Genomic DNA, 52477 nt, shown 5'->3' on the forward strand with positions numbered 1-52477 from the left:
GCCCGTCCTCGCCGTACGCGACGGCTCCGGCTGGCACCTGGACCCCTACACCAACAACGGCGAGTCCTTCTACTCGCTGGCCGCCGACTTCAAGGTCACCCTCGACCACCCCAGCTCACTGCTGGTCCCCGCCACCGGCACCTCCACCGACACCGCCGGCGGCAGCGGCCGTACGGTCACCACCGCCACCGCCTCGAAGGTGCGTGACTTCGCGTGGGCGGCCGGGCCCTTCAGCAAGATCTCCGGCACCTCGCCCGGCGGCGTCCCGGTGAACGTCTACTCCGTCTCCGGGATCAGCTCCTCCAGCGCCCAGTCGATGCTCAGCACCGCCAAGAGCGCCGTCGACGCCCACGCGGGCCGCTTCGGCGCCTACCCCTACGGCGAGCTGGACGCGGTCATCGACAACAACTTCTGGTTCGGCGGCATGGAGTACCCCGGCTTCGTCCTCGACCTCGTCAGCACCAACGCGCTCACCCACGAGATCGGCCACCAGTGGTGGTACGGCATCGTCGGCGACGACGAGTACACCAGCCCCTGGCTGGACGAGGCGTTCACCGACTACGCCACCGACCTCGCCCAGGGCAAGACCGGCTCGGGCTGCTGGAGCAGCGTCTCCTGGGCCTCCGGCAGCGAGAAGATCACCAACTCGATGGCCTACTGGGACGCCCACTCCTCGCGCTACTCCACCGTCGTCTACGGCTACGGCAAGTGCGCCCTGCACGACCTGCGCCGCCTCATCGGCGACACCGCCATGACCAAGCTGCTCAAGGACTACGCCACCGCCCACTGGTACGGCGTCTCCACCACCGCCGAGTTCAAGGCGGCCGCCCAGGCCGCCACGAGCACCGACCTGACCTCCTTCTGGGCCCAGCACCGCATCGACGGCTGACCCGCCGCCGCCCGGCCGGACACCGCCCCCGGCCGGGCGCCCGCCGGCCCACCCACATGGCCCAACCCCGGCGCGTCCACGCCTTCGCCCGGCCCAACCCGGCGTGCGCCACGCCCCGATGCCGGGTCAGATGGACCTCGTGCGAAGCGACATACACCTCCTCCGCGGCCGCAGCTCACGCCTGTGCCTCACGGGCGTCCTCTCCGGCCTCCTCCTCTTCCTGTCGCCCCCCGCCGCCGTGTCCGACTCCGGGCGGGGCGTCCTTCCGCGGGGCAGCGCCTACATGGGCGTGGGCGTCCGCGCCCACGAACGGGGCGCCGCGTGGTCCGAGGACCGCTCCCTGGCGCCCCGGGGGACCCACACCGAGGGCGTGGACGTCTCCAGCCACCAGCGCAACGTCGCGTGGACCACCCTGTGGAACGCGGGCACCCGCTGGGCCTACACCAAGGCGACGGAGGGGACGTACTACCAGAACCCCTATTTCGCCCAGCAGTACAACGGTCCCTACAGCGCGGGCATGGTCCGCGGCTCGTACCACTTCGCGACCCCCGACACCACCAGCGGCAAGGCCCAGGCCGACTACTTCGTCGACCACGGCGGCGGCTGGTCGGCCGACGGCCGGACCCTGCCCGGGGTGCTCGACATCGAGTGGAACCCCTACGGCGCCTCCTGCTACGGCAAGTCCAAGAGCGGCATGGTGAGCTGGATCCGCGACTTCCTGAACCGCTACAAGGCCCGCACCGGCCGGCACGCCGTCCTCTACACCGCCACCGCCTGGTGGAACGAGTGCACCGGCAACTACTCCGGCTTCGGCGCCAGCCCCCTGTGGATCGCGCGCTACGCCTCCTCCGCGGGCACCCTCCCGGCCGGCTGGTCGTCGTACACCATGTGGCAGTACACCTCGACCGGCCGGACGGTCGGCGACCACGACAAGTTCAACGGCTCGACCACCAAGCTGCGGTCCTTCGCGGCGGGCTGACCGGGCCTCACCCCACGTCACCCGAGTCACCCGACCCACCTCGCCGACCGGCCGGGACGCGTCGCGTCCCGGCCGGTCAGGGCGTCCGGGGCGGCTTGGTCGCGGGCGGTCCGCGCAGGGTGCTCAGCACCGCCCAGACCACCGAGACGAACGGCACGGCCACGACCGCGCCGATCACCCCCGCCACGATGCTCCCCGCGATGACCGACACGGCCACGACCAGCGGATGCAGCCGCACCGCCCAGCTCATCACCAGCGGATGCAGCACATGGCCTTCCAGCTGGCCGATCACGACGATGAGCACCAGCACCGCGATCGCCGTGAGCGGACCCCGGGTGGCCAGGGCGACCACCGTGGCCACGCCGAGCGCCACCGGCGAGCCCACCAGCGGCACGAACGCGGCGAAGAACTCCAGGAGCGTCAGCGGCAGCGCGAGCGGCACCCGCAGCGCGAACAGCGCGATGCCGACCAGCACGGCGTTGGTGCCGGCCACGATGATGATGCCGCGCGTGTACCCGGCGAACGTCCCCCACGCCGCCCGGCCCGCGCGGTCCCACACCGTGCGCGCCCCGCGCGGCAGCAGCCGGTCGCGCACCCACTCCCACAGCCGGTCCCCGGAATGGATGAAGAAGGCGGAGGCGAACAGGGCGAGCGCCCCGCCCGTCACGACCTCCACGAACCGCCCGATACCGGCCACCGCACTGCTCAGCAGCGCGGCCCGGTGCGTCGACAGATACCGCGTCACCTCCCCCTGGAGCGCGTTCAGCCGGTCCTGGCCCAGCCGGAACGGCGGACGCCGCAGCCAGTCCTCGATGCGGTGCACGCCGCCCCGGAACTCGCTGCCCAACTGCGTGGACTCCCCGGCCACCGCGTTGCCCACCAGCGCCAGCAGCCCCAGCAGCAGACACAGGCTGCCCACCATGGCGAGCGCGACGGCCAGCGGGCGCGGCATCCACCGGTCCAGCAGATCCGCGACCGGGCGCAGCACCGAGGTGATGACCAGCGCGAGGAACAGCGCCACCGCGATGAGCTGGAAGCGCCCCAGGACGCCGAAGACGCCGTAGACCGCGATGCCGACCAGGATGAGGCGCCAGGCGTAGGCGGCGGCGATCCGCAGCCAGGGGACCGTCAGTTCGGCCGCCGAGACCTTCGGCGCGACCCGTGAGTGGGAGGGCAGTCGCACGGTGGGGGAGGCGGACCGGGCGCCGGGCGCCGGGTCGTGCGCCGGGTGACCGGACTTCCCGTGCCGTCGCCACCACCACCCCGCACCGCCCACCACGCGCCCGCCTCGCCTCCGTGCCCACCGAGCCCTCGGTCACATCTAGAGAAAGGTAAGGGCAAAGCAGGAGAAACCAGACCTGCAACGCGCCTGGGTGCGCCGAGGCGGTGCGCCGCCGCTCCCGCGCCGTCGGGTCGCCGCACCGGCCGCGCATCCAGGCCGCCGGAGAGCCGTCGGATTAGCGCAAAGACGCGAAAATCGAATGAGATTTCCCCATGTTTTCCGGTGAATTCGGACCCCGTTCTCCGGAGCCGGGAGAAACGCCGAACCGGTTCTTCACCGCATCGGGAAAATGGACGAACATATCGTCGCATGGACATTTTGCTGGTCGCCAGCGCGTTCAACAGCCTCTGTCAACGGGTCTACGCGGAACTGTCCGATCAGGGCCACACAGTGGACGTCGTCCTGGCCACCCACGGCCCCGAACCGGTCCGCGCCGCCGTCCGCGAGACGCGCCCCGAGCTGATCGTCGCACCCATGCTGAAGAGCGCCCTCCCCGAGGACCTGTGGCGGGAGCACACCTGTCTGATCGTGCACCCCGGACCCCCCGGCGACCGTGGCCCCTCCTCGCTCGACTGGGCGATCGCCGAGGACGCGACGCACTGGGGCGTGACCGTCCTCCAGGCCGAGGCCGCCATGGACGCGGGCGCCATCTGGGCCTCGGAGTCCTTCCCCGTGCCCCCCGTCGGCAAGAGCGACCTCTACCGCAACGAAGCCGCCGACGCCGCCGCGGCCGCCGTACGCCTCGCCGTCCGCCGCTACGCCGAGGGTTCCTACAAGCCCCGCCCGCAGACCGGCGACTGGCCCGCCGTGGTCTGGCGCGACTACTTCCGCCAGGACCGCCGCCGCATCGACTGGGAGCGCGACGACACCGCGACCGTGCTGCGCAAACTGCGCGGCGCCGACTCCCAGCCCGGCGTCCTCGACGAACTCCTCGGCCGCGAGGTCTTCCTGCACGGCGGCCACCCCGAGGACCAACTACGCGGCCGCCCCGGCGACTTGATCGCCACCCGTAACGGCGCCGTCTGCCGCGCCACCCGCGACGGCGCCGTGTGGATCCCCGAGCTGCGCCCGCGCAGGAGCAGCGGCGACCCGGCACCCTTCCGGCGCCCCGCCGCCACCGTCCTCGCCTCCTGGGACCCCGGGTACGCGGCCGCGCTCCCCGAGTCGACCGTCCCCCTCGAACTCCCCGGCGACCGGCGCACCTGGACCGACATCCGCTACCGGCAGCGCGGCGACACCGGCTTCCTGAGCTTCGCCTTCCCCGGCGGCGCCATGAGCACCGACCAGTGCCGCCGCCTGCTCGCCGCCTACGAGTACGCCCTCGCCCGGCCCACCCCGGTGCTGGTCCTCGGCGGCTCCCGCGACTTCTTCTCCAACGGCATCCACCTCAACGTCATCGAGGGCGCCGCCGACCCCGGCGCGGAGTCCCGGGACAACCTCGGTGCCATGGACGACCTGGTGGAGGCCGTCCTGCGCACCACCGACCGGCTGGTCGTCGCCGCGCTCGCCGGGAACGCCGCCGCCGGAGGCGCCATGCTCGCCCTCGCCGCCGACGAGGTGTGGTGCCGCACCGGCGCCGTCCTCAACCCGCACTACCGGCGGATGGGCCTCTACGGCTCCGAGTACTGGACCTACAGCCTCCCGCGCCGCGTCGGCGAAGCCACCGCGCACCGCCTGACCACCGAAGCCCTGCCGGTCGGCGCCGAACACGCCGCCCGGCTCGGCCTCGTGGACCGCCTCGTGCCCGTCGGAGCCGGTGAGTTCGCCCCCACCGTCGCGACGATGGCCGCCGACCTCGCCGCGAGCCCCGGCCTCGCCGCCCGCATCACCGCCAAGGCCGCAGCCCGCCGCGCCGACGAGGAGCGGCGCCCGCTCGCGGAGTACCGGCGCGACGAACTCGCCCGTATGCACGCCCTGTTCGACGACCCCACCGCGCCCTACCACGCGCTGCGCTCCGCTTTCGTCCGCAAGCAGCCCTCGGCCTCCGTGCGACCGCTCGCCACCGGCACCGGGGAGGCGCCGTGAGCGGCGGCACCGAGAGACTGCTCGTGGCCGGGGTCGGCAACATCTTCCTCGGCGACGACGCCTTCGGCCCCGAGGTGATCCGCGCCCTGGAACAGCGCCCGCTGCCCGCCGGGGTCACCGTGCGGGACTTCGGCATCCGGGGCATGGACCTCGCCTACACCCTGCTCGACGGCTGCGCGACCGCCGTCCTGGTCGACACCGCGCACCGCGACCAGCACCCCGGCACCCTGTCCCTGATCGAAGCCGAGCCCCCCGACGCCGCCACCGTGCCCGAGGCGCACGGCATGGACCCGCAGAAGGTGCTCGCCCTCGCCGCCCACCTCGGCGACGAACCCCTGCCCCGCGTCCTCGTCCTCGCCTGCGAGCCCGCCGTACTGCCGCGCGGCGACGAGGACATCGCCCCCGGCCTCAGCGAGCCCGTGCGCGAGGCCGTCGGCCGGGCCGTCGACGCCCTGCACGTCCTCGTGCCCGTCCTGCTGGCCGACCCCGCCGCACCCGCGCCCCCGTTGGGCCGCCCGATGGAATCCGGGCCCCCGCACGCGGCTGCGCTGCCCGCCCTCGCGGCCGACGGCGCCGAAGATCGGTGAGAGCCCGGGCCGTGCCCGACACGGCCCGGCGATTGTTCTTCCCGCCACCCGAGGAGCTGCGCAATGTGCGAGGCCGATCTCAGACAGGCCGTCCTGGCCAAGAACGACGACCTCGCCGCGCGTCTGCGCGACGACCTCGCCCGGCAGGGCGTCACCGTCGTCAACCTGCTCTCCAGCCCCGGCAGCGGCAAGACCGAACTCCTCGGCCGCGTCCTGGCCCGCGCCGTCGAACGGGGTGTCCCGGTCGCCGCCCTCACCGCCGACCTCGCCACCGAGAACGACGCCGTACGCCTCGCCCGCTCCGGTGCCCCCGTGCAGCAGCTCCTCACCGACGGGCTGTGCCACCTGGAGGCCGCCCAGGTCCGCGACCGGCTCACCGGCTGGCTGCCGCCGGACACCCGCGCGCTCTTCGTCGAGAACGTCGGCAACCTCGTCTGTCCCGCCTCCTACGACCTGGGCGAAACCCTGCGCATCGCCCTCATGGCCGTCACCGAGGGCGAGGACAAACCGCTGAAGTACCCCACCGCCTTCGGCTCCGCCCATCTCGTCGTCATCACCAAGACCGACCTCGCGGAACCGGCCGGCTTCGACGAGGACGCCTTCCGCGCGAACGTCCACCGGGTCAACCCGGGGGTGGAGATCGTCCCCTCGTGCGCCCGGAACGGGGACGGGGCGGACACGCTCCTCGAGTACGTGCTCTCGGCGCCCGACGCGGTGCTCCACCAGCCGCCCCTGGCACCCGGTCCGCACGGTCACAGCCATAGCCACGGCCCCGGCGCGGAGCGCAGCCACAGCCACGCACACGGCGCTGCACACGGCCACGGTCCCGCCACCGCCGCCGCGCCCCGTTCATGACCGCCCCGGCGACCGGTACGGTCCGCCGACGCCTCACCGTGCGCGGCACGGTCCAGGGCGTCGGCTTCCGGCCCCATGTGCACCGGCTCGCCGACGGCCTCGCGCTCGCCGGTCACGTGAGCAACACCGGCGACGGGGTCGTCATCGAGGTCGAGGGCCCCGAGGACGGCGTCGTCCGGTTCTGCGCCCTGCTGGCCGAACAGCCGCCCCCGCTCGCCCGGGTGACCGGCATCGGCCACGAGGACCTGCCCGTCACCGGGGTCCCCGGACCGTTCACCATCCGCGCCACCGGCTCCGCCGAGGGCCGCACCCAGCTGCCGCCCGACACCGCCACCTGCGCCGACTGCCTGCGCGAGATCGCCGACCCCGCCGACCGCCGCCACCGGCACCCCTTCGCCACCTGCACCCACTGCGGCCCCCGCTTCACCATCGCCACCGCGATGCCCTACGACCGCGCCACCACCACCATGGCCGGCTTCCCGATGTGCCCGGCCTGCGCCCGCGAGTACGGCGACCCCGCCGACCGGCGCTTCCACGCCCAGCCCGTCGCCTGCCCCGACTGCGGCCCAGGGCTGACCCTGCTTCCGGCTCCCGGCACCCCGGTCCGCCCCGCGCGCGGCGCCGACGCCCTCGCCGGGGCACGCGAACTGCTCGGCGCGGGCCGCACCGTCGCCGTCAAGGGCGCAGGCGGCTACCACCTCGCCTGCGACGCCACCGATGCCGAGGCGGTCGCCACCCTGCGCCGCCGCAAGGAGCGCGGCGGAAAGGCGTTCGCGGTCATGTGCGCCGACCTCGCCACCGCCGAACGCCTCGCGGTGCTCTCCGACGCCGAACGCGCCGCGCTCACCGACCCGGCGCGCCCCATCGTCCTGCTGCGCGCGCGGACCTCGGGCGACCGGCTCCGCCTCGCCGACGGGGTGTGCCCCGGCAGCCCGCACGTCGGCGTCCTGCTGCCCTACACCCCCGTGCACACCCTGCTGTTCGGGCTCCCCGGCGATCCGCCGGGACCGCGCGCCCTCGTCATGACCAGCGGCAACCGCTCCGGCGAGCCCATCGTCACCGACGACGCCGAGGCGCTGATCCGGCTCGCCGGACTGGCCGACGCCTGGCTCACCCACGACCGGCCCATCGCCTCGCCCTGCGACGACTCCCTGCTGCGGGTGCGCGCCGACGGCAGCACCCAGGTCCTGCGCCGCTCGCGCGGATACGTCCCGCGCCCGCTGACCCTCCCGGTGCCCGTGCGGCCCGCGCTCGCGGTCGGCGGCGACCTGAAGAACACCCTCTGCCTCGGCGAGAACGACCAGGCGTGGTTCGGCCCGCACATCGGGGACATGGGCGACCTGGCCACCCTGGAGGCCGCCCGCCGCGCCGAGACCCACCTCGCGACGCTGACCGGTGTCACCCCGACGCTCGTCGCCGCCGACCGGCACCCCGGCTACCACTCCACCGCGTGGGGCCGCCGCCGCGCCGCCGAAGCCGCCCTGCCCGAGCCGGTGTTGGTCCAGCACCACCACGCCCATGTCGCCTCCGCCATGGCCGAACACGGCCACGACGGCACCGCCCCCGTCATCGGCGTCGCCTTCGACGGCACCGGGTACGGCGAGGACGGCACCGTGTGGGGCGGTGAGATCCTGCTCGCCGACTACACCGGACACCGCCGCCTGGCCCACCTCGCCCCGGCCCCGCTGCCCGGCGGCGACGCGGGCGTGGCCAACCCCTGCCGCCTCGCGCTGGCCCGGCTGTGGGCGGCGGGCCTGGAGTGGACGCCCGACCTGCCGAGCGTCCTGGCCTGTACACCGGACGAACTCGCCGTGCTCAGACAGCAGTTGACCCGTCAGGTGAACTGCGTGCCCACCTCCAGCATGGGCCGCCTCTTCGACGCCGTCTCCTCGCTCGTCGGCGCCTGCCACCGCGCCGGACACGAGGCACAGGCCGCGCTGGAGCTGGAGGCGCTCGCGACCAGGGCCCGTGACGCGGATGCGGTGGCGTACCCCTTCGGCTTCACGGCGGGCCCGCCGGACGGCTGGCGGATGGACCCCGCGCCGCTGCTCGGCGCCCTGGTCGAGGACGTGCGCCGGGGTGTCCCCGCGCCGGTCATGGCGGCCCGCTTCCACCGGGGCGTGGCCCGCGCGGTCGCCGAGGTGTGCCGCCGCGTCCGTACCGCCACCGGGGTGACCACCACGGCCCTCACCGGGGGCGTCTTCGCCAACGCCCTGCTGGAGCAGGAGAGCGCCGCCCTGCTCGCGGCGGACGGCTTCACCGTCCTGCGCCACGGCGAGGTGCCGCCGGGTGACGGCGGACTGGCGCTCGGACAGCTCATGGTCGCCGCGCACACGGCACGGCCATGACGAGCCCGCTGACCCGCGGCTCGGCACACGACGACGAGACGGAGTGACCCATGTGTCTTGCAGTGCCCGGCAAGGTCGTGGCCATCGACGATGGCGCCGACCCGCGCACCGGGCTGATCGACTTCGGCGGGGTGCGCAAACAGGCGTGTCTGGAGTACCTGCCCGACGTCCAGGTGGGGGAGTACGTCATCGTCCACGTCGGCTTCGCCCTCCAGAAGCTCGACGAGGAGTCCGCGCGGGCCTCGCTCGAACTCTTCGAGCAACTCGGCCTGTTGGAGGAGGAGTTCGGCGATGCCTGGGAGCAGGCGGAGCGGCAGGGAAGCGGGAGCGAGAACCGGTGAAGTACATCGAGGAGTTCAACGACCCGGCGCTGGCCCGCCGCCTGCTGGACGAGATCCGCGCCACCGCCACCCGCCCCTGGGCCCTGATGGAGGTCTGCGGCGGCCAGACCCACTCCATCATCCGGCACGGCATCGACCAACTCCTCCCCGAAAAAGTCGAGTTGATCCACGGTCCGGGCTGTCCGGTGTGCGTCACCCCGCTCGACGTCATCGACAAGGCGCTCGCCATCGCCGCCCGCCCGGACGTCGTCTTCTGTTCCTTCGGCGACATGCTGCGCGTGCCCGGCACCGACCGCGACCTGTTCCGCGTCAAGGGCGAGGGCGGCGACGTGCGCGTGGTCTACTCCCCGCTCGACGCCCTCGACCTCGCGCGCCGCAATCCCGACCGCCAAGTGGTGTTCTTCGCCATCGGGTTCGAGACCACCGCGCCCGCCAACGCCATGGCCGTCCACCAGGCCCGCCGCCTCGGTCTGGACAACTTCAGCCTGCTGGTCTCCCATGTGCGCGTCCCCCCGGCCGTCGAGGCGATCATGACCGCACCCGAGTGCCGGGTGCAGGGCTTCCTCGCGGCCGGGCACGTGTGCAGCGTGATGGGCACCGAGGAGTATCCGGTACTGGCCGCGCGGCACAAGGTGCCGATGGTCGTCACGGGCTTCGAACCCCTCGACATCCTGGAGGGCATCCGGCGCGCCGTCCACCAACTGGAGCGCGGCGAGCACCGGGTGGAGAACGCCTACGCCCGCGCCGTGCGCGAGGAGGGCAACCCCGCCGCCCGGCGCATGATCGAGGAAGTTTTCGAGGTCACCGACCGCAACTGGCGTGGCATCGGCCGCATCCCGGCCAGCGGCTGGCGGCTGTCCGAGGCGTTTCGCGCGTACGACGCCGAGCACCGCTTCGACGTCACCGGCATCCGCACCGAGGAACCCGCCGTCTGCCGGGCCGGAGAGGTCCTCCAGGGACTCATCAAGCCCACCGAGTGCGAGGCCTTCGGCACCCTTTGCACCCCGCGCACGCCGCTGGGCGCCACCATGGTCTCCAGCGAGGGCGCCTGCGCCGCGTACTACCTGTACCGGCGGATGGCCGGCGCCCCGGTGCCGCCCGGCTCCCGCATCCCCCGAGAGGAGACGAACCCCGTTGGCTGACCTCGCCGCGGAAACACCCGTCGACCCCGCCAACTGGTCCTGCCCCGCCCCCCTGCGCGACCAGGGCGTCGTCGTCATGGGCCACGGCGGAGGCGGCGCCCTCTCCGCCGAACTGATGGAGCAGGTCTTCGCCCCGGCCTACGGCAACCCCGTCCTGGCCGCGCTCACCGACTCCGCCGTCCTCCAACTGGGCGGCGCGCGGCTCGCGTTCTCCACCGACTCCTATGTGGTGCGCCCGCTGTTCTTCCCCGGCGGCTGCCTCGGCGACCTCGCGGTCAACGGCACCGTCAACGACCTCGCGATGAGCGGGGCCCAACCGGCTTATCTGTCCACCGCGTTCGTCCTGGAGGAGGGCGTCGCGCTCGACGTCGTCGCACGCATCGCCCGCGCCGTCGGCAGCGCCGCCGAGGCGGCCGGGGTCACCGTCGCCACCGGCGACACCAAGGTGGTCGAGTCCGGACACGGTGACGGGGTCTACGTCACCACCGCCGGGGTCGGCCTCGTTCCCGACGGCGTCGACATCCGCCCCCAGCGCGCCCGCCCCGGCGACGCGGTGATCGTCAGTGGACCCGTCGGGCTCCACGGAGTGGCCGTGATGAGCGTGCGCGAGGGTCTGGAGTTCGGCGTCGAGATCGCCTCCGACACCGCGCCGCTCGCCGGACTCGTCGGCGCCATGCTCGACGTCACCCCGGACCTGCACGTCCTGCGCGACCCCACCCGGGGCGGACTCGGCGCCGCCCTCAACGAGATCGCCCGCGCCTCCGGCACCGGCGTACGGCTCACCGAGCGGGCCGTACCCGTGCCCGACGAGGTGGCCAACGCCTGCGGGTTCCTCGGCCTCGACCCGTTCTACGTCGCCAACGAGGGCAGGCTCGTCGCCTTCGTGCCCCGCGAGCACGCCGACGCCGTGCTCGCCGCGATGCGCGCCCACCCGCAGGGCGCCGGTGCCGCGCTGATCGGGGAGTGCGTGGCCGAACACCCCGGGATGGTCACCGTCGCCACGGGACTCGGCGGCACCCGGGTCCTGGACCTGCCGCTCGGGGAGCAGTTGCCGCGCATCTGCTGAGCGCGGCACACGAGCGGCCAAGCGGCACCCGGGCGCCCCGCGGAACGCGAAGAGGGGCCCGCCGGACAACGGCGGGCCCCTCTTCCGTGTACGGCGTCTCAGGGCACCGGCTCCACCGCCGTGATCTCCAACTCCCGTCCGCTGCGCAGATCCTGCGAGGGCCGGTCGCAGCGCGGGCACCAGAAGAACGGCGGCATACCCACCGTGAACTCCTCGACGCACGCCCCGCACCAGGCCACCGCGGTCACCTGCTCCACCACGAGCCGGGCCGAGGAGAGGGCGGTACCGTCGCGCGCCACCTCGAAGGCGAAGCGCAGCGCGTCCGGCACCACCCCGGCCAGCTCACCGACCCGGACCGTCACCGAGGAGACGTCCCCGCCGCCGTCGGCACGGGCGATCTCCCCGGCGCGCTCCACGATCGCGGTCGCGATCGACAGTTCGTGCACGGCGGACTCACGGGTACCGGTGACCGGCGCCCAGGCCCCCGGTCATCCGGTAGATCTTCAGCTCCCGCACCATGCCGGGGACCTCCTTGACGAGCAGGAGCAGCGTCAGCCCGGCCAGCAGGGCGGCCTGTGCGATCAGCACCTGCTTCCCCGAGATCAGGGGCTCCGCCGTGTCCTTCACTCCGACGTGCTTCATGGCACTCACTCGCCTCTCTCTCATCCCGGGGGAATGTTCGGCATGACGTCGAGGAGCGCGTCGTGCCGCTTCACTCGGACCCCCGTGGAGCGGCGCGCGTCGGCGGTGCCGTCCTCGTGGTGCCCGATCTGCTCCTGGTAGGGGCCCTCGTTGCCCTGGTGCAGGCCCGGCACATGCGTCGGCGTGTCCGGTTTGACCTGCGGGCGGCCCACTCTGATCCTGCCCATGACGGTCTCCTCTCTGGGCTTCACGAACGCTCGGTCAGCTCCGTGAAGAACCGTTCGACGGCCGGCCAGACCCGGCCGCCGCCGGACAGCCCCCGCCACTCCTCGCGGACCAGGGCGACCATCCGGAAGCAGTCGTCGATCGGTACGATCCAGTGTTCCTCGTGTCCGCGCACCGTGTTGATCAGCAGCGCCTCCACGTCGGGCGTCATACCGGCCAGCGGCGGAGCGGACTCGGCCAGTCTGTGCCAGGCGGCCGCGTCGATCTCCCAGCGCATCGCCCCGGCCGGACTCGGCCCCTCGGCGGTCACCGAGCCGTCGGAGCGGGGCACGAAGAACACCAGCCCCACCGGCACCCCGAGGACCGACGTGTCGACCGGGGCCAGCCGCACCCGGCGGCGGGGCACGAGCCGGTACCGGCCCCCGCCCGCGCCGTCGTCGGCGAACAGCACCGAACAGGGGCCGCACACACAGCGCAGCCCGTCGGCCTCCGCCTCGTACAGATGCGCGTGCTCCTCGGCCACGGGCGCCGCGCACAACTCGCACGCCTCGGCCGCCGCCGTACGCCCCGCGGCCGCGCCGGAGCGGACGACCCGGGCCAGCGCCCCGCTCACCGCGCTCCCTGGGCCGTGCCCCGGCGGGTGAGCGTGGCCAGCGGGACGAACGCGGGCGGGGTGGTCCGCTCGGGGGCGGTCGCCTCCACCCGCGTCAGCTCGGGCGCGGCGGCCAGCACCGCCGCGCGGACCACCTCGGCCACGTCGGGGGAGTGCGAACCGCACCCGGAGCCGCAGCCACCGCCGCCCGGGTCCACCCGCACCCGCGCCACACCGCCCTCGACGCCCTCCCACTCCAGGTCGCCGCCGCGCTTGCGCACGGCCGGCCGCAGCCGCTCGACCGCGCGGGCGGCCCGCCGCTCCGGCGGCTCGGGGTGGATGCCGTGCAGCACCAGCAGATGCGCCAGCAGTTCGTCCTCGGCCAGGCGGTCGCGCAGCGCGTCGTCCGCGCGGTCCAGGACGCGGGCCAGCGCCTCGCCGTAGACCTCGGTGAGCAGCCCCACCGCACCCAGTGCCTCGCGGGAGGTGGCGCCGGAGTCCGACTCCAGGGCGCCCAGCACGTCGTCGAGGTGGGCCAGGCGCGCCTCCACCGCCGGGTCGTCGAGGCGGGCACCCTCAGCCATGGTTCGCCCCGTAGGTGGGCGAGTGCACGACGTCCAGCGTCCTGCCCTTGCCCATGTACATGTGGACGCCGCACGGCAGACAGGGGTCGAAGCTGCGCACGGTGCGCATGATGTCGACGCCCTTGAAGTCGTCGGGTCCGTTCTCCTCGAAGATCGGCTGACCCTGCACCGCGTCCTCGTACGGGCCCGGCGTGCCGTAGATGTCGCGGGGGCTCGCGTTCCACGGGGTCGGCGGGTACGGGTGGTAGTTGGCGATCTTCTTGTCCTTGATCACCAGGTGGTGCGAGAGCACCCCGCGCACGGCCTCGTGGAAGCCGCAGCCGATCGCCTCGTCCGGGACCTCGAAGTCCTGGAACACCTTCGTCTCGCCCGCGCGCATCAGCTCCATGGACTCCTCCAGGAACTGCAGGGCCATCGCGGCGGCGTACGCGACGAAGTAGGGCCGCGCGCGGTCGCGTTCGATGGTGTTGCTCCACTTCGGGATGGACCACTCCAGCGTGGTCTCCGGGAGCGACTCGCCCTTGGGGAGCTGGATGCGCACCTTGCCGTTCGCCGCCTTGACGTACCGGGTGTCGACCAGGCCGCTCAGGGCGGTCGACCACAGCCGCGCGAGCGGGCCGCCGCCGGTGTCGAGCGCGAGGTGCTTGTCGGTCTCCTTGTGGTACCAGCGCGGGCTCATGACCCAGCTGTAGTTCCCCTCGAAATCCCGCTTCTGCGGCACCGGGACGGTCGTCTGGTTCCACGGGTGGCGCATGTCGACCGGGTTGCCCAGCGGGTCGTGGGTGACGAAGGGCTGCTCGTTGACCCAGTCGTCGTAGTACGAGCTGCCGAGCATGATGCGGATGCCCAGGTTGATGTCGATGAGGTTGTTGGTGACCAGCTCGCCGTCGACGATGACGCCCGGGGTGACGTACATCGCCTTGCCCCACTCGTTCATCGACGCGTAGCGGTAGTCGACGACCGCCGGGTCCTGCCAGGCGCCCCAGCAGCCGAGCAGGACGCGGCGCCGGCCGACCTCCTCGTAGCCCGGCAGCGCCTCGTAGAAGAAGTCGAAGACGTCGTCGTTCATCGCGACGGCCTTCTTGATGAAGTCGATGACGTGCATCAGCCGGCTGAGGTAGTCCGTGAAGACGCTCGGCTGCGGCATCGTGCCGACACCGCCCGGATAGAGCGTGGAGGGGTGGACGTGCCGTCCCTCCATGAGGCAGAACATCTCCCGGGTGACCCGGCTGACGCGCAGCGCCTCCTTGTAGACCTCGCCCTCGAAGGGGTTGAACGCCTTCATGATGTCGGCGATGGTCCTGAAGCCGTGGATCTCCCCGCGCGGGGCGTCGGTCCGCTCGGCGCGGGCCAGCAGACCGGGGTTGGTGGCCTTGACCATGGCCTCGCAGAAGTCCACGAACACCAGGTTGTCCTGGAAGATCGTGTGGTCGAACATGTACTCGGCCGCCTCGCCGAGGTTGGTGATGTGCTCCGCCATCGGCGGCGGCTTGATGCCGTACGCCATCTGCTGGGCGTAGTTGGAACACGTGGTGTGGTTGTCGCCGCAGATGCCGCAGATGCGCGAGGTGATGAACCCGGCGTCGCGCGGGTCCTTCCCCTTCATGAACACCGAGTAGCCGCGGAACAGCGACGAGGTGCTGTGGCACTCGGCGACTTCCCGGTTGGCGAAGTCGATCTTCGTGTAGATGCCCAGGTTGCCGATGATCCGGGTGATCGGATCCCACGACATGTCCACGAGCTGGGCCGGTTTGCGTCCCGTCGGCCGGGATTCGGTGGTCGTCATCTGCGGTGCTGCCCTCGCTGTCGGAGTTCGGCGGGTGGGGGTGGGGCTGGGGGCGGGAGGCGGATCACGGTGCCGGCGGTCTCAGGGACGCCAGTACGGGTCGTAACCGCTGGTCAGCTTGCGCTTCTTGCCGCGCCACTTGGGCTCGTGGTTGACCATCTCGTTGGTCAGGCCGCGCAGTCGGCGCACCACGGCGCCGTACGGCTTGATGACCAGGGAGGACAGGGTGCCGCCGGGCGGCTCGTCCATGAACGGCATGAACGCGTCCGGGAAGCCGGGCATCGTGCAGCCGATGCAGATGCCACCGACGTTGGGGCAGCCGCCGATGCCGGCCATCCAGCCCCGCTTGGGCACGTTGCAGTTGACCACGGGACCCCAGCAGCCGGTCTTCACCAGGCACTTGGGGGAGTTGTAGTCCAGGCCGAAGTCACCCTGCTCGTAGTACGAGCCCCGGTCGCAGCCCTCGTGCACGGTCTTGCCGAACAGCCACTGCGGCCGCAGCATGTGGTCCAGCGGGGGCGGCGGGGCCGTACCGGCCGCGGTCTGGAGCACCCAGACCAGGACCTCCATGAAGTTCTCCGGCTGGATCGGACACCCCGGCACGTTGACGATCGGCAGCCCCGCCTGGGACGTGTAGTCCCAGCCGAGGTAGTCGGCCAGACCCATCGAGCCGGTCGGGTTGCCCGCCATGCCGTGGATGCCGCCGTAGGTGGCGCACGTTCCCGCGGCGACCACGGCCCACGCCTTCGGCGCGAGCTGGTCGATCCACCAGTTGATGGTCTGCGGCTGCCCGGTCTTCGGGTCGTTGCCGAAGGACGTCCAGAAGCCGTCGCCCTCGATGATCTCCTGGTTGGGGATCGACCCCTCGATGACGAGGATGAACGGGGTGTCCAGCTCGCCGCGCGCCGCCGCCCGGTAGGGCGCGAGGAAGTCCTCGCCGCCCAGGCTCGGCGAGAGCACCTTGTTGACCAGGTTGACCTTGGGCAGACCGGGGATCACGCCGAGGACCACGTCCTCGATGGAGGGCTGCATGGCCGCCGTCAGCGAGACGGTGTCTCCGTCGCAGCTCATCCCCTCCGAGATCCACAGGATGGTGATCTCGTCTATGCCCTCGTGCGCCTCGGAGTGGGCGAGGCGTTCACGGGCTGCGGTGGTGTGGCTCTCGGTGGTCATGTCGCCTGCCTTCGCTTCGGTCGGTCGCCGAGGGGCTCGACCTCGTCGGGTCGGAAGTAGTGGAATCGGCCGTACCAGCCGTGCAGTTCGGCCGCCGGATCGTCGTCTACGGTCACCGCGAGATGCGTGCTGCCGTCCACGTCGTGGAAGACCGCGGACACCCGCGCCGTCCGCCCCTCCAGGAACATGTCCTGGGCGTCGGAGCCCCGCTTGCGCGGCCGCAGCCGCACCGGGCTGCCGCCGCCCAGCTCCACCCCGTCCACGACCACCGTGTCGGTCGTCGGTGACAGCCCGTCGTCGCCGCCCTCCTGCCACCAGGCGGGGCGTGCGCCCGCCGGGCCGGCGGTCCCGGCGGGCGGGGACGGCTCGGCCGGGGACACCGGGGACAGCGAGCGGATGGCGCCGTGCAGCCGGGAGAAGACCTCCCGGGGCATGGTGTCCACGCGGTCGAGGATGCGCGCGGCGCGCGGGTCGGTGGCCCGCGCCTCGGCCTTCTCCTCGTCGGTCAGCAGCATCGTGCGCAGCGTCAGGATCTCGTCGATCTCCGCCGCGTCGTGCAGATCGCCCGGGCTCTCGGGGGCCACCTGCGGATGGTCGGGAAGGATGATGGGGGAGGAGAGCAGCACCGGGCCCGTGCAGCCGTCGTCCGCTCCGTCCGTCTCGGGCGCGGGTCCGCCGAGCACCGGGAACGTGAAGGCGTTGCGGCAGCCGCGGGTCTGCGCGCGCAGCGCCTGCGGCGGGTCGATCAGCGAGACGAACTCCAGGCCCGTACCGCCGAGCAGGGTGTGCGCGGCGAGCAGCGCATGCCGCAGCACCTCGCCGCGTGCGCCCCCGGTCTTCGGGGACCGCCCAGTGTTCTCGGTGCGCACGCACACCCGGTAGAGCCCGTCCGCGAGCCGCTCGGCCCCGGCCGTGGTACGGGCGCGTACCGCCTCGCGGGTGCGGACGATCCGGCCGGCGCCCTTGGACAGTTCCTCCGTCTCGCGTGCGGCGGGCGCGCCCGTCGGCGCCGTGCACACGCCGCGCAGCAGGTCGGCCAGCGGCCAGACCAGATCCACCTCCTGCGGTACGGCCTCGTCGAAGCTCAACTGGACCCCGCCGTCGGCCGTCAGCAGCGACTCGACCGGGCGGTGACCGCTGTCGCCGTCGGCCGCCTCGACCTGCTTGCGCTGCATCTGGAGGTAGCGCACCCGCACCCGGAGCGCCGCGTCCGGTTTTTCGGCACGCACCAGGCACTCGGTGCGCTGGTACCAGGAGTCCGCCGAGCCGGAGATGCCCTCGGTGACCGGTCCGTCCGCCTCCACCCAGTCCCGGGGCGGGAGTACCCCGAACTGCCAGCGGACGCGGTTCTTGGCCGAGGAACGGCGGTAGGGGTAGAGCAGATAGCCCTCGTAGAGGACGGCGTCGGCGACCGCACCCACCCCGGCGAAGACGTCGGCCGCCCCGGCGTGCGGGGCGGGGCCGTCACCGGGCGCGAAGGCACATGCCGTGCCGCCCTCGCCGCCGCTCGTGTCCACCATGCCGCCTCCTCGCCGTGCCGGTGCAGTGGTCCATGCCTTCCACCCACCGTCACATCCGTCACACGACCTCGCCCCTTCAGGCCCACGCGGGTTGGGCCGGGCGGGTGAGCGGGCATATGCGGGCGGCGGTTTCCCGGCCCGGCCGCGCGCTACTCGCCCTCCGGGCCAGAGGTGTCGTCGGCGGTGTGCTCGCCGTGCGTCGCGCCCCCGCTCCCCGCGTCCCCGCTCGCCGCGGTCTCACGGGTCGCGTTCCCGTGCCGCGCGTGCCGTGAGCGCACCGCCTCCACCAGCAGCGGGATCAGGGAGAGGACGACGATGACGCCGACCAGCGGCAGCAGATAGTCGTCCACGTGGGACACCGAGGCGCCGAGCGCGTACCCCACGAGCACCAGGCTCTGCGACCAGAGCACCCCGCCGACGGTCTGCCACAGGGTGAAGGTGCCGATCGGTACGCCGAGGGCGCCCGCCGCCGGATGCAGCACCGAACGCAGCATGGGGATGAAGCGGCCGATCACCAGCGCCTTGCCGTAGCCGTAGCGGGCCAGCAGCCGTTCGGCGCGCTCCGCGCCCTCCTTGACCCGCCGGTTGGAGGTACGGGTCAGCAGCGGACGTCCGCCGTGCCGCCCGATGAGGTAGCCGACCTGGCCGCCCGCCACCGCCCCGGCCGCCGCGCACAGCATCACCTGCCAGAGCACCAGCCGGGGCGGCCGTCCGTCGGCTCCGGCGCACAGCACCCCGGCCGGGAACAGCAGCGTGTCACCGGGCAGGAAGAACCCGACGACCAGCAGACCCGACTCCGCGAACGTCACCACCAGGACGCCGAGCGCACCGAAGGCGGCCAGCAGCGAGGCGCTGTCCGTGGGGTTGACGGCTTCCACCCCATCGCCTCCCGGTCCGTCGCTCGGTAGCCTCCCGCCAAGTGTCGCCCGGACCCGGCGCCCCCGCCCGCAGACGGCACGTACCCGGTGCCCGCGACGCCGGTCCTACGCCCGCAGCGCCCTCCCGCGGCAGTCGGCGCGAAAACCCTCTGTCCGTGCCCCACCACTCCCCGTACACTGCCGATTCACAGGGGCGCGGGGGCAGTTGACGGGGGGAAGCCGCCATGTCGCACACACCGTACGGTCCTGCCGGGGCACCGGGATCTCCCATGCCGCCGGTGCCGCCGATGCCGGCGAGCCCGCCGCCCGCACCACCGGACCCGCTGCGCGCGGCCGCCGTCGGCCTGCTCAATCTGAGCGGACTCGGCCTCGGCTACGTCCTGCTGCGAAGATGGTTCCTCGCCGCCGCCTGCTGGGTGGCGACCGCCGTGCTCCTCCTGGTCGCCCTGCCCGCGGACCCCGACGGCGTCCCGGCCGGGGCACTCGCCGGATACGTCGTCGTCCTGCTCCTCGCCGCGGCGCACGGCGCGTTCACCGCCCTGCGCACTCGGCTCACCTGGCCGTCCAGGGCCCCCCTCGCGCTCGCCCTCGGCGTCCTGCTGCTCGCGGTGCCGACGGCCGGCACCCTCTGGTACCGCGACGCCCGCGAGGAGGCCGTCCAGCAGGCCCTGCTCGACCGGCTGCACCGCGCCGACGAGACGGTCACGGCGGCCGGCCGCCACTCGTTCACCACCTCGCGCTCCGGCTACCGCGACGCCCTGGACGTCTACCGGGACCTCGCCGTCCACCACGCGGGCTCCCGCGCCGCCGGCCAGGTACCCGACAGCCTGCGCACCTACTACCGCACGGTCGGCGCCCCCTACGCGAGCGGCGACTACTGCGGCGCCATCGAGCCGCTGAAGTATCTGCGCACCGTGCCGCAGTCCCTGCCCGACGACCGGCTGGGCTCGCTCGCCGGGTGGCCCGACGACCGGCTCGCCACCTCGCTGTACGCATGTGGTGCCACCGCCCTCTCCGGAGACGGCGAGGGATGGGTGGAGAACTTCGGCGACCTGCTCGGCACCTTTCCCGACTCCGGCCCGGCGGCCAAGGTCGCCCCGGCCGTCGAGTCGGCGGTGGCCGAGGCGCAGAAGGACGTCGGCGGGAAGTCGCCCTGCACCGCCGTGGAGCGGCTGCGCGAGCTGAACACCCGCGCCCTCACGCTCTCCCACTCCGCCGGCCGCTCCGCCGCCCAGCTCACCGCCTCCGCAGGCCGCGCGAAGCGGAGCGGGGACGCGGGGGCGTACGACTGCGGCATCGACCAGTACAAGGACGGCCAGTTCTCCGCCGCGCAGAAGACCATGGAGGACTACGCCGCCCGGGCGAAGGGCGCCAAGCGGGACCGGGCGCGGAAGATAGCCATCGGCGCCGAGGTCGCCCAGACCGTCCCCGCCGCCGGGAAGAAGCTGCCCACCACCGCCTCCGGCGGCGGCATCTCCGTCACGGTGAAGAACGACAGCCCGGACGACATCACCGTCCTCTACACCGGCCCGGTCACCGGCAGCTTCACTCTCAAGGGCTGCGGCAACTGCCGGGCGTACTCCTTCGCGGACACCATCAGGATCGGCTTCAAGCCGTGCAGCGACAGCGGCAAGAACTATCCGCGGCGCACCATCAGCCTGCCCGTCGGCACCACGTACTTCGTCCACAAGCCCAACGGCACGAGCACCGCCACCCCCGCCTCCGACACGGCGAAGATCCGCCCGGGCTACATCTACACCGAATGCGCCTACACCACGCGGACGTTCGGCAACTGACGTCCCCGAGCTCCGGCGCTCCTCACACCGGCGCCGGAGCGCGCTCCAGCCACGACCGGTAGAGCGGTGACTGCGCGGCCACCTCCCAGTAGGCGTCGGCCAGTTCGGGGTAGCCGTCCGCCAACTCCCCCTCGGTGCGCGCCGCGAGCAGCAGCCGTACGCCGATGGGGTCGCCGCACAGCGGCCGTATGGCGAGGTCGGAGCGGGGTCGCGCGGTCGGCTGGCTGACCGTGACCACCTCGCCGGTGGCGGCCAGCGTGTAGGCGGTCAGATAGTCGCCGTGCAGCAGGCGCGGCTCGATCCCCGCCTCGCGCAGCACCCGGCACAGCCCGTCCCACTCGCCGTCCACGGTAGAGTCCACCATCCAGCGCTCGCCCGCCAGGTCCGCGAGCCGCACCTCGTGCCGGGCGGCGGCCGGGTGGTCGGCGGCGAGCGAGACGAACTGCGGCTCCCGCTGCACCAGCACCCGCACACTGAGCCCGGCCGGGACGCGCAGCGGGCTGCCCTCCACCTCGTGCACGAAGGCCAGGTCGAGCCCGCCCTCGGCGACCATCCGCAGCAGCGCGTTCGCGGACGCGTCCACGTGCAGCGTGGGATCGGCCGGGGGCACCCGGGCGCGCAGCCGCCGCAGCCAGCCCGGCAGCGCCCGGCTGGCGGTCGCCCCGATCCGCAGCCGGGGCCCGCCCGGTGCGCGCGTCGCCGCTGCCCGTGCCTCGGCGACGAGCGCACCCAGCTCCCGCACGAGCGGCCGCGCCCGGCCCAGCACCAGCCGGCCCAGCGGGGTGGGACGGCAGCCGGTGCGGTCCCGGGTGAACAGCCGCCCGCCCAGGGCCTGTTCGATACGGCGCAACTGCGTGCTCAACGACGGTTGCGCCAAGCCCAGTTCGCGGGCCGCGCGATGCAGGCTGCCCGCGTCGGCGATGGCGCACAGCACCCGCAGATGTCTCACCTCAAGATCCATGCCGGGAGCCTAGGTGTGGGCTGTGAGGCGGCGCCAGAGGTTCAAATGGGTGCGCAGCGGGGCGAGTTGACGGCGATAGCTTCGCGCTATCCCTACTTGCCATCATCCGCCGGGAGTTGGGCTCCCCGAGACTCATGGGCAACCGATCGTTCACCCCACGGAACGAGTAGGAGCCCCCCACATGAAGCCCTTCCGTACCCCTGCCCTGTCCGCGAAGGCCGCCAGAGGTGTCCTCGCCCTCGGCCTGGGCCTGGCCTGCGCCGCCCTCGGCACCGCGGCCCCCGCCCACGCGGTCACCCCCGCCCCGCACGCCCACTTCACCGGCTCGGCGGGAGAGGCCGCGCAGAACAAGGCGTTCTTCGAAGCCGTCCTCACCTCGGTCGCCAAGAAGCAGGCCGCGCACCCGAGCCTGAAGGCCGTCACCGTCTACTACAACGCCTCCCAGGCCCCGAGCTTCAGCTCCCAGATAGCCAACGCCGCCTCCATCTGGAACGGCTCCGTCTCCAACGTCAAGCTCCAGGCCACCTCGGGCGGCGCCGACTTCTCGTACTACGAGGGCAGCGACCCGCAGGGCTCCTACGCCTCCACCGACGGCCACGGCGGCGGCTACATCTTCCTCGACTACGCGCAGAACCAGCAGTACGACTCCATCCGCGTCACCGCCCACGAGACCGGTCACGTCCTGGGCCTCCCCGACCACTACAGCGGCCCGTGCAGCGAGCTGATGTCGGGTGGCGGCCCCGGCCCGTCCTGCACCAACCGCTACCCGGACAGCAACGAGCGCGCCCGCGTCAACCAACTGTGGGCGGCGGGTCTGGCGAAGGCGCTGGAGAAGGTGAACGCGGCCCGCTGATCCCGGCGGGGCGTTGACCCCGGCGCGCGACGGCACACCGAGCGGCGGCGGTGCGGACATCCGCACCGCCGCCGTCCTCCGTCGCCGACTGCTACGACACCCGGGACCGGGGCGGCCGTTCGATGAGGTTCTGCACCGCGCGGCTCAGGACCAGGACGCCCGCGATGATCAGCAGCGCGCCGCACGCCTCGGGGACCAGCCACCAGCCGGTGCGGATGCGCTCGCCGAACAGGGTGATGCCGAGGGCGAGGCTCACCACCGCGTCGCCGATGGTCAGCGCGGGCTGGGCGGCGGCGAGCGGGCCCGCCTGGAGCGCGTTCTCCAGCAGGAGGACCGCAGCCGTGCCGGCCAGCGCGAAGCCGTAGGTCTGCCAGGACAGCAGGAACGCCTCGAAGCCCTCGTCCGCGAAGGTGCCCGTGGCCGACTTCAGCAGCGCGGCCGTGAGCGCGTTGGCGATGGCGGAGCCCGAGGCCAGCAGCGCAGCTCGCCCGGCCGGGGCACGCTGGCGCCGGGCCAGCAGCACGGCGACCACGATCGCCCCGACGCACAGGACCAGCGCGGGTACCCAGCGGGTCAGCGGCGCCTGGTCGCGCGCACCGTACGGCGCCGCCGAGGCGAGCATCACCGCCAGCCCCAGCACGACGGCGCCGACGCCCCACCAGCCGTACGCGGGCAGATGCCGGTGCAGCAGCGGGCCCACCACGAGGAGAGCGAAGGGCAGCTCCAGGATGAACAGCGGCTGCACCAGCGCCAGCGGGCCGTTGACGAGAGCCAGGCTCTGGAAGATCGCCGCGCCGATCACCCCGGCCATGCCGATCACCCAGGCGGGACGGCGCACCAGGTCCAGCAGCAGCCGCAGCCCGCTCTTGGAGCTGACCGAGGCCGCCTTGCGCTGGAAGGCGGTGCCCACGGCATTGCTCGCGGCACCGGCGACGGCGAACACCGCGGCAAGTTCGATCACTACCGTCTCCCGCCTGCGGGTCGTCCACGTACCGGAGTCCACGTCCCGGAGGAGCCCGGAGGCGCTCGGGCCTCCCCAGCCTACGAAAGCCCACGCCGTCGCGCCGCCGGGGCGCCCTGCGCGGCCGGGTCCGGAGTCCGATTCACTCGAACGGGTCATTATTTCCGTGATGTCCAGGCTTCACCGCATGACGGGGCGTATGGCGGAGAGACATCCGACATGCACGAATCGACACCCGACAGCCCCCTCCCGGCGCCGCGTGCCGCGCCCGGGTCCGACGTGGTGTTCAGAGCCGACTTCGCCTCGGAGCGACAGTGGGTCGCCGGCCACTCCTGGGCCTATCCCAACGGCGGCCCGGTCAACCCGGGCGACGACAAACTCGACTACCTCGTCACCGATCCCGCCTACAGCCGCTCGGGCGTCTTCCGGGCCACCCGGCGCCCCGACGGCAAGTGGAACACCGGGCTGCTCACCACCGAGGGCAGCCGCGACGGCTTCATGGTCCGTACCGGGGACGTCCTGGAGGCGCGGGTCCGGCTGCCCGTCGAGACCGGCGCCTGGCCCGCCATCTGGACCTGGCGGGACGGCGGCCAGGAGATCGACGTCTTCGAGTACCACCCGGACAACCCCGACCTGCTGGAACTCACCAATCACGTACGCGGCAGCAACAGCTACTTCCGCGACCGCGCGATCCGCCCCGGCGCCTGGGTGGATCTGCGCACCGAATTCGGCGCGGGCTCCGTCGTCTGGTCCGTGAACGGCACGGTGGCCTTCGCCGACCGCCGGGGCACCGGACGCGGCTGGCACGCCTACCTCATCGTCAACCTCTCGGTCTGCGGCGGCCGTTACCACCCGCCGCCCGCACGCGGGACCACCGGGATGTCGTACACCGTCAGCAGCCTCCTCGTACGCCGCCCGATGGGTTGGGGCGCGGCCGCAGAGCGGGACGAGTCGGGGGAGGGGGCGGCGACCCCGGAGGAGGAACAGCCGGTCTGATCCGGTGGTGCCAGGGGGTGGCTCCTGGCGGGGATCAGGGGCGGACGAGTGCCTTGAGGACCTGGCGGTCGGCCATGGCCCGGTAGGCGTCCGGGGTCCGGTCGAGCGGAAAGGTCCGGTCGAAGACACGGCCGGGGTGGATCGTGCCGTCGAGCACGTCGGGCAGAAGCCGCTCGATGTAGGCGCGGGCGGGACTGGCCCCGCCGGTCAGGGTGATGTTCCGCAGGAACCCGGACCGGCCGAGCGGTCCTTCCTCGTACTGCGGGGCGCCCAGGCGGCTGACGGTGCCGCCGTCCAGGACGGCGCCCAGGGCGGTGTCGAGTGCCTGGCGGGTGCCGACGGCCTCGATCACCCTGTCCACGCCGCCGGTCAGCTCGCGGATGCGGGCAACGCCCTCCTCACCGCGCTCCGCGACCACGTCGGTGGCACCGAACTCACGGCCCAGAGCGGTGCGTTCCTCATGAAGGCCCGCGAGCACGATCCGCTCGGCACCCAGCCGCCTCGCGGCGATCACCGCACACAGCCCGACCGCCCCGTCCCCGACGACCAGCACCGTGTCCCCACGCCGGACCCCTGCGGTCACCGCGCCGTGGTGACCGGTGGTCATCACGTCCGAAAGGGCCAGCAGCGACGGCACCAGCGCGGAGTCGGCGGTCACCGGGAGCTTCACCAGGGTGCCGTCCGCGCAGGGGACACGGACGGCTTCGCCCTGTCCGCCGTCGACGCCGTCGAAGCCGTACCGGCCGCCGCGGCGGCACGAGATCTGGAGGCCCTTGGCACAGTAGTCACAGGTGTTGTCGCTGTAGGTGAAGGGGGCGACGACCAGGTCCCCCGCCGTCAGCCCGGTCACCTCGGCGCCGGTCTCCTCCACGACGCCCAGGAACTCGTGGCCCATGGGGCGACCGGTGCCGGTGGCGGGCATCGACCGGTACGGCCACAGGTCGCTGCCGCACACGCACGCGGCCACCGTGCGCACCACGGCGTCGGTCGGCTCGACGATCTCCGGGTCGGGCCGGTCCTCGACGCGGACGTCTCCGGCTCCGTACATCACTGCTGCACGCATGAGAGGGGGTTGCTCCAAACAGGGGTGTCGTCACGGGGGAGGGACCAGCGCCCGAGCATCCGGGCCCGAGCCTCGCCGCGGGTGTCGCCGGCGACGGGCGCGGCAGGCTGCCGAGCTTGTCGAGCTGTGCGGCGGTCGGGGCGAACGGCGTCGGCGGCGGTGTCCTCCTCGACGCGGGCGACCCGGTGGTGCCCGGGGTGTCGGCGTCCTGTGTCCTCACCGTCCCCCGGACCGCGCCGATGTGGCAGGGCGGGTTCTTCGGGGGTAATGACAGGGCCCCCCTCGCCCCCGCCCGGCAGGTGCCCGGTGGGCCAGACTGGGGACCATGGCATCCGAGAGCGCGCACAGCGAGAGTGCCGAGCTGGGCCGCTTCCTGCGCGCCCGCCGGACCCAGACCAGCCCCCGGCACGTCGGCCTCACGGTGGGCGCGGGTATCCGCCGCACCCCCGGACTGCGCCGCGAGGAGCTGGCCACCCTCGCCGGAATCAGCATCGACTACTACGTGCGCCTGGAGCGCGGCAAGGAGACGCGCCCCAGCCCCGCCGTCCTCGACTCGCTCGCCCGCGCCCTGGTCATGGACGACCAGGAACACCGGCACCTGCGCCAACTCGCCGCCCACGCGGCCCGCTACGCCCCCGAACCGCCGCCCGCGCCCAGCCGCACCGTGCGCCCGCACCTGAAACTGATGCTGGAGTCACTGCGCCCGAACCCGGCGTACGTCATCAGCCGCAGCATGGACCTGCTCGCCTGGAACCCCGGCGGCCTCGCCCTGTACGCAGGGCTCGACGGCTGGCCCGTCGGACAGCGCAACATCGCCCGCTACCTCTTCCTCCACCCGGCGGCCCGCGACCTGTTCCCGCACTGGGAGCGACAGATCGCCGGCTGCGTCGCCCGGCTGCGCGCCATCGCCGGAACCGCCCCGGACGCCCCCGACCTCACCAGCCTCGTCGGCGAACTCCTTGTCAAGAGCCCCGACTTCGCGGGACTGTGGGAGCGCTACGAGGTGACCGGACGCAAGCCCCCGCACAAGACCTTCCGGCACCCCCGGGTCGGCACGCTCACCCTCACCACGCAGTCGCTCCACGTGGAAGGCACCCCGGGCCAGCGCATCGGCGTCTACACCGCCGAACCCGGCACCCCCGAGCACGACGCCCTGCTCCTGCTCGACATGAGCGCACCGCCGTCGGCGCCGGAACTGCCGACCGTCCCGAGGGCCCCCGGCCGGCAGGCGTAGAACCGGTGCGCGGGTGACCGTTGCCCGGGGGACTCGCGCTGACTAGCCTGTGTTCGCCCCGTCGATCACCGATCGGGGTGTCGAACAGGGGTGGCGGACCGTCACGCCCGGAAGCAGGCAAGGAGGCCGGACATGGGACGCCTCGTGCCCGCCGTGACGCGGGCCCTCGACATCCTGGAGCTGTTCCTCGACGGGGACGGCACGCTCTCCGCGCCCGACATCGTGCGCATTCTCCAGCTCCCGCGCACCACCGTGCACGAACTGGTCACCACCCTCGCCGCCCGCTCCTACCTGGTCCCGGTGCCGGGGCAGCCAGGGCGGTACCGGCTCGGGGTGCGCCCCTACCAGCTCGGCAGCCGGTACGCCGAGCAGCTCGACCTCGCCGCCGAGGGCCGGGAAGTGGCCCGCAGCGTCGCCGAGACCTGTGACGAGACGGTCCACGTGGCGCTCCTGGAGGACACCGACGTCATCTACATCGCCAAGGTCGACTCCACGCACGCGGTCCGCATGGTCTCGGCGGCCGGGCGAAGGCTGCCCGCACACTGCACGGCCGTCGGCAAGATGCTGCTGGCCTCGCTGCCCGAGCCGGAGCTGGCCGCCCGCGTCCCGGACGGCGCCGAGCTGGTCGCGATGACCCCGGACAGCCTCACCGACCCCGGTCGGCTGCGGGACGCCCTCGCGGAGATCCGGCGCCGGGGCGTCGCGGTGGAACGCCGGGAGTCCAACCCGGACGTGAGCTGTGTGGCCGCCCCGGTCCGCGACCGCAGCGGGCGGGTCGTCGCCGCGCTGTCCATCTCGGTGCCGACGGTCCGCTGGAGCGAGGAACGCCGTACCGAACTGGAGGCGCTGGCCGTCGAGGGCGCCGCCGAACTCTCCACGCGACTCGGCCACCGGGAGGCGGCGTGAACACCTACGAGGTCGCCGTCGAGGCGCGGGCGGAGCTGGGCGAGGGCCCGACCTGGGACCCGGCCGGCGCCCGCCTGCTGTGGGTCGACGTCCTGGCGAGCCGCGTGCACACCTACGACCCCGCCACCGGCCGCCGTACGGTCCACGACACCGGACAGCACGTCGGCGCCGCCAAGCCCCGCGCCCACGGCGGCCTGGTGCTCAACCTGCGCGACGGCGTCGCCCTGCTCGACCCAGACGGCGCCTTCCGCTGGCTGGACCACGACCCGGTACCGGGGCGCCGCGCCAACGACGCGGCCGTCGCCCCCGACGGCGCGCTCTGGGCCGGCACCATGCGCTACGACGAGGCTCCCGGCGGCGGCACCCTGACCCGTCTGACCGGCGACGGCACCGCCGAACCGATCCTCACCGACGTCGCCGTGAGCAACGGCATCGCCTGGAGCCCGGACGGCACGCTGATGTACTACATCGACAGCCCCACCCGGCGCGTCGACGTCTTCGACCACGACGGCGACGGCGTCCGGAACCGGCGCACCCTGGCCGTCATCGAGGACGGCGCGGGCTTCCCGGACGGGCTGACCGTCGACGCGGCGGGCTGCGTCTGGGTCGCGCTGTGGGACGGGGGCGCGGTCCGCCGCTACACCCCCTCCGGCGCACTGGACCGGGAGATCCGCCTCCCGGCCCCGCGCACCACCGCCTGCGCCTTCGGCGGCCCCGGCCTGACCGACCTGTACGTCACCACCGCCCGCGTAGGCCTCACCGGGCCCACGCCCCTGTCGGGGTCGGTGCTGGTGGTGCCGGGCGCGGGGGAGGGACTGCCCCAGCCGCCGTTCAAGGGGTGAAGTCGCTTCCCGCGTACCTCGGTTCACGCCCCCGACCGGCGCTTGTTCCACACGTCGAAGCCGACCGCCAGCAGCAGCGCCAGCCCCTTGATCACCTGCTGCCAGTCGGTGCCGACGCTCAGCAGGTTCATGCCGTTGTTCAGCACGCCGAGGACGAGCCCGCCGATGATCGCGCCGAGCACCGTGCCGACCCCGCCGCTCATGGACGCGCCGCCGATGAACGACGAGGCGATGGCCTCCAGTTCGAAGTTGACGCCCGCCTTCGGCGAGGCCGCGTTCAGCCGGGCGGCGACCACCAGTCCGGCCAGCGCCGCGAGGATGCCCATGTTCAGGAAGACCAGGAAGGTGACCTTCTTGTCCTTCACCCCGGACAGCTTCGCCGCGGGCAGATTGCCGCCGATCGCGTACACGTGGCGGCCGAAGACCGAGTTGCGCATGAGGTAGCCGTAGCCGACGACCAGGGCGCCGAGGGCGATCAGGATGATCGGGGCGCCCTTGTAGCTGGCGAGCAGCAGGGTCAGGGCGAGGATCGCGGCGACCAGCGCGGCCAGCTTCAGCGCGAACAGCCTGAGCGGGGGCACCTGGAGCGCGAACTCCCGCTGCCTGCGCCTGCCCTGGACCTCCTGCCAGACCACGGCCGCGATCAGCACGAGACCGAGCAGCAGCGTCGGATTGTGGTAGTCGGTGTCGGGGCCGAACGCGGGCAGGAAGCCGTTGCCGATCTTCTGCAGCCCGTCCGGGAACGGCCCCAGGGTCTGCCCCTTCAGCAGGATCTCCGTCAGCCCCCGGAACAGCAGCATCCCGGCGAGCGTCACGATGAACGACGGGATGCCCAGATAGGCGATCAGATATCCCTGTACCGCCCCCGCCGCCGCGCCCACCAGCAGACACAGCACCAGCGCGAGTGGCCAGGGCACGTCGTGCCGTACGTTCAGCACCGCCAGGAACGACCCGACGAATGCGGTCAGCGAACCCACCGACAGGTCGATGTGACCCGAGATGATCACCAGCATCATCCCGATCGCCAGGACCAGGATGTAGCTGTTCTGGAGCACCAGGTTGGAGACGTTGCGCGGCAGCAGCAGATCGCCGTCGGTCCACACCGCGAACAGGACCACGATCAGGCCGAGCGCGATCACCATCCCGTACTGGCGCATGTTGCGGCGCAGGCCGTCCAGCATCAGCCGGAGCACGCCCGGCCCGGCGGGCGGGCCCTCGCGCTCCGGCGGGGCCGGGGCCGTCACGTCCGCGCTCATGGCGTCACCTCTTCGTCTCTGGTCATCGCGCCTCTTCGTCTCTGGTCATCAGGCGCATCAGCGCTTCCTGCGTGGCTTCCGCCCTCGGCACCTCGCCGGTGAGCCGGCCGGCGGCCATGGTGTAGATCCGGTCGCACATGCCGAGCAGTTCGGGCAGTTCGGAGGAGATGAAGACGACCGCCCGGCCCTCGGCCGCGAGCCGTCCGATCACCGTGTAGATCTCGTACTTGGCGCCCACGTCGATGCCCCGCGTCGGCTCGTCCAGGATCAGCACGTCCGGGTCCGCGAAGATCCACTTGCTGAGGACGACCTTCTGCTGGTTGCCGCCCGACAGCCGCCCGACCGGCTCCAGCACGGTGGGCGCCTTGATGTTCATGGCGGTACGGAACCCCTCCGCCGCCCGCCGCTCCGCGTGCTCGTCCACGATCCCGCGCCGGGCCACCTTGCCCAGCGCGGTCAGCGAGACGTTGCGGTGCACGGTGTCGAGGAGATTGAGCCCGTAGTGCTTGCGGTCCTCGGTGACGTACGCGATCCCCTGCCCCACCGCCTCCGCGACGGTCCGGGTACGGATCTCCCTGCCGTCCTTCAGCACCGTGCCGCCCGCGTACCGTCCGTAGGAGCGGCCGAACACGCTCATCGCCAGCTCGGTGCGACCCGCGCCCATCAGCCCCGCGATGCCGACGATCTCGCCCCGGCGCACCTCGATGGACACGTCGTCGACGACCTTGCGCTGCCGGTCGATCGGGTGCCGTACGGTCCAGCCGCGCACCTCGAGTGCCGGGGCCGCGCCCGACTCCGCCTGGTGCGGCGGACGTTCGGGGAAGCGGTGGTCGAGGTCGCGGCCGACCATGCCCGCGATGATCCGCTCCTCGGTGGTTCCCGGCGCCCGTACGTCCAGCGTCTCCACCGAGCGGCCGTCACGCAGCACGGTCACCGAGTCCGCCACCCGGCGGATCTCGTTCAGCTTGTGCGAGATCACGATGCAGGTGATGCCCTGGGCCTTCAACTCCAGGATGAGATCCAGGAGTTTGCCGCTGTCCTCGTCGTTCAGGGCGGCCGTCGGCTCGTCCAGGATCAGCAGCCGCACCGACTTCGCCAGCGCCTTGGCGATCTCCACCAACTGCTGCTTGCCGACGCCGATGTCCGCGACCCGGGTCTCCGGATGCTCGTCAAGACCGACCCGGCGCAGCAGCTTCGTGGCGTGCCGCAGCGTCTCCGTCCAGTCGATCAGACCGCGCCGGGCGTGCTCGTTGCCGAGGAACAGGTTCTCCGCGAGGGAGAGATAGGGCACCAGCGCCAGCTCCTGGTGGATGATGACGATGCCCTGCCGCTCGCTGGCCCGGATGTCCCGGAACCGGCACTCCTCGCCCTGGAACAGCACCTCGCCCTCGTAACTGCCGTACGGATGAACCCCGGAGAGCACCTTCATCAGGGTGGACTTCCCGGCGCCGTTCTCCCCGCAGATGGCGTGCACCTCGCCGGGCTTGACGGTCAGGGTGACGTCGGACAGGGCCGTGACGCCGGGGAAGGTCTTGACGATCGACCGCATTTCGAGGACGGGTCCCGCCATGGCCGCGCCTTCCAAATCGTGGGAGTGGGCGGTCACTTGAGCTGCGACTCGGTGTAGTAGCCGCCGTCGACCAGCACCTCGCGGTAGTTCTTCTTGTCGACGCTGACCGGCTGGAGCAGATAGGCGGGCACGACCTTGGTGCCGTTGTCATAGGTCTTGGAGTCGTTGACCTCGGGCTTCTTGCCCTTGAGGGTCGCGTCCACCATGCCGGCGGCGACTTCCGCGAGCTTGCGGGTGTCCTTGTAGACCGTCTGCGTCTGCTCCCCGGCGATGATCGACTTCACCGACGCCAGCTCCGCGTCCTGCCCGGTGACGACCGGCAGCGGCTTGCTCCGTGACCCGTAGCCGTCCGACTTCAGCGCGGACAGGATGCCGATGGAGATGCCGTCGTACGGGGAGAGCACCGCGTCGACCCGCCCGGACCGGTACGCCGACGTCAGCAGGTCCTCCATGCGGTGCTGGGCGGTGGTGCCGTCCCAGCGCAGGGTGGTGACCTGGTTGAGCGCGGTCTGCCCGGACTTCACCACGAGCTGCTTCTTGTCGATGTACGGCTGGAGCACCTTCATCGCCCCGCCGAAGAAGTACTTGGTGTTGTTGTCGTCGTTGGACCCGGCGAACAACTCGATGGAGAACGGGCCCTTCTTGCCGCTGTCCAGCCCCAACTTGTCCGCGATGTACGTACCTTGCAGCTCGCCGACCTTCTCGTTGTCGAAGGAGGCGTAGTAGTCGACGTTCTTGGTGCCCAGGATCAGGCGGTCGTAGGCGATGACCGGGATGTGGGCGTCGGCGGCCTCCTGGAGCACGTTGTTCAGGGACTTGTTGTCGATGGCCGCGATGATCAGGCCCTTGACGCCCTGCGTGATCAGGTTCTCGATCTGGGCGACCTGGGTGTCCGGGTCGTCCTCGCCGTAGACCAGCTTGGTCTTGTACCCCTTGGCATGCAGGTCCTTGACGACGTTGTTGCCGTCCGCGATCCAGCGCTCGGAGGACTTGGTCGGCATGGCGACACCGATGGTGCCGCCCTTGGCGTCGCCGCCCTTGTCCTCACTGCCGCCCTCGCCGCTCTGCCCGCAGGCGGTCAGGGTGAGGGCGAGTACGGCGGTCGCGGCGAGGGCGACTCTGCGGGGGCGTGCGATGTACCGGTCGCGCATGGGGAACCGTCCTTGTTCGTCTCGGCGTTGAGCGGGTCGGACCGTGCGGTGGAGCGGGATGTGTCCTACGGGTCCACGCGGTTCAGGCGCGGGATCACGCGGTCGTGGGGAAGCGGTGCAGTGCGCCCGGGAGGCGGGTGCCGAGCGGGGCCATGCCGTGATCGGCACCGTGCCGGGCCAGCAGGTCGAGGACCAGTCGGCCGCGTCGCACCCGCTCCCGCGCGGTGTCCAGGGCGACGCTTCTGAGATGGGCGCCCCAGGGGTAGATGCCGGGCGCCTTCGACAGGCCGAACTTCAGATACAGCGGGGCGCCGCGCCGGATCAGTTCGGCCACCTCGTACATCCGTACCTGGCCCCCGAGGTCGTCGGGCGCCTCGATGTACATGTCCATGGGGGCGCCGGACACCCGGCGGATCTCGGTGAGATGGGCGAGCGTGAGATCGCTGGGCACGTTGATCGAGTCCGCGCCCAGCCGCTCGAACACCGCGTAGGAGACCGGGTTCACCGGGCCGATCAGCGCGGAGACCTTCAACGTGGTGTCAGCCGGGAGCACCCCCGACTCCCGCGCCCGGTGCAGCGCCCACAGCACGCCCTCGTCGGCCACCAGCAGGCAGCGCACGCCCAGTTCGGTCGCGCGCACCGCGTCCTCGACACAGCCGGCCACCGCGTCGTGACCCCGGGCGCGCGGACCGCCGCCGCGTGAGTCGGAGCGCACCGCGCCGCCGGTGTCCCAGGTGCCGCGCGGCCCGGTGAACAGGCACAGCTCGATGTCGCGTTCGCGGGTCGCCCCGGCCATCTCGGTGATCTCGGCGTCCGTGAGCATCCAGACACCGCTGCCCTGGCTGATCCGGTGCACCGGCACGTCCAGCCGCGCCGCCTCTGCCAGCACGACGGCCAGCGCCTCGGGCCCCTCGCACGACGGGATCTCGGTGCGCCAGCTCCCGCCGCCCGGGAAGCGGTGCGGGGAGGCATCGGCGGGGTCGGGGGCGGGCGCGGCAAGACCCAGTGCGGCGAGCGCCTGCTCGCCGGGCCTGCGGACTGCCGGAGCGGAAAGGTCGGTCACGGGCTGCCTTTCGTGTTCGGTATGCCGGACGTCGTTCGGATCTTCGAGCGTGCGCGCCTCCTGGGGCTTCTCGTGCGCGGGTCAGGGCAGCAGGAGCACCTTTCCGGGTCCCGCCGCTTCCACCGCCCGCGCGAACTCGGTCAGCGGCAGTCGGCGCGTCACCAGGGGCAGCGGGTCGAGGAGCCCGGCGCCGAACAGCCGGACCGCGTGCGCCCAGGCGGCCGGGGGCGCCCCGAAGACCGTGCGCACCTCCAGTCGCCGTACGACGAGGTCGGCGGGGTCCAGGCCCCTCGCGCCCGGTGCCGGGATGCCGGTCAGCACCAGGCGTCCGCCGCGCCGTAGCAGGGCGGAGGCGGTGCGCGCGGCTTCGGCGGAGCCCGCCGCCTCGATCACCACGTCGTAGCCGCCGGGCAGGCCGGGGCCGCTCACGGCGAAGTCCGTGGCGCCGAACTCCTTCGCCAGCGGCTCTCGTTCACGGTCGAGTCCCACCACCAGCAACTCGCTGGGGGAGACCGCCGCGAGGAACCGCACCGCCAGCATCCCGAGCGTCCCCGTGCCGACCACCGCGACCCGCTCGCCCGGCCGGGCAGCGGCGAGGAGGGCGGCGGCCGCGACACATGCGGCGGGTTCGAGGAGGGCGGCCGCGGTGAGGTCGGCGTCGTCGGGCAGGGGGTGGAGCAGCCGGGCGGGCAGGGTCAGGGTGGGCGCCATCGCGCCGGGGTGGGTGAAGCCGGTCTCCTCGTACCCCGCCTCGCAGAGCGTGGTCTCGCCCGTGTGACAGCGGGCGCACACCTGGCAGTTGCGGAAGCCCTCGCCGACCACCCTGCGGCCGACGAGGCGCTCCGGCACCCCGGCGCCCACCTCCCGTACCGTGCCGGACCACTCGTGGCCGGGCACCACGGGGTAACGCACGTACTGCGCGGGCCGGTTGCCCCGGTACAGCTCGCGGTCGCTGCCGCAGACCCCCACCGCGTGCACGGCGACCAGCGCCTCGCCGGGGCCGGGCTCGCGGGGTGTGTGCGGCTCCAGCCGGTGCGTGCCCGGCGCCTCGACCACGACCTGGACGCTCACTTCGTCCCCTTCGGCCGGCGTCGCTCCCAGCCCTCGGCCCACAGGTCGAACCGGGCCTGCTGCTGCGGGAATTCGGCCGCCGCGTCGGTGTCCAGCTCGACGCCGAGACCGGGGGCGTCGGAGAGGTGGAAGTAGCCGTCGACCACCTCCGGGGCGCCCTTGACCACCGTCTTGATCTCCGCGTCCGCGAAGTCGTTGAAGTGCTCCAGGATCTTGAAGTTCGGTGTGCTGAAACCGACGTGGAGCGAGGCGGCGGTGAGGACCGAGCCGCCCACGTTGTGCGGGGCGAGCAGCACGTAGTGGCTCTCGGCTGTCGCGGCCAGCTTGCGGGTCTCCCAGATGCCGCCGATGTGGCCGACGTCCGGCTGGAGGATGTCCGCCGCCTGGCTCTCCAGCAGCTCCCGGAACTCGATCCGGTCGTGCATCCGCTCCCCGGTGGCCACCGGGATGTCCACCTTCGCGGCCACCTTCTCCAGCGCCTTCAGGTTCTCCGGCGGCACCGGCTCCTCCAGCCAGGCGGGCTCGAAGGGCGCCAGTTCGCGGGCGAGGCGGATCGCGGTGGCGGGGGAGAAACGACCGTGCATCTCCAGCATCAGCTCGGTGTCCGGGCCGATCGCGTCCCGCACGGCCTCGATCAGGGAGACGGCGTACCGGGTGCGCTCGTGGTCCAGCTCGAAGTGGCCCGTGCCGAACGGGTCGATCTTCAGCGCTCGGTAGCCCCGCGCCACGACCGCGCGGGCCGCCTCGTGATACGCCTCCGGAGTGCGCTCGGTGGTGTACCAGCCGTTCGCGTACGCCTTGACGCGATCGGTCACCTTTCCGCCGAGCAACTGCCACACCGGTACGCCGAGCGCCTTGCCCTTGATGTCCCAGCAGGCCATCTCGACCACCGCGATCCCGGACATCACGATCTCCCCGGCGCGGCCGAAGTCGCCGTACTTCATCCGGCGGACCAGGTCTTCCACGGCGAACGGGTCCGAGCCCGCGATGTGGTTGGCCTCGGCCTCCCGCAGATACCCGATCAGGGCATCGGTGTGCCCGAGCATCCGGGTCTCCCCGACCCCGGTGAGCCCCTCGTCCGTGTGGACCTGCACATAGGTCAGATTCCGCCATTGTGTGCCGACCACGTGGGTGCTGACTCCGGTGATACGCACGCCCGCCCACCCTTCGGTGTTCGAAATTTCGTCATGCGTTCGAAATGCTGGCGTGACAGTAGGGAGGGGGCACGGGGGGTGTCAATGGGGCGCACAAGGATCGGTCACAGCGGGATTCGCTCGGTCACGGCACGAGCCGTACCTGGGCGGCCGGGGTGAGGGCTGTCGCCGTACCAGTGGACCTGTCGAGTCGCGATCAATCCGCGGGATTCACCCTCGGAACGAACGCTGATCACACGGCTACGGGCGGCGGTCGCACGGGACGCACACGCCGGTCAGCCGGTGGGCAGGCCGATCTGATCGCGTTCGAGTGCCGTGCGCAACTCCGAGAAGATCTGTGCGGCGGCGGGTCCTGAGGGACCGCCCAGGACGTCTGCGGTCAGCTCGGCCAGTGCTTTGGTGAAGGTCTCCTCCGCCGCCTCGACGAGTCGCAGGCCCCCGGCGGTCAGGTCCAGCAGTGATGAGCGGCGATCCGATGGATTGGTGCGCCGGGTGACCCATGCCCGCTTCTCCAGACGGTCGACGCCCTTGCTGGTCGCGCCGATCCCGATGGCGAATTCGGTGGCGAGGTCCGCGACCCGGGACCCGGGGTGCTCGCGCAGGAAGCGCAGGAACTCGAACTGCGAGGTGACGATCCCGTGCCGCTCGCGAAGTCGGTCGTTCAGCGCGTTGTAGAGGCGTGTCTCGCAGCGGACGAGATCGGCGAAGAAGCCCGGGAGGTCGATCGGGGCGCGGCTCGACTTAGATGCCATGGCATATATCCTAACCTAGATGCCTAGGCATATAGTTCTTTGGCATGTACTCGCGATGGAGGCGGCAATGAGCAGGCAGCAGCGCGCGAAGATCGACGCGATGGTCCGACGGCCTCGGCCGGAGGCCCCTCGGTCGGTGGAGGAGATCCGCGCCGGGTTCAGGGCGATGATGGGAGAAATGATCGTCCCGTCCGGGATCCGCACCCGGACCACGACGCTCGCCGACCGCCCCGCGGTGCTCGTCGAGCCGGTCGGCACTCCGAAGACCGGGACGATCCTCTACTTTCACGGCGGCTCCTACGTCGTCGGTTCACCGGAGACGGCGATGTCGCTGACGGGGAACCTGGTGACCAGAACAGGGTTCAGGGCGTTCTCCCTGGATTACCGGCTCGCCCCCGAGCACCCGTTCCCGGCCGCGATCGAGGACGGAGTGAGCGCCTACCGCGCACTTCTCGACAGCGGCGAAGACCCGTCGGCGATCGCGTTCGCCGGGGACTCCGCCGGCGGCGGCCTCACCGTCACCACCTGCCTCGCCGCCCGCGACGCGGGTCTGCCCATGCCCGCCGCGATCGTGGCGTTCTCGCCCGGTCTCGACATGACGCGGACAGGCGAGAGCATGGACACCAAGGCGGGCATCGACCCGTTCTTCACGCGTGAGGGCCTGGAGCACACCGGGACCATGTACCTTGCGGGACAGGATCCGCATCAGCCCATGCTCAGCCCCGCCGTCCTCGCCGACCTGACCGGCTTCCCTCCGATGCTTCTGCAGGCGGGCACCAACGAGGTACTCCTGGACGACTCCACACGCATGGCCACGCGCGCGAGGGAAGCCGGAGTGGACGTCATCCTGGACGTCACCGCCGATGTTCCCCATGTCTTCCAGGCGTTCGCCGGCGTCCTGGACGAAGCCGACGAGGCACTGGACCGCGCCGCTCACTTTCTCGGTCAGCACATCCGCGCCAGGGCTGCGGCACACACACCGGCAGGCTGAAGCCCGCAGGCCGTCCCCTACGGACCGCGGCCCGAACCCCGGGTCCTGGCTCGCCGTTCCCGTTCCCGGCGGCTGGCACCCCACCTCGCTCCGAGGGCCGCTCAAGCGCCCGGGGGGCGCGTTCTCCGTGGGCGGTGGCTCATGCGGAAACGCGAGATCCTCTTACGTGACACGAATGCAACTGAGCGACAGGGAACGGGAGTTCGTCGAGCCGTACGTGCCGATCGGCGCCCGGAGGGCGGCCGCGCGGCGTCAGGTGCGTGCTCTCGGCGTGTCGGCCCCAGGCCCTGGACGTACCGGGGTCTGGGGCTGGCGCGGCGAGCGTGCGTGCATGGCGTCGCGCGGCAGACGAGAATTGTCAGACAGGCCCTCGGGGCGTCTCCCCGATCTTCGCGGGGAGACACCCCCTGGGGCGCGCATCGAGTCGTGATCAACAGGTGGTCCGGGTGAGGTCTTTGATCCGGATCGTCGAGTCGCGCAGGTGAAGACCGGCGAGGCAGCTGTCCGGGGTCCTGTCACACCGAGTGGCGATGCCTCGCCGCCCGCGAACCGCTGTCGCAGTCGCAGTCGCTCGGGGGACGGGCCGTATGCGGGAATTGTCAGACAGGCTCTAGCCCCGCTCCTCGTACCGCTTGCGCGCGAGCTCGCGCACGTCGCCGATCGTGCTCCACTCGTTGCCGCCGAGCCTCGCCAGGGGACGCAGGAGTCCGATGTCGGGACGCCCGTCCACCAGCGCGTCCTCGTCGACGACCACGTGCACGACCCGGCCGAACACCACCGTCGAGTCACCCAGGCCCAGCGTCGCGTGGAGCACGCACTCGATCGCCACCGGCGAGTCGGCCACACGCGGTGGACGCACCTTCAGCGAGGGCTCCTGCGCGATGCCCACGGCGTCGAACTCGCCCTTGTCGCGCGGGAAATCGGTCGCGGTCGCGTTGATCTCGGCGAGCAGCGGCTCCGAGGCGAGGTTGACGACGAACTCCCCGGTGGCCTCCACGTTGCGCAGCGAGTCCTTTCGCCCGACGGACGTGAACTGCACGATCGGCGGATCGGTGGAGGCGACCGTGAAGAAGGAGTGCGGTGCGAGGTTCGGCAGAAAGCGGTCCGGGCTGACCGTGGACACCCAAGCGATCGGCCGCGGCACCACCACCGAGGTGAGCAGCTGGTAGAAGTCGCGGGTGGGCATGTTCGCAGGATCGAAGTCGACGCGCATACCTGTAAGTATCCAGGTCAGCACGTGGGCGGCGCATCGTAGCCCCGGATCACGGCACCGCCGAGCCCCTGGTTCCGACGGAAAGTGCCCGATGCCGGCCGGCACGAGCCCTGGAGCACCACCGTCATGACCCAACCGATCCCCGAGACCTGAGACGTGGCGTTCGAACGTGTGGGCGCAGACGTTGACGCTGCTGGTGGGGAATTACGTGACGTTCCACGAGAGCCGAGCCGACAACTGAGTCCGCATGGGCGCCTGGGCTCCCACCCGACCACTTCAGACGGTTTCGCCCCAGGACAGACCTTGCGGTCCTAGCGTGGGATGCCATGACGGTACTGATCGTGGGCGGCAGCGGGTTCCTGGGCGCCGAACTGGTCCGCCAGGGGCGTTCAGTGGGCTGGGAGATGGCCGCCACCTTCCACTCGCACCCTGGCACGGGTGCGGATGTGTCGTGGCACCGCCTCGACCTGCGCAACCCTGTGGACCTCCAAGAGGTCCTGGAGGCCGTCAGCCCGCAGGTGGTCATCAACGCGAGCAGCGGCGGCGCCGAGTGGGAGGTCACGGCCGAGGGAGGGATGCGCCTGGCCAAAGCCGTGTCTCAACGGGACATCCGACTGGTCCACGTTTCGAGCGACGCCGTCTTCTCCGGCCGCCGCGACGGCCCGTACGACGAGACATGTTTGCCCGACCCGGCAACACCGTACGGGGCGGCGAAGGCGGCGGCCGAGACGGCGGTGCGGCTCTGGGGCGTGGACGCCGTCGTCGCACGTACCTCGCTGATCATCGGCGATGGTCTGTCCGAGCATGAACGCCTGGTGCACGCCCTGGCCGCCGGAACACGGGACGGGGCCCTGTTCACAGACGATGTCCGATGCCCAGTCCACGTCAGCGACTTGGCTGCCGCGCTGTGGGAACTCACCTTGTCCGGCACGGCCGGTGTTTTTCACCTCGCCGGCCCGGACGCCGTCACTCGCCACGAACTCGGCACCCTCATCGCACATCGTGATGGCCTTGACGCTTCACTGTTGCCGACCGGGCGTCGTGCCGGCAGCGGCCTTCCCGGTGGACTTCGTATCCGCCTCGACAGCCGCGTCACCCAGAAGTCCCTCGCCGTCCGTCTTCGCGGAGCCCGGGAGTTCCTCCGCCGCCCAAACCCCGGCGGCTGACTCCCGAGGGTGCACGGGCAGCGGTCCGCAGGTCTCGGTCGGCGCCGGTCCCCAGCAGGAGCTTTCTACTTGGGGGCACGCACAGCGCCACCGCGACTGGCTGGTCGCCAACGAGGCCTGCGAGAAGCTGCGCCAGCGCTGGGCTCGGTACTTGCCGGAGGACCAAGGAGTCTGGCCAGCAGGAGGCAGGGGGGGAGAGGTGGCTGGGCCGGTCTCAGAAGACCGTGCGGATGTCGCTGCGTGGGTCCCCGACGACCAGTCGGTCCTCGTAGAGCCCGTCCTGTGCCCGTCGGCGCCAGGGCCGGGCGTACCGAAGGGCCACGTCGATGTCCGGGTCGGCCGAGCGGAGGTCGATGTCAGCGATCGCCAGAGCGGGTTGCCCGTCGGCGGGGCACTGTGCAAGCCACCGGCCGCCGGGCGCCACGATCCCGGACGGCACCGTGGCGCTGAACTGCGCCGGCACGGAGTAGCCCACCCAGTAGCAGTACAGCGTCCCGTAGGCCTGGGCGACGCGCGCTCTCGGAGCGTCGTCAACCATCACGGAGAGCAGAACGCAGTCGACGCCCAGGCGCTCGTACTCGGCGAAGAGCGGCGGAAAACTCGCCTCCACGCACAGCGCGCACCCGATCCGAATGCCGTCCACCTCGAAGACCAGCGGCTCGCGCCCCGGGGTGTACAGGTAGGAAACCTCGGTATGCGACAGGAACCGCTTGTCGTACCTGGCAACCAGCTCGCCACGGTCGGAGACGACAAAGAGGCTGTTGTGCGGCCTGTTCGGCGGTGTGAGCGGGTGGAGCGACCCGAACGCCGTCCACAGCCGTAGTTCCCCAGCCAGCGCAGCGATCGACTCGGCCTCCTCGCGCATGACGTCCCAGGCGGCACGGCTCCAGTCGGCCGGGACCAACCTTCCGTCCGGTCCGGCCGCCATCACGTGCTTGCTCGGATAGACGATCGCCCCCTCGGGGAACTGCACCAGTTGCGCACCCGCCCCGGCGGCCTCGGTCATCAGGGCCCGGATCTCCTGCCCTGCCGCCCGCAGCGTGCCGCGGTCCGTCGGGTCCTCCGGCACGGTGCTCTGCGCGACAGCCAGCCGCAATGTCCTAGCCATGGCTCACACCTCCTCGATGCGACTGCTCTGGGGGAGGAACTTCGCGGACTTCTGGGCGAGAACGTCGGCCAGGAACGCGGGCGCCTCGTCGCCAAGCATCCGATGCAGCGTGACCAGGCTGGTGATCGCGGTGTCGGCTACCTCTTCCTGAACGTGTCGCCACGTGTGGCTTTGCCCCTTCCGGGGGTTGGTGCCCCAAGCGCCGACCACGGCCTGCGCAGACTCGCCGACCTCCTCGGTGAGCTTGAGGACCTGCAGCGTCCACTGCTGCTCTGGGGTCATCCCGCGTTCTGAGTCCAGGCCGGTGAAGAGGACGGCGAGCTGGCCGATCACGTCCCACAGCGGTGGGGTCGACGGGTGTGCTGTCAACGGGCGCTCCTCGAGAGGGGGCGAAGGGGGTGGGTGTCGGTGTTGTCGGACAACGGAGGGAGTCAGGGCGTCAGATCCCGTTGTGGCCCGGGTGCGGGTTTGGCGTCCAGGTGCGTCCACCACTCGGTGGCGACGATCCGGTGCCGGTCGCCGGCGGTGAGGCCGGGCAGAAGGGCCGGCGGAGGGCGCTGGCTCTCGACCTGGCTACGGTGCGCAAGGACCGCGCGCCACTTGGTCTGCGCCCAAGGGCTCACATCGACGGTCGGGGTCACCTGTTCATCGGGGTGCTGGAGACCGTCTTGCCGACACGCTGGAGAAGGCTGCCGAGTTCGTCGATGCCCGAATCCGCGTGCGTGGCCACGTACAGGCCGCCGGGCTGGGCTCCATCCGGCGGTCATGTCCAGCTGGGGCAGCGTGCTCCACCGGCCGCCCGCGCATCCGTCGTCCAGGAGTCGGGTCAGCACCGGGGTGGGAGTCATGGGCGCAGGGCGTAGCAGCGCAGAACGTCGAGGTCGGCGGTGTGGACGGCGGACCAGCCGGCGGTGAGGAGTTCGGCCTGCGCCGGGGTGACGCCGAGGCCTTGCAAGGGGTCGGTGGCGGGGCGGCGTCCGGCGATCTCAGTGACGGCCCAGAAGGTCCCGCCCGGGGCAAGGAGGTGGCGTACGCGGTCGAGGAAGGCCGCCTTGTCGTCGATCCACCGGTAGACGAGTCGGCAGGTGATGACCGCGTACGCCGGCTCCGGCAGGGCCCCGAGGTCGTCGGTGGTGAAGTCCATGCACTGCCAGATCGGCACGCGGCCGTGCCCGGGCTCCTGGGCGGCGGCGAGCGCGATGGCGCTCGGGGAACAGTCGATGCCGGTCGTGCGGAAGCCGAGCTCGGCGAGGCGCCAAGTGAGCGAGCCGCTGCCGCATCCGATGTCGAGGGCGGGGCGGGCGCGGCCGGCGCCCAGATGCTTGTCGAGTAGCCGGTTTTCGGTGTCGTCGAGCTGCCGGTAGCGGCGGCCCTGGGGCCAGAGCGGCTCCCAGTAGGTCGCGGCCGCCGTGGACGCGGTGGTCATGAAAGGGCTCCTTCAGGGGCGGGTGGTGCGGCCGTACGGGCGGGATTGTCCGAAGCGCGCGAATGGGGGCGAGGAGGGCGCCATCGTGGTCGTCGTCATCTGCGCGCCGGCCTGGAGCCGGGACTCGTCCCGGTACTGGAACTCCTCCTCCTGTGCCGAGCCCCCGCGGCCCGGTGGCGTCCCCTCCGCTCCGTTCGTGCTCGACTGCGCGGCTGTGCTGCCCGAGGTCAAGTCGGTCCCCCCTGTCGGTCGTCACGGCTGGTTCGCGAGACTCAACGACACAGCCCGGATACCGAACGCACGTTTTTCGGTCGGTCCTGAAGTCCCGGGACGGAGCGTTCGAGGAACCGTGGGCCCTGCATCGACCCAGCTCTCGCAACGGCACCGCCAACACAGGCAGTTGGCCGAATCGCCGGAGACGCCGACGACCAGGGGCACCCCGTTCGCGTCCGACAGGACGTACATCTCGGAACCCGGCTCGCCTCGGTCCACGGGTCTCGGACCTTTGTGTGCGCCCCTTTTTTGGCGCGGACGAACCGGCCACCCTGCCCCTGGTGTGCCCGTCAGCGGGGAGCCACCGCAGGACCCGGAAACGACGCAGTAGCGATGCGACTGGTATTGCCGCCCCTCATGGATGTTCACTCGGCCGTAGTCGAGGGATAGGGGTTCGCCGATGGTCGACCACCCCCCGCTCACGCGCACCCCACCGTGCCCGGAACGAAGGACGACGGGCGCGGCAGCTTCACGCCCGGGCCTGCGGGGCCGCTTGGGCGACACCCTCTTCCGCGGAGTGGCCGGCCCCGACGGTCCGGAGAGGCGGCGCCGGGTCCACGGCACACCCGGCCCCCGCTGGTTCGCCGCGGACCGCCCGATCCGCGTGGTCCACGGCGACGCGTCCATGTTCCCCGGCGGCCTGGCTGCCCTGCTGCTCCAGTCCCTGCACCCCCTGGCGATGACGGCGGTGGCCGACCACTCCGACTACCGCAACGACCCCTGGGGCCGTCTCGCCCGCACGAGCACGTTCCTCGCGTACACCACGTACGGCGCGGCGGACGACGCCCAGCGGGCCGTCGACCGCGTGCGAGCCGTCCACGAGAACATCCGGGGCCGCACGCCGGACGGCGAGCCGTACCACGCCGCCGACCCGCATCTCCTGGCCTGGGTCCACAGCGCCGAGGCGTACTGCTTCCTCACGGCGCATCAGCGCTACGGCAGCCACCCGCTGAACGCGGCGGGCCGGGACGCGTACGTGGCCGACATGGCGCGAGTCGCCTCCGCGCTCGGCATCCGGAACCCCCCGACAACGGTGGCGGAACTCCACACCACCCTCAACGCTTACCGCCCCGAACTACGCCTGACTCCCCAAACTCGTGAGGCAGTCCACTACATCCTCCTGCGCCCGCCCCTCCCCAGACCCGTCCTCCCCCCGTACCTCCTCCTCGGCGCCGCAGCCGCCTCCCTCCTGCCCGCGTGGTCCCGCCGGCAGCTGGGCCTCCCGGTCCTGCCCCGCACCGAACGCTGGTGCGTAGCCCCGGCCGGGGCAGCGGTGACGGCCTTGATCAGATACCTGCTTCCACCGCCACCGCCACCCCGCTTCTGAGAGGGCCGCTACTTCAGCTTCACTGCATCCCCGCTCGACGCGACCTGTGTCGTCGTCGTGGTGCCGGGGAAGAACCACCGCCAGGTGCCCGCCGAGTTGGCGGTGACAGTGGTGCCGAGCTTGCCGGTGCTACTGGTCTTCACCGTCTTGACGGTGCTGAACCGAGAGGCGCCGGACTTCTTGAACTGAAGCTGTACGGCCTGCCCGGAGAACCCGTGATACTTCAGGTCCTTCCAACTCGCGCGGGTCAGGCTGCCGGTGACGGTCAACTTGTGTCCCTTGGCGACCGGTTCGGGCGACGCGTTGGTCGTCAGCTTCGAGGCGCGCTTCATCTTGAACTGGGCGATGCGGTCGGAGATCCAGTAGTCACCGTCCTTGGCCTTCACGGTCGCGTCGACCTGCCAGACGCCGGCCGCCGCATTGGGGTCGGGCAGGCTGTCGGGAAGCCAGGCCGGGTCGACCGTCATCGTGGCCGTGCACACCGAGGTGGTGGAGCTCTTCTTCTCGCACCGGGTGTCCACCCAGTCGCTGAAGCCCCAGCCGTTGTCCGAGTTGAACGCGCTGATGTGCGTCAGCCCCTTCACCCCGGAGTTGTCCCGGATGGTGACGGCGATGGGATAGGTGATGGTCTTCGACGTCCCCACGCCGACGTTCTTTCCGCCGTTCACGACGGTCTTCGTGACCCGTACGTCCCCCCGGCCCTCCGCATGGGCGACGCTCGTGGACAGCAGCGTCAGGGCAACCGCCCCACCGGCCATGCCCCAGGCCGCCGCGGTCGATCTTCGTTTCATGATCCCTCCCCTGTGATGTGGGAGGCGAGAATACACAGCGATCAACGACGCACCGTACGGGTGTTCCTGACTGCCGCCCGCCGCAGAACGCCCCTCAAGTCCTCCCACCGTGCGCAAGGGACGAGACGTACTCCCACAACTCCTCCCGCACCTCCTCCGAATCCGCACCCGCCGCGAGGGGATACGTGGTCGGCCGAGGCCGCCGGTCGTGCCAGAAGAGCCCGTCGCTCTCGGTGGCCTCCGAAGCCGTGCCGAGCCAGACGATCGTGTCGGCCCCCTGGGCAGGGCTGCGGATGATGGGCCAGGTCACCGCCCGGAAGACCGGCAGCCACTGCCGTACCCCCTTCGTGTCCGCCCAGCCCGGATGCATCGAGTGCACATGCACACCCTGGTCGTGCAACCGCTCCGCCCACTTCTCGGTGACGACCACCTGAGCCCGCTTGGTGCGGGCGTAGAACTTCTTCGGGCTGTACGGCGTCTGCTCGGACTCGGGATCACCGGCGGGAAGCTGCTGCCCGTACTGGCCGCCCGAGGTCACGTTGATCACCACCGACGGCGCGGAGCGGGCGAGCAGCGGCGCCAGCTCCTCGATCAGTACCCAGGGCGCCAGCACATGCGTGGCGAACGTCAGCTCCACCCCGTCCACGCTGTGCTGCCGCTCGTCCGGCATCACCCCCGCGTTGTTGACCAGCACGTCCAGCCGGTCCTCTTCCTCCAGGAACCGCCGGGTGAAGTCCCGCAGCGCGGCAAGACTGCTGACATCGCATGCGACGGGCCGTACGTCGACGTCCTCTCCCGCCTGCTCCCGCGTGAGCGCGGCGGCCTCCTCGGCCCGTTGCTCGCTACGGCCGAGCACCCGCACCGAGGCTCCCAGCCTGGCGAAGCCGACGGCGGCCGCGAGACCGACCCCGGACCCCGCACCGGTGACGAGGACGACCTTGCCGTCCATCCGCCCGGGCCCGTCGGGCCAGTCCGGCAGGGCTTTGCGCACGAGCAGTCCGGGCCAGCCGTAGCCGAGCACGACGGAGCGGTCGAGGGCGGTGTCGATCAGCGAGGTGACACTCATGGCATCCGACGTACCCGGACGCGCCGCCCTCACACGGCCGAGCGCCCCTCACCCCACGGATGGGGGAGGGGCACTCGGCGCCTGAGCGTCAGGCCTTGTGCTGCATGCTGCTGCGGGCCGGGTTGCCCTGGTCCGCGGCCTTCGGGTCCTTCTCCGCGGCCTTGGCGCGCACGCCCTCGGCGATCCGCGCACCGATCTTGGGATCGATGTTGGACCAGTACTGGAAGGCGCGCTCGAGCACGGGCTCGGTCACGCCGTTCAGAAGGTGGCCGACGACGTTGTCCACGAGCCGGTCGCGCGCGTCGTCGTCCAGCACCTCGCGGACGAGGGTGCCGGCCTGCCCCCAGTCGTCGTCCTCCGCGTGCGAGACGTAGGCCGTACGGGTGATGTCTCCGTCGGTGTGCCAGGTCGGCGGCGTGCCGTACCTGGCGGTGTCCGCGGCGGGTCCGCCCTTGGAGTTCGGGGCGTACACGGGGTCGCTGGTCTTGCGGTACGCCATCGCGCCGTCCTTGGAGTACGTGTGGACGTCGGTGATGGGCGCGTTGACCGGGAGCTGGGCGTAGTTCGCGCCGATGCGGTGGCGATGCGCGTCGGCGTACGAGAAGAGCCGGGCCAGCAGCATACGGTCGGGGCTCGGCCCGATGCCGGGCACGAAGTTGTTCGGCTGGAACGCGAGCTGCTCGATCTCCGCGTGGTTGTCCGTCGGATTCCGGTCCAGCGTCATCCGGCCGACCTCGATCAGCGGGTAGTCGCCGTGCGGCCATACCTTGGTCAGGTCGAAGGGGTTGAAGCGGTACCCGGCGGCGTCCGCGTACGGCATGATCTGCACATACAGAGTCCAGCTCGGGTGGTCCCCGTCCCGGATGTGCTCGAAGAGATCACGTGTGTGGTAGTCGGTGTCGGCCGAGGCCATCTGGTCGGCCTCGTCCTGGGTGAAGAACTCGATGCCCTGGTTGGTCTTGAAGTGGTACTTGACCCAGAACTCCTCGCCGGCCTCGTTGATCCACATGTACGTGTGCGAGGTGTAGCCGTTCATGTGCCGCCAGGTGCGCGGCACGCCCCGGTCGCCCATGAGCCAGGTGACCTGGTGCGCGGACTCGGGGGAGAGGGTCCAGAAGTCCCACTGCATGTCATGGTCACGCAGGTTGTTGTCGGCGCGGCGCTTCTGGGACCGGATGAAATGCTGGAACTTCATCGGGTCCTTGACGAAGAACACCGGGGTGTTGTTGCCGACCATGTCGTAGTTGCCTTCGCTGGTGTAGAACTTCACCGCGAAGCCGCGCGGGTCACGCCAGGTGTCCGGGCTCCCACGCTCTCCGGCGACGGTCGAGAACCGGGCGACCAGATCGGTACGCGTCCCCGGCTGGAAGACGGCCGCCTTCGTGTACGGGGTGACGTCCCCCGTCACCTCGAAGTGCCCGAAGGCCCCGCTGCCCTTGGCGTGGGGCTGCCGCTCGGGAATGCGCTCCCGGTTGAACTGGGCCATCTGCTCGATGAGGTACGCGTCCTGGAGCAGGATCGGTCCGGCGGGCCCGACGGTGAGCGAATGCTCGTCGCTCTCCACCGGGGCGCCGGAGTCGGTGGTGGTGCGGGGGATCTCGGTCATGGTGAGCTCGCGGTTCCTTTCCAAAGCGCCGGGCCCGACGTCTGCCGCACGCCGTGCCGACGATTGTGTGCTCAGGGGTACCGGGTGACCGGCGACGAGGGGTGGCAAACGTGAGCGGGGGCGGGATGGCCTGAGTGGGTGCAGTTCCCGCCGGCGGTAGTCGCACCCCGCGTGCGCGGGGCCCCCGACCTCCGACCAGGTCACGTCCGTGCACCAGGGACCGTCCCCGAGCGCGGGGAATGGCACGTGTTGGCCCGTAGGGCGACTCTTCGTTCAACCGGTTCGGCGGGACGTGGGACAACCGTGGACTGCTGTCATGGGGGTGTTCATCCACTCAAGCGGGTTCACCCACACGCACTGACAGGTGACGGCCGCGCTGTAGTTCGACGCTGGGTGACACTCCCGGCTTCGCTGAGGGCTGGGAGGTGGGACCGAACGACGCGGGTTCGCTGCACCACGACCGCTCGGGGGAGAACAGCTCCTGCGCTCCCGTGAGGTCGAGCAACCGCTCGACCTCAGGGCTTGCGGCCTGGATCGTGACGGCCTTGCCCTGTCTCAGGGCCCGGTGCCGGAGTTCCAGAAGCACGTTCAGGCCGGCGCAGTCACAGAAAGTGAGCCCGCTCAAGTCCAACTCGAGACGGTGGGGCGAAGCGGTCAGGGCTTCGACCAGGCGGGCTCGGATCCGGTCGCCCGAGACGAGGTCGAGTTCCCCTCGCACTGTCACCCGGTTCCGGCTGCCGCTCGACGCGCACGTCACCGCTGCCTGACCAGGCGGAAGCGATCCCACAGCACCATCTCTCTCGAAGCGGGGGTTCGGCGCTGGGGAGGACGGGGACCGGCCCGAGGGTTGCTGCATGGCTTACTCCAAGTGCGCTGGTGCGACCGCCCTAACGTTCCCCCAGGCAAGCGACATACGTCAAGTAATACACGAAGCCGCGTACGTGTTTTGGGAATCGTGCATACTTTATCGGTAGAATCGGGCCATGGATGTGGTACCTGAGTCACACAGCGGATGGACGTTCCTGACGAACCACGCTCGCGTCCTTGCGGCCATCGCGGACAACCAGCGCGCACGGGTCCGCGAGATCGCCCTCCGTTGCCGCCTCACTGAGCGCGCCGTGCAAAAAATCATCGCGGACCTGGAGCAGGCCGGCTACCTCTCACACACCCGCCAGGGGCGTGGCAACTTCTATGAGATCGACCCCGCCAAGGTCCTGCGCCATCCGACCGAAGCCGGTCAGGGCCTGACGGTGGCCTCGCTCCTCTCACTGCTCAATCTCCAGGACCAGACCCATCTCCAAGCAGTGCCCGGCGAGCCCGCATGACGCGGAACGCGGCGGGACCGTGATGGCGCCGCCGCGTTCCGGCGTCCGGATCCGGGAAGGCGACCCGTTCTACTTGCCGGAGGCGGGGGGTGTCGATGCGTAGAGCGCCTCGCGCAGGGTCGCCGTGGTCTGGGCGACCGCCGCTTTGTTGGCCTGCGTGTCACGCAGAGCGTTCAGCATCATGAAGTCGTGGGTGACTCCGCCGTAGTGCGTCGAGGTCACCCGCACGCCTGCCGACCTGAGCTTCGCCGCATAGGAGTTGGCGGCGTCGAGCAGCACGTCGGAGTCGGTGACGACCAAGGCGGGCGGCAGGCCCCGCAGTTGCTGGACGGTCGCCTTCAGCGGCGAGGCCAGCGGATTGGCGCGGTCGGCGGCCTTCGGGGCGTAGGCGTTCCAGAACCACTTCATGGCGGGCCGGGTGAGCCAGCAGTTCTCCGCGTAGCGCTGGTACGACGCCGTGTCGAACTCGGCGTCGGTGACGGGGTAGAGCATGACCTGCTGGCGGAAGTGCGGGCCGCCGCGCTGCTTGGCCAGGAGCGTGACCGCCGCGGTCATGTCGCCACCGACGGAGTCACCGGCGACGGCCAGTCTGCTGGAGTCCAGACCGATCTCGGCGCCGTGCGCGCCGACCCACTTGGCGACGGTGTACGCCTGCTCGACCGGGACGGGGAACTGGGCCTCGGGAGAGGGCGTGTAGTCGACGAAGACGACCTCGGCGCGGGCGCCGTTGGCGAGTTCACGGACGAGGCGCTCGTGGGTCTTGAAGTTGCCGAGGACCCAGCCGCCTCCATGGATGTAGACGATGCCGGGCAGCGTTCCCTCGACGCCTGCGGGCCGCACGATGTGCACGCCGACCGGCCCCGTAGGGCCGCCTGGCACCGTGCGCTCGGTGACCTGGGCAGGCAGCATCGTGACAGGGCCGGCCTGGAGCTTGTTCAGCACGTCACGGGCGGCCGGGTACGACAGGTCGTACAGCGGCTTGCCACCTGCGGCCGCGAGTTGGTCCAGGAAGCCCTGGTCGATCGCCTCCAGTTTCTGCGGTGGGTTGCCGCACGGCACGTATCCGGCGGTCGAGGCCACCGCCGCCCTGTCCTGGGCGGTACCCGGCGTGGCGCCCTCGTGGACGGTGCCACAGGCACTCATCAGGGTCGCCGTCGCGGTCAGGAACGCTGCCACGGCGAGGTGGTGCAGGCGGCGGTTCCCGGGCACGGTGCGTATGGGGCGCGCGTCTGTTGCTCTCATGTCTGCCGATTCCCTAAGTGAAGGAGTCACCCCCCTCCGTCATCGTGGCTGGTGGGTTCGGCGTCCACCATCGGGGTTGACCCGGACAGGGCACCTGGAAGAGCCGGCGCCGGATGCTGACGTGGCCGGGCGGCGCTACGGTCATAGGGTGAGGCAGGGACGCTGTTCATGGCCTCGGAAGGCGTCCGCGCCGTTCCATGTGGCCTCCATGCACCCTCCGACACGTCCTTGCGACGGTTCTGGACAGGGAGGCCCCAGATGGCTTGCTTTCCACGCCGCGATGTCGCGATGACTCTGGTGGTGGCAGCGGTCGCCGCCGCCACAACCGCCGCTGCCGCGCCAAGCGGTGCCGTGGACACCGTGCACCATGCCGCCCGGCAGACGAAACCCACCATTGTCCTGGTGCACGGAGCTTGGGCGGACACGTCGAGTTGGAATGGCGAGATCACTCTGCTGCGCCGCGCCGGCTACACGGTCCGTGCCATCGGGAACCCCCTCCAGGACCTGACGACTGACGCGCAGACGGTTCACGACTTCCTGAAGAGCATCAAGGGCCCGATCGTTCTGGCGGGGCATTCCTACGGAGGCTCGGTGATCACCAACGCCGCCCAGGGAGTCGACAACGTCAAGGCGCTCGTCTATGTCGACGCCGCCGCGCCGGCGGTCGGCGAGACCACGGCCCAGCTCAGCGGCTCGACATCGGTCTTGACAAAGGGGTCGCCGGCTGACCTGTACGACGCCGTACCGTACCCGAACGCCCCGTCCAACGCGTCCGCTCTGTATCTCAAGGAGAACGTGTTCGTCACCAAGTTCGCGAGCAGCGTGCCCCATGACCAGGCCGTCAATCTGTGGGCCACGCAGCGTGCCGCCACAACCGTGGCTTTCAACACTCCCTCCAAGTACGCGGCGTGGAAGACGATTCGCTCCTGGTACTTCATCAGCAGCGGTGACCAGATCATCACCCCTGCCTCGGAGCAGAAGATGGCGCACCGGGCGGGATCCATGGTGACGCTCTACAAGGGCGGTTCCCACCTGACGCTCGTCTCGGACCCCACGGCAGTGACCAAGGTGATCCAGTCAGCTGCCTCGGCCGTGAGCTGAGCGCGCGCGTGCGACCGAGTCGGTGACGGGCGCCTGGGGCAACCCAGCACCCGTGAGAGGTCGTAGAGGTCCGCCGATCACGACGACGAGTCGCAGACCGGTGACCGACTTGCGGAAGCAGCGGGGGCTCAGCTCTGCGAACGACCGTATCCCAGACCATGTTTGACGCCGGATCACATCAGCCGCACGACAGAACACTTCAGCTGCCGATCTTCCTCCGCCCAGTTGAGCATGGGTGCCAACGAGGCGAGGAGGCCGCCGGACGGGACTCATGCTCTGCGCTGCGGGCGACGACGTGGCCGGCCCGGACGTCTCGTGGTCGTACCACGGGTTCAATCTGTTCAGGGAGCGGCTGGCCCACCTCGAGGGCTTCGCTCTTACCGCCGGGGTGGCTGCCCCGGCCGGCAGCCGACCGCCGGTGCCTCCTCGGCCCCTGCCCTGACCGGGGTGGGGGCTCCGAGCTGGACCAGCACGGAGACGGCGCATCGCAGCCCCGGATCGCGGCACCGCCGAACCCCTCGTTCCGACGGAGAGTGCCCGATGCCGTCAGGCACGAGCCCTGCAGCACCACCGTCATGACCCCACCGATCCTTCAGCTCGCCCCCTCGATCGAAGGGGACGACTTCGAGATCCCCGCCCACGCCGGGCGGCGTGGGCCCAGCTCCGGGGGCCATCCCCGCCCGGGTGGGGATGGCCCCAGCGCCGTAGTCGCCGTAGCAAAAGGCGCTGGGCGGGGAATGCAGCGACACGCCGTGAGGCCGGGGTGAGGAGGCGTCAAAGGATCACCCTGAGGGGCTAATCGAATGTCAATCTGCTTGTATTTGTGGAGATTTCAGAGTCACAAACGTGCCCCGCGTCGGCGTGTGGGCTGGATAAATACCCCGATCAGCCCCTATGGAGCCGCATTCCGGGCATCTCCGGAATGACAGGTGTGGGGAGTGTAAGTACGTTTCAACACGTACCGGCTGTCGAGCCGGTGTCACACGACAGGAGAAGGCACATGAAGATTGCTCGTTCCACCCTTGTCACCGGTGCCATCGCGGCCGCTGCCGCCATGGCCGCGACCGGTATCACCTACGCCTCGGCCGCGTCCGGCGCCGTGTCCCAGGAAGCCCCGGCCGTCGCGGCCGCGGCGCCCTTCGGCGGCAGCGGCAGCGGCAACGGCAGCGGCCAGAGCAAGGGCAACGAGGGCAAGGGCAACGAAGGCAACGAGGGCAGGGGCGACAAGGGCGGCGACCACGACTACGACGAGGGTCGCATCCAGGTCAACGAGCGCTCCTACTCCTCCCGCGCCGGCGA

At 71.5% G+C, this 52477-nt stretch carries 49 protein-coding genes and 2 pseudogenes (1 of these 51 running past the window's edge); 21 read left to right on the forward strand and 30 right to left on the reverse strand.

The genetic code is table 11. The features are described from left to right. Both ACWEEU_RS07620 and ACWEEU_RS07625 read left to right on the forward strand, forming a co-directional pair. Window positions 1–889: the 3' portion of a M1 family aminopeptidase gene (locus ACWEEU_RS07620; protein WP_451729643.1), read on the forward strand. 968 nt of this gene lie to the left of the window's left edge; only the last 889 of its 1857 coding nucleotides appear in the window; its start codon lies off the left edge, out of view; the stop codon is at window positions 887–889. Between the two features lie 130 nt (window positions 890–1019). After that, the gene (locus ACWEEU_RS07625; RefSeq protein ID WP_385745381.1) at window positions 1020–1868 is read left to right on the forward strand and encodes a lysozyme; all 849 of its coding nucleotides are present in this window, start codon (window positions 1020–1022) and stop codon (window positions 1866–1868) included. A 76-nt stretch (window positions 1869–1944) separates the two neighbouring features. On the opposite strand, the gene ACWEEU_RS07630 is transcribed toward ACWEEU_RS07625, so the two are convergent. Further along, complete coding sequence (locus ACWEEU_RS07630) at window positions 1945–3051, reverse strand: AI-2E family transporter (RefSeq protein WP_451729647.1); 1107 nt, start codon at window positions 3049–3051, stop codon at window positions 1945–1947. Between the two features lie 408 nt (window positions 3052–3459). Here ACWEEU_RS07630 and ACWEEU_RS07635 point away from each other — a divergent pair, with 408 nt between their 5' ends. The 7 genes from ACWEEU_RS07635 (at window position 3460) to hypE (ending at window position 11514) form a co-directional block, all read left to right on the forward strand. Beyond that, complete coding sequence (locus tag ACWEEU_RS07635; RefSeq protein WP_385745378.1) at window positions 3460–5175, forward strand: enoyl-CoA hydratase-related protein; 1716 nt, start codon at window positions 3460–3462, stop codon at window positions 5173–5175. Further along, a complete protein-coding gene (locus ACWEEU_RS07640) occupies window positions 5172–5762 on the forward strand; it encodes a hydrogenase maturation protease (RefSeq protein ID WP_385745376.1) in 591 nt (196 codons plus the stop codon). Before ACWEEU_RS07635 ends, ACWEEU_RS07640 begins: the two co-directional genes overlap by 4 nt. Window positions 5763–5825: 63 nt before the next feature. Further along, window positions 5826–6617, forward strand: a complete 792-nt coding sequence (hypB, locus tag ACWEEU_RS07645; RefSeq protein WP_451729652.1) for a hydrogenase nickel incorporation protein HypB — start codon at window positions 5826–5828, stop codon at window positions 6615–6617. Then, complete coding sequence (gene hypF / locus ACWEEU_RS07650) at window positions 6614–8965, forward strand: carbamoyltransferase HypF (protein WP_451729655.1); 2352 nt, start codon at window positions 6614–6616, stop codon at window positions 8963–8965. Before hypB ends, hypF begins: the two co-directional genes overlap by 4 nt. Window positions 8966–9015: 50 nt before the next feature. Continuing rightward, window positions 9016–9306: a HypC/HybG/HupF family hydrogenase formation chaperone gene (locus tag ACWEEU_RS07655; protein ID WP_385730563.1), complete on the forward strand. Its 291-nt coding sequence runs from the start codon at window positions 9016–9018 to the stop codon at window positions 9304–9306. Next, on the forward strand, window positions 9303–10448 hold the full coding sequence (gene hypD, locus ACWEEU_RS07660) for a hydrogenase formation protein HypD (protein WP_451729659.1): 1146 nt from the start codon (window positions 9303–9305) through the stop codon (window positions 10446–10448). The genes ACWEEU_RS07655 and hypD overlap by 4 nt, the downstream gene beginning before the upstream one ends. A 76-nt stretch (window positions 10449–10524) precedes the next feature. After that, window positions 10525–11514 carry a hydrogenase expression/formation protein HypE gene (gene hypE, locus ACWEEU_RS07665; protein ID WP_385745420.1) on the forward strand — a complete coding sequence of 330 codons (990 nt, stop codon included), beginning with the start codon at window positions 10525–10527 and terminating at the stop codon, window positions 11512–11514. 98 nt (window positions 11515–11612) lie between these two features. On the opposite strand, the gene hypA is transcribed toward hypE, so the two are convergent. The 9 genes from hypA to ACWEEU_RS07710 all read right to left on the reverse strand — a co-directional run bounded on the left by hypA (window position 11613) and on the right by ACWEEU_RS07710 (window position 18914). Then, window positions 11613–11960 (reverse strand): hydrogenase maturation nickel metallochaperone HypA, encoded by a 348-nt coding sequence (gene hypA / locus ACWEEU_RS07670; RefSeq protein ID WP_385745368.1) that lies wholly within the window; start codon window positions 11958–11960, stop codon window positions 11613–11615. A 7-nt stretch (window positions 11961–11967) separates the two neighbouring features. Continuing rightward, on the reverse strand, window positions 11968–12156 hold the full coding sequence (locus ACWEEU_RS07675; RefSeq protein ID WP_385745366.1) for a hypothetical protein: 189 nt from the start codon (window positions 12154–12156) through the stop codon (window positions 11968–11970). Window positions 12157–12176: 20 nt separating this feature from the next. Further along, a complete protein-coding gene (locus ACWEEU_RS07680) occupies window positions 12177–12383 on the reverse strand; it encodes a hypothetical protein (RefSeq protein ID WP_385745364.1) in 207 nt (68 codons plus the stop codon). A gap of 20 nt (window positions 12384–12403) precedes the next feature. Beyond that, on the reverse strand, window positions 12404–12994 hold the full coding sequence (locus ACWEEU_RS07685) for a DUF5947 family protein (RefSeq protein WP_385745362.1): 591 nt from the start codon (window positions 12992–12994) through the stop codon (window positions 12404–12406). Continuing rightward, complete coding sequence (locus ACWEEU_RS07690) at window positions 12991–13557, reverse strand: NifU family protein (RefSeq protein WP_451729664.1); 567 nt, start codon at window positions 13555–13557, stop codon at window positions 12991–12993. Before ACWEEU_RS07690 ends, ACWEEU_RS07685 begins: the two co-directional genes overlap by 4 nt. Next, complete coding sequence (locus ACWEEU_RS07695; protein ID WP_451729667.1) at window positions 13550–15343, reverse strand: nickel-dependent hydrogenase large subunit; 1794 nt, start codon at window positions 15341–15343, stop codon at window positions 13550–13552. The genes ACWEEU_RS07690 and ACWEEU_RS07695 overlap by 8 nt, the downstream gene beginning before the upstream one ends. Before the next feature lie 81 nt (window positions 15344–15424). After that, entirely contained in the window at window positions 15425–16516 is a 1092-nt protein-coding gene (locus ACWEEU_RS07700; RefSeq protein ID WP_385745356.1) for an NADH-quinone oxidoreductase subunit B family protein, read from the reverse strand. Continuing rightward, window positions 16513–18036, reverse strand: a complete 1524-nt coding sequence (locus tag ACWEEU_RS07705) for a hypothetical protein (protein ID WP_451729671.1) — start codon at window positions 18034–18036, stop codon at window positions 16513–16515. The genes ACWEEU_RS07700 and ACWEEU_RS07705 overlap by 4 nt, the downstream gene beginning before the upstream one ends. Window positions 18037–18185: 149 nt before the next feature. Then, window positions 18186–18914: a DedA family protein gene (locus ACWEEU_RS07710; protein ID WP_385745352.1), complete on the reverse strand. Its 729-nt coding sequence runs from the start codon at window positions 18912–18914 to the stop codon at window positions 18186–18188. Between the two features lie 269 nt (window positions 18915–19183). Here ACWEEU_RS07710 and ACWEEU_RS07715 point away from each other — a divergent pair, with 269 nt between their 5' ends. Further along, window positions 19184–20710, forward strand: a complete 1527-nt coding sequence (locus ACWEEU_RS07715) for a hypothetical protein (RefSeq protein ID WP_451729791.1) — start codon at window positions 19184–19186, stop codon at window positions 20708–20710. A gap of 22 nt (window positions 20711–20732) precedes the next feature. Here the strand turns inward: ACWEEU_RS07715 and ACWEEU_RS07720 are convergent, their stop codons facing one another. Continuing rightward, window positions 20733–21671, reverse strand: a complete 939-nt coding sequence (locus ACWEEU_RS07720) for a LysR family transcriptional regulator (protein ID WP_451729674.1) — start codon at window positions 21669–21671, stop codon at window positions 20733–20735. A 181-nt stretch (window positions 21672–21852) separates the two neighbouring features. On the opposite strand from ACWEEU_RS07720, the gene snpA reads away from it, so the two are divergent. Continuing rightward, window positions 21853–22524, forward strand: coding sequence for a snapalysin (gene snpA, locus ACWEEU_RS07725; protein ID WP_385745346.1), 672 nt, complete (start codon window positions 21853–21855; stop codon window positions 22522–22524). Window positions 22525–22615: 91 nt separating this feature from the next. Here the strand turns inward: snpA and ACWEEU_RS07730 are convergent, their stop codons facing one another. Beyond that, entirely contained in the window at window positions 22616–23485 is an 870-nt protein-coding gene (locus tag ACWEEU_RS07730; protein ID WP_451729677.1) for a DMT family transporter, read from the reverse strand. A 219-nt stretch (window positions 23486–23704) separates the two neighbouring features. Here ACWEEU_RS07730 and ACWEEU_RS07735 point away from each other — a divergent pair, with 219 nt between their 5' ends. Then, complete coding sequence (locus tag ACWEEU_RS07735; protein ID WP_451729680.1) at window positions 23705–24481, forward strand: beta-glucanase; 777 nt, start codon at window positions 23705–23707, stop codon at window positions 24479–24481. Between the two features lie 34 nt (window positions 24482–24515). Here the strand turns inward: ACWEEU_RS07735 and ACWEEU_RS07740 are convergent, their stop codons facing one another. Then, complete coding sequence (locus ACWEEU_RS07740; protein WP_385750116.1) at window positions 24516–25544, reverse strand: zinc-binding dehydrogenase; 1029 nt, start codon at window positions 25542–25544, stop codon at window positions 24516–24518. Between the two features lie 325 nt (window positions 25545–25869). On the opposite strand from ACWEEU_RS07740, the gene ACWEEU_RS07745 reads away from it, so the two are divergent. From ACWEEU_RS07745 to ACWEEU_RS07755, 3 genes are all read left to right on the forward strand, one after another. Beyond that, complete coding sequence (locus ACWEEU_RS07745) at window positions 25870–26778, forward strand: helix-turn-helix transcriptional regulator (RefSeq protein ID WP_451729683.1); 909 nt, start codon at window positions 25870–25872, stop codon at window positions 26776–26778. Window positions 26779–26910: 132 nt separating this feature from the next. Then, window positions 26911–27684, forward strand: coding sequence for an IclR family transcriptional regulator (locus tag ACWEEU_RS07750; RefSeq protein WP_451729686.1), 774 nt, complete (start codon window positions 26911–26913; stop codon window positions 27682–27684). Then, entirely contained in the window at window positions 27681–28526 is an 846-nt protein-coding gene (locus tag ACWEEU_RS07755) for an SMP-30/gluconolactonase/LRE family protein (RefSeq protein ID WP_451729689.1), read from the forward strand. Before ACWEEU_RS07750 ends, ACWEEU_RS07755 begins: the two co-directional genes overlap by 4 nt. A 23-nt stretch (window positions 28527–28549) precedes the next feature. On the opposite strand, the gene mmsB is transcribed toward ACWEEU_RS07755, so the two are convergent. The 7 genes from mmsB to ACWEEU_RS07790 all read right to left on the reverse strand — a co-directional run bounded on the left by mmsB (window position 28550) and on the right by ACWEEU_RS07790 (window position 36543). Beyond that, window positions 28550–29782 (reverse strand): multiple monosaccharide ABC transporter permease, encoded by a 1233-nt coding sequence (mmsB, locus tag ACWEEU_RS07760; RefSeq protein ID WP_451729692.1) that lies wholly within the window; start codon window positions 29780–29782, stop codon window positions 28550–28552. 22 nt (window positions 29783–29804) lie between these two features. Further along, complete coding sequence (gene mmsA / locus ACWEEU_RS07765) at window positions 29805–31352, reverse strand: multiple monosaccharide ABC transporter ATP-binding protein (RefSeq protein WP_385750130.1); 1548 nt, start codon at window positions 31350–31352, stop codon at window positions 29805–29807. A 32-nt stretch (window positions 31353–31384) separates the two neighbouring features. Further along, complete coding sequence (gene chvE / locus ACWEEU_RS07770; RefSeq protein WP_451729696.1) at window positions 31385–32503, reverse strand: multiple monosaccharide ABC transporter substrate-binding protein; 1119 nt, start codon at window positions 32501–32503, stop codon at window positions 31385–31387. Window positions 32504–32597: 94 nt separating this feature from the next. Continuing rightward, the gene (locus ACWEEU_RS07775) at window positions 32598–33566 is read right to left on the reverse strand and encodes a hypothetical protein (protein ID WP_451729699.1); all 969 of its coding nucleotides are present in this window, start codon (window positions 33564–33566) and stop codon (window positions 32598–32600) included. Between the two features lie 81 nt (window positions 33567–33647). Next, window positions 33648–34637 (reverse strand): zinc-dependent alcohol dehydrogenase, encoded by a 990-nt coding sequence (locus tag ACWEEU_RS07780; RefSeq protein WP_451729702.1) that lies wholly within the window; start codon window positions 34635–34637, stop codon window positions 33648–33650. Further along, complete coding sequence (locus ACWEEU_RS07785; RefSeq protein WP_451729705.1) at window positions 34634–35791, reverse strand: mandelate racemase/muconate lactonizing enzyme family protein; 1158 nt, start codon at window positions 35789–35791, stop codon at window positions 34634–34636. Before ACWEEU_RS07785 ends, ACWEEU_RS07780 begins: the two co-directional genes overlap by 4 nt. 275 nt (window positions 35792–36066) lie before the next feature. Beyond that, complete coding sequence (locus tag ACWEEU_RS07790; protein WP_451729708.1) at window positions 36067–36543, reverse strand: MarR family winged helix-turn-helix transcriptional regulator; 477 nt, start codon at window positions 36541–36543, stop codon at window positions 36067–36069. 67 nt (window positions 36544–36610) lie between these two features. Here ACWEEU_RS07790 and ACWEEU_RS07795 point away from each other — a divergent pair, with 67 nt between their 5' ends. Then, window positions 36611–37534 carry an alpha/beta hydrolase gene (locus ACWEEU_RS07795; protein ID WP_451729711.1) on the forward strand — a complete coding sequence of 308 codons (924 nt, stop codon included), beginning with the start codon at window positions 36611–36613 and terminating at the stop codon, window positions 37532–37534. Between the two features lie 610 nt (window positions 37535–38144). On the opposite strand, the gene ACWEEU_RS07800 is transcribed toward ACWEEU_RS07795, so the two are convergent. After that, a complete protein-coding gene (locus ACWEEU_RS07800) occupies window positions 38145–38747 on the reverse strand; it encodes a flavin reductase family protein (RefSeq protein WP_451729714.1) in 603 nt (200 codons plus the stop codon). A 326-nt stretch (window positions 38748–39073) separates the two neighbouring features. Between ACWEEU_RS07800 and ACWEEU_RS07805 the strand changes: the two genes are divergently transcribed. Then, window positions 39074–39913, forward strand: coding sequence for an SDR family oxidoreductase (locus ACWEEU_RS07805; protein WP_451729717.1), 840 nt, complete (start codon window positions 39074–39076; stop codon window positions 39911–39913). Window positions 39914–40127: 214 nt separating this feature from the next. On the opposite strand, the gene ACWEEU_RS07810 is transcribed toward ACWEEU_RS07805, so the two are convergent. The 4 genes and pseudogenes from ACWEEU_RS07810 to ACWEEU_RS07825 all read right to left on the reverse strand — a co-directional run. After that, window positions 40128–41021, reverse strand: a complete 894-nt coding sequence (locus ACWEEU_RS07810; RefSeq protein WP_451729720.1) for a carbon-nitrogen hydrolase family protein — start codon at window positions 41019–41021, stop codon at window positions 40128–40130. 3 nt (window positions 41022–41024) lie between these two features. After that, window positions 41025–41390 carry a MazG-like family protein gene (locus ACWEEU_RS07815; RefSeq protein WP_451729723.1) on the reverse strand — a complete coding sequence of 122 codons (366 nt, stop codon included), beginning with the start codon at window positions 41388–41390 and terminating at the stop codon, window positions 41025–41027. A 475-nt stretch (window positions 41391–41865) separates the two neighbouring features. Further along, complete coding sequence (locus ACWEEU_RS07820) at window positions 41866–42447, reverse strand: class I SAM-dependent methyltransferase (RefSeq protein WP_451729726.1); 582 nt, start codon at window positions 42445–42447, stop codon at window positions 41866–41868. A gap of 399 nt (window positions 42448–42846) precedes the next feature. Further along, window positions 42847–42972 (reverse strand): annotated as a pseudogene (locus ACWEEU_RS07825) (IS5/IS1182 family transposase); the annotation flags it as partial. 265 nt (window positions 42973–43237) lie between these two features. Between ACWEEU_RS07825 and ACWEEU_RS07830 the strand changes: the two are divergent. Further along, window positions 43238–44047 (forward strand): oxygenase MpaB family protein, encoded by an 810-nt coding sequence (locus ACWEEU_RS07830; RefSeq protein WP_385750795.1) that lies wholly within the window; start codon window positions 43238–43240, stop codon window positions 44045–44047. A gap of 8 nt (window positions 44048–44055) precedes the next feature. Here ACWEEU_RS07830 and ACWEEU_RS07835 read toward each other — a convergent pair whose 3' ends face one another. The 4 genes from ACWEEU_RS07835 to ACWEEU_RS07850 all read right to left on the reverse strand — a co-directional run bounded on the left by ACWEEU_RS07835 (window position 44056) and on the right by ACWEEU_RS07850 (window position 48366). Beyond that, window positions 44056–44805 carry a hypothetical protein gene (locus tag ACWEEU_RS07835; RefSeq protein ID WP_451729794.1) on the reverse strand — a complete coding sequence of 250 codons (750 nt, stop codon included), beginning with the start codon at window positions 44803–44805 and terminating at the stop codon, window positions 44056–44058. Window positions 44806–44932: 127 nt separating this feature from the next. Next, window positions 44933–45904, reverse strand: coding sequence for an SDR family NAD(P)-dependent oxidoreductase (locus tag ACWEEU_RS07840; RefSeq protein ID WP_451729729.1), 972 nt, complete (start codon window positions 45902–45904; stop codon window positions 44933–44935). An 88-nt stretch (window positions 45905–45992) separates the two neighbouring features. Continuing rightward, window positions 45993–47510: a catalase gene (locus tag ACWEEU_RS07845; RefSeq protein ID WP_451729732.1), complete on the reverse strand. Its 1518-nt coding sequence runs from the start codon at window positions 47508–47510 to the stop codon at window positions 45993–45995. Window positions 47511–47844: 334 nt separating this feature from the next. After that, on the reverse strand, window positions 47845–48366 hold the full coding sequence (locus ACWEEU_RS07850) for an STAS domain-containing protein (protein ID WP_451729739.1): 522 nt from the start codon (window positions 48364–48366) through the stop codon (window positions 47845–47847). A gap of 127 nt (window positions 48367–48493) precedes the next feature. Here ACWEEU_RS07850 and ACWEEU_RS07855 point away from each other — a divergent pair, with 127 nt between their 5' ends. Beyond that, a complete protein-coding gene (locus ACWEEU_RS07855; RefSeq protein WP_385750808.1) occupies window positions 48494–48835 on the forward strand; it encodes a helix-turn-helix transcriptional regulator in 342 nt (113 codons plus the stop codon). A gap of 69 nt (window positions 48836–48904) precedes the next feature. On the opposite strand, the gene ACWEEU_RS07860 is transcribed toward ACWEEU_RS07855, so the two are convergent. Then, window positions 48905–50077 (reverse strand): alpha/beta hydrolase, encoded by a 1173-nt coding sequence (locus ACWEEU_RS07860; protein WP_451729743.1) that lies wholly within the window; start codon window positions 50075–50077, stop codon window positions 48905–48907. Between the two features lie 288 nt (window positions 50078–50365). Here ACWEEU_RS07860 and ACWEEU_RS07865 point away from each other — a divergent pair, with 288 nt between their 5' ends. Continuing rightward, window positions 50366–51178 (forward strand): alpha/beta hydrolase, encoded by an 813-nt coding sequence (locus ACWEEU_RS07865; RefSeq protein ID WP_451729746.1) that lies wholly within the window; start codon window positions 50366–50368, stop codon window positions 51176–51178. A 1000-nt stretch (window positions 51179–52178) separates the two neighbouring features. Then, window positions 52179–52477, forward strand: a pseudogene (locus ACWEEU_RS07870) (hypothetical protein); the annotation flags it as partial.

The organism is Streptomyces sp. NPDC005004 (assembly GCF_053600675.1).

Excerpts from the sequence above, each read along its gene's own strand:
- chvE (WP_451729696.1), bottom strand. The coding sequence starts at position 32,503 with ATGCGCGACCGGTACATCGCACGCCCCCGCAGAGTCGCCCTCGCCGCG.
- ACWEEU_RS07675 (WP_385745366.1), bottom strand. The coding sequence starts at position 12,156 with ATGAAGCACGTCGGAGTGAAGGACACGGCGGAGCCCCTGATCTCGGGG.
- ACWEEU_RS07800 (WP_451729714.1), bottom strand. The coding sequence starts at position 38,747 with ATGCGCGTCGACTTCGATCCTGCGAACATGCCCACCCGCGACTTCTAC.
- ACWEEU_RS07805 (WP_451729717.1), top strand. The coding sequence starts at position 39,074 with ATGACGGTACTGATCGTGGGCGGCAGCGGGTTCCTGGGCGCCGAACTG.
- ACWEEU_RS07745 (WP_451729683.1), top strand. The coding sequence starts at position 25,870 with ATGGCATCCGAGAGCGCGCACAGCGAGAGTGCCGAGCTGGGCCGCTTC.
- ACWEEU_RS07625 (WP_385745381.1), top strand. The coding sequence starts at position 1,020 with ATGGACCTCGTGCGAAGCGACATACACCTCCTCCGCGGCCGCAGCTCA.
- ACWEEU_RS07705 (WP_451729671.1), bottom strand. The coding sequence starts at position 18,036 with ATGGTGGACACGAGCGGCGGCGAGGGCGGCACGGCATGTGCCTTCGCG.
- ACWEEU_RS07680 (WP_385745364.1), bottom strand. The coding sequence starts at position 12,383 with ATGGGCAGGATCAGAGTGGGCCGCCCGCAGGTCAAACCGGACACGCCG.
- ACWEEU_RS07735 (WP_451729680.1), top strand. The coding sequence starts at position 23,705 with ATGCACGAATCGACACCCGACAGCCCCCTCCCGGCGCCGCGTGCCGCG.
- ACWEEU_RS07790 (WP_451729708.1), bottom strand. The coding sequence starts at position 36,543 with ATGGCATCTAAGTCGAGCCGCGCCCCGATCGACCTCCCGGGCTTCTTC.
- ACWEEU_RS07840 (WP_451729729.1), bottom strand. The coding sequence starts at position 45,904 with ATGAGTGTCACCTCGCTGATCGACACCGCCCTCGACCGCTCCGTCGTG.
- ACWEEU_RS07695 (WP_451729667.1), bottom strand. The coding sequence starts at position 15,343 with ATGACGACCACCGAATCCCGGCCGACGGGACGCAAACCGGCCCAGCTC.
- hypB (WP_451729652.1), top strand. The coding sequence starts at position 5,826 with ATGTGCGAGGCCGATCTCAGACAGGCCGTCCTGGCCAAGAACGACGAC.
- ACWEEU_RS07865 (WP_451729746.1), top strand. The coding sequence starts at position 50,366 with ATGACTCTGGTGGTGGCAGCGGTCGCCGCCGCCACAACCGCCGCTGCC.
- ACWEEU_RS07690 (WP_451729664.1), bottom strand. The coding sequence starts at position 13,557 with ATGGCTGAGGGTGCCCGCCTCGACGACCCGGCGGTGGAGGCGCGCCTG.
- ACWEEU_RS07655 (WP_385730563.1), top strand. The coding sequence starts at position 9,016 with ATGTGTCTTGCAGTGCCCGGCAAGGTCGTGGCCATCGACGATGGCGCC.
- ACWEEU_RS07855 (WP_385750808.1), top strand. The coding sequence starts at position 48,494 with ATGGATGTGGTACCTGAGTCACACAGCGGATGGACGTTCCTGACGAAC.
- mmsA (WP_385750130.1), bottom strand. The coding sequence starts at position 31,352 with ATGGCGGGACCCGTCCTCGAAATGCGGTCGATCGTCAAGACCTTCCCC.
- ACWEEU_RS07720 (WP_451729674.1), bottom strand. The coding sequence starts at position 21,671 with ATGGATCTTGAGGTGAGACATCTGCGGGTGCTGTGCGCCATCGCCGAC.
- ACWEEU_RS07715 (WP_451729791.1), top strand. The coding sequence starts at position 19,184 with ATGCCGCCGGTGCCGCCGATGCCGGCGAGCCCGCCGCCCGCACCACCG.
- ACWEEU_RS07795 (WP_451729711.1), top strand. The coding sequence starts at position 36,611 with ATGAGCAGGCAGCAGCGCGCGAAGATCGACGCGATGGTCCGACGGCCT.
- ACWEEU_RS07810 (WP_451729720.1), bottom strand. The coding sequence starts at position 41,021 with ATGGCTAGGACATTGCGGCTGGCTGTCGCGCAGAGCACCGTGCCGGAG.
- ACWEEU_RS07750 (WP_451729686.1), top strand. The coding sequence starts at position 26,911 with ATGGGACGCCTCGTGCCCGCCGTGACGCGGGCCCTCGACATCCTGGAG.
- ACWEEU_RS07820 (WP_451729726.1), bottom strand. The coding sequence starts at position 42,447 with ATGACCACCGCGTCCACGGCGGCCGCGACCTACTGGGAGCCGCTCTGG.
- ACWEEU_RS07740 (WP_385750116.1), bottom strand. The coding sequence starts at position 25,544 with ATGCGTGCAGCAGTGATGTACGGAGCCGGAGACGTCCGCGTCGAGGAC.
- ACWEEU_RS07835 (WP_451729794.1), bottom strand. The coding sequence starts at position 44,805 with ATGGCCGGTGGGGCGGTTGCCCTGACGCTGCTGTCCACGAGCGTCGCC.
- mmsB (WP_451729692.1), bottom strand. The coding sequence starts at position 29,782 with ATGAGCGCGGACGTGACGGCCCCGGCCCCGCCGGAGCGCGAGGGCCCG.
- ACWEEU_RS07700 (WP_385745356.1), bottom strand. The coding sequence starts at position 16,516 with ATGACCACCGAGAGCCACACCACCGCAGCCCGTGAACGCCTCGCCCAC.
- ACWEEU_RS07850 (WP_451729739.1), bottom strand. The coding sequence starts at position 48,366 with ATGCAGCAACCCTCGGGCCGGTCCCCGTCCTCCCCAGCGCCGAACCCC.
- snpA (WP_385745346.1), top strand. The coding sequence starts at position 21,853 with ATGAAGCCCTTCCGTACCCCTGCCCTGTCCGCGAAGGCCGCCAGAGGT.
- hypE (WP_385745420.1), top strand. The coding sequence starts at position 10,525 with ATGGGCCACGGCGGAGGCGGCGCCCTCTCCGCCGAACTGATGGAGCAG.
- ACWEEU_RS07635 (WP_385745378.1), top strand. The coding sequence starts at position 3,460 with ATGGACATTTTGCTGGTCGCCAGCGCGTTCAACAGCCTCTGTCAACGG.
- ACWEEU_RS07845 (WP_451729732.1), bottom strand. The coding sequence starts at position 47,510 with ATGACCGAGATCCCCCGCACCACCACCGACTCCGGCGCCCCGGTGGAG.
- hypF (WP_451729655.1), top strand. The coding sequence starts at position 6,614 with ATGACCGCCCCGGCGACCGGTACGGTCCGCCGACGCCTCACCGTGCGC.
- ACWEEU_RS07860 (WP_451729743.1), bottom strand. The coding sequence starts at position 50,077 with ATGAGAGCAACAGACGCGCGCCCCATACGCACCGTGCCCGGGAACCGC.